The sequence below is a fragment of the Leifsonia sp. 2MCAF36 genome (genome assembly GCF_052115525.1).
Classification (GTDB): Bacteria; Actinomycetota; Actinomycetes; order Actinomycetales; family Microbacteriaceae; genus Leifsonia.
This window is the reverse complement of record NZ_JBFRGV010000017.1, coordinates 1-54,307: the sequence shown is the minus strand read 5'-3', so window position 1 is coordinate 54,307 and position 54,307 is coordinate 1. Positions and strand designations below refer to the sequence as shown.

The window sequence follows — 54,307 nt, the reverse complement described above, 5'->3', positions numbered from 1 at the left end:
CCAACTTCAACACGATCACCGACACCGACCTCGCCGAAACCCAACGGTTGCTCAACATCCGACCCCGGCAGACCTTGAACTTCCACACCCCAGCGGAGAAACTCGACGAGTACCTACGCGGTGTTGCACTCACCGCCTGAAACCGCCGCTCGAGTGGCGACGTGATGTCGCGACTCGCGGATGTGGGCAGGCTAGGCGGACTCCTGCTCGCGGATCTCGGTCTGCAGGTCGCGGAGGGTCGAGCGCAGCGCGCGCTCCGCATCCAGCCCCTGCGCCTTCGCCGAGGCGACGATCGCGAGCAGCAGGGGCCCGAGCTCGTCCTCACTGCCGACCTGGACGCCACCCTGCTGCTGGAGGTCGAGCAGGCCGACCTTCTCGGCGCGCCCCAGCAGCTTGTCCGCGAGAGCGAGCGAGGGCATCCCCTGCGGGATCCCGTCGAGCACGCTCGTGCGGCCCGGCTTCTCCTGCTTCTTGAGCTCGTCCCAGAAGCCGACGACATCCTCCGCCGTCTCCGCCGTCCGCGCGTCCGCGGCCGCACGGTCGCCGAACACGTGCGGGTGCCGGCCGACCATCTTCGCCGTCATGTGGGCGGCCACGTCCTGGATGTCGAAGTCCTCCCCCGGGGTGTGCGCCGCGATGTCGGCGTGGAACAGCACTTGGTAGAGCACGTCGCCGAGCTCCTCGAGCATTTCGTCCCGGTTGCCCGTCTCGATGGCGTCGATCAGCTCGTAGGTCTCTTCGATCAGGTACTGCACCAGCGATTCGTGGGTCTGGTCGGCGTCCCACGGACAACCGCCTGGGGCACGCAGCTGCGCCATCACCGCGACCAGCTCGTCGAGCTTCGTCGCGGAGTCCGGGAGCACCGCCGGCACCACCGCAGGACCGACTGTCTCGCCCATGCGAACCTCCTCGCTCTACGATTCACCCATCCTGCCACCGGGCCGTGCGACATGCCCGGCGCGGAGCACCAGGAGCGTCAGCGGGCGACGAACAGTAGAGTGGGGGACGGTGTGCCGGGAAGTCTGGTCGGCGTTGAATTCGTCCTCCCCTGCGCGCGCCAGCGCGAGATCGGCAGCCAGACATGAGCATCATCCGTTCCGAACGCACCGCCGCCGGCCTCCTGCTTGGCGCCGCCACCCTCGGCCTCGTGCTGGCCAACACCGGCGCCGGGCCGGCCCTGCTCGAACTCCAGCACGCGTACCTCGGTACCGGCGCGCTCAAACTGAGCATCGGGCACTGGATCAGCGACGGTCTGCTCGCGATCTTCTTCTTCATCGTCGCCGTCGAGCTCAAGCACGAGCTGGTCGCGGGTGAGCTGAACTCCTTCCAGAAGGCCAGCCACCCGGCGATCGCCGCCATCGCCGGGGTGATCGTCCCGGCGGGCGTCTACCTGGCGCTGACCGCGCGCACCCCCTTCGCGGACGGTTGGCCGATCCCCACCGCGACCGACATCGCCTTCGCCCTCGGCGTGCTGGCCGTCTTCGGCCGCGGACTCCCGAACCGGCTGCGCGTGTTCCTGCTCGCGCTCGCCGTGCTCGACGACCTCGTCGCCATCCTCATCATCGCTGTCTTCTTCACCCAGGACCCCAACCTGTGGGAGCTGGCCCTGGCGGCCGTCGTCGTGGCCGCTTTCGGGGTGCTGAGCCGCTTCCTGCACGGACGGATGCGCTGGCCGCTCGGGGTGCTCATGGTGCTGCTGGCGGTGCTCGCCTGGTTCCTCGTCTACGACTCGGGCGTGCACGCGACCATCGCGGGCGTCGCGCTCGGCCTGGTGATGGCGCGCCAGCCGGGAGGGCGCACCGCCCACGCCCTGCAGCCGTGGAACAACGGCGTGATCCTGCCGCTGTTCGCGTTCTCGGCCGCCCTCGTGGTCATCCCGGCCGTCGCGCCGTCGGACCTCTCGCCCGCGTTCTGGGGCATCCTCATCGCGCTCCCGGTCGGCAAGGTGGTCGGCATCTCGCTCGGCGGCTGGCTGGGCTCGTTCACCCGGCCCAAGGCGGAACGCGGGCGCATCGGCGCGCTCGGATTGGTGACCATCGGCGCGCTCGGCGGCATCGGCTTCACGGTGTCGTTGCTGATGAACGAGCTGGCCTTCGCGGGAGACGAGCTGGTGCGGTCGGAGGGCACGCTGGCCGTGCTGCTCGGCTCGGCGGTCGCCATCGTCGCGTCCGCGCTGCTCGTCACCGCTCTGGCGCGGCGGAACCGGCGGTTGCATCCGCACCCGCACCCACAGCCGCATCCGGAGTCGCAGTCGCAGTCGCAATCGCACCATTGAGCAAAGACGGCGAGCGGACTCGCGCCGACCGCCGCCCTCCCAGGTGCGTCAGCTCGCCTGCTCGGCCACCGACTCCTTCTCGGGGAAGAGTGCGCCGAGCAGGTCGGCGACCCAGCCGATCAGGTCGGCGTCCGGCTGCGCTTCGCCGTTGACCCGCGGCAGCGGAACCGTCGCAACCTTCGGAGCGGCATGGTACTTCGAGCCCGGGTACATGCGCTGCAGGCGCACCTGCAGCGAGTCCGGTAGCAGGGCCGGGGCCAGTCGCAGGTTGGAGCCCATGGCGACGACCTCGCCCAGGCCGGCCTTCTGCGCTGTCCGGCGCAGCCGGGAGACCGCGATCAGGTTCGTCACCGGCTCGGGGGGCTCGCCGTAGCGGTCGGTCAGCTCCTCCAGCACGAGGTCGATCTGGCCGTCCTTCGAGTTCGGTGAGGCCGCCGTCGACAGCTTCTGGTACGCCTCCAGTCGCAGGCGCTCGCTGTCCACGTACTCCTCGGGGATGTGCGCGTCGACCGGCAGCTCCAGCCGCAGCTCGGTCTGCCCCTCCGCGACCTCGCCGCGGAAGGTGGACACGGCCTCCCCGATCATCCGCAGGTACAGGTCGAAGCCGACCCCGGCGATGTGACCGGACTGCTCGCCCCCGAGCAGGTTGCCCGCGCCACGGATCTCGAGGTCTTTCAGCGCCACCTGCATGCCGCTGCCGAGATCGTTGTTGGCCGCGATCGTCGACAGCCGGTCGTGGGCCGTCTCGCTGAGCGGCTTGTTCTCATCCCAGAGGAAGTACGCGTACGCGCGTTCGCGGGCACGGCCGACCCGGCCGCGCAGCTGGTGCAGCTGGCTGAGGCCGTACTTGTCCGCCCGGTCGATGATGATCGTGTTCGCGTTCGCGATGTCGAGCCCTGTCTCGATGATCGTCGTTGAGACCAGCACGTCGAACCGGCGCTCCCAGAAGTCGACGACCACCTGCTCCAGCGCGTGCTCGTTCATCTTGCCGTGGGCGACCCCGATGCGGGCCTCGGGCACCAGCTCGGCCAGCTTGGCGGCCATGCTGGTGATCGACCCGACCCGGTTGTGCACGAAGAACACCTGTCCCTCACGAAGCAGCTCGCGGCGGATCGCCGCAGCCACCTGCTTCTCGGAGTACGGCCCGACGAAGGTGAGGATGGGGTGCCGGTCCTCCGGCGGCGTGGCGAGCGTCGACATCTCGCGGATGCCGGTGACCGCCATCTCCAGCGTGCGCGGGATGGGCGTCGCGCTCATCGCCAGGATGTCGACGTTGGTCTTCAGCTTCTTCAGCGCCTCCTTGTGCTCGACACCGAACCGCTGCTCCTCGTCGATGACGACGAGGCCGAGGTCTTTGAAGGTGACGCCGTCGGCGAGGATGCGGTGGGTGCCGATCACCACATCCACCGTGCCGTCGGCCATGCCGCGCAGCGTCTCCTTCGCCTCTTTGTCGCTCTGGAACCGACTGAGCTGCCGCAGGTGGATGGGGAACCCGGCGAAGCGCTCCTGGAAGGTCTCGGCGTGCTGCTTCACCAGCAGGGTGGTCGGGACGAGCATGGCGACCTGCTTGCCGTCCTGCACGGCCTTGAAGGCGGCCCGGACGGCGATCTCGGTCTTGCCGAAGCCGACGTCGCCGGAGATCAGGCGGTCCATCGGGATCGGCCGCTCCATGTCGGCTTTCACCTCGTCGATGGTCTGCAGCTGGTCGGGGGTCTCGGCGAACGGGAACGCCTCCTCCAGCTCGCGCTGCCACGGGGTGTCCTGCCCGAACGCGTGGCCCTTGCTCGCCATCCGTGCCGAGTACAGCTTGACGAGCTCCACCGCGATGTCGCGGACCGCGCGACGGGCCCGTCCCTTGGCTGCCGCCCAGTCGCTACCGCCCATCTTGGAGAGCTGCGGCGCCTCACCGCCGACGTACCGGGTGAGCAGGTCGAGCTGGTCGGTCGGCACATAGAGCTTGTCGCCGGGGTAGCCGCGCTTCGACGGCGCGTACTCGAGCACGAGGTATTCGCGCTTCGACTTGACCGCATTCCGTCCGCCGCTCGACACCTCGCGCTGGGTGAGTTCGACGAACTTGCCGATGCCGTGCGTCTCGTGCACGACGTAGTCGCCGGGCTTCAGCGCCATCGGGTCGACCACGTTCTTGCGGCGAGTCGCGAGCTTCTTCACCTGCCGTGAGTCGTAGCCGATGGTCCGGCCGTAGAACTCGGACTCGCTGATCAGGGCGAGCTTGATCGCGGGCAGCTCGAAGCCGTGCTCCGCCGTCGCCTTCAGCAGGTACGCGATGCCGGACTCCGGGTCGACGGGGAATTCCTCCACCGGCCGGGCCGGCAGCCCCGCCTCCCCCAGCACATCGGCCGCACGCTCGACCAGGCCGGCGCCCGCGGCGACGATCGCGACCTGCCAGCCGTCTCGCAGTCGGCCGCGCACGTGCTCCACCGCTCCGGAGACGTTGCCCTGGAAGCTGGGCACGGCCTCCGCCTGGATGCGGACCTGGAGGTGCTCCTCCAGCTCGCGCTCCTCCGGCAACACATCGTTCGCCTGAAAGCCGCTCATCGTCCACCACGGATGGTCCGGGCTGGGCGCGCCGGGACGGCTGAACTTCACCGAGTCCTTCAGCTGCTGAAGCGTCATGAAGTCGCCCGCGGCCAGGTCGATCGGCGCCGCCGCTCCGACGGTCGCGGCCGTCCAGGCGGCGGAGAGGAACTCGCGGTTGGTCTCGGCCAGGCTGACGGCGCGCGACGCCACGCGCTCGGGCGACAGCACGGCGACGGCGGTGCCCTCCGGAAGATAGTGCGTCAGCGGCACCAGGCGGTCGACGAGCGCCGGAGCCAGCGACTCCATCCCCTCGACCGGGATGCCCTCGCCGATCTTCGCGAGCATCGCGGACAGGCTCGGGAACTCGTGCTCCATCTCGCGCGCCCGCTGCCGGACGGACTCGCTCAGCAGCAGTTCACGGCTCGGCGGCAAGGCGACCGAGGCGATCGGCTCGGGCAGCGACCGCTGGTCGGCCACCGAGAAGGCGCGGATCTGATCCACTTCGTCGCCGAAGAAGTCGACGCGGTACGGGTGGTCGGCGGTCGGCGGGAAGACGTCGAGGATGCCGCCGCGCACCGCGAACTCGCCGCGGCGGGTCACCATGTCGACACGGCCGTAGGCCAGGTCGACGAGCTGCGCCGCCAGGCCGCCGAGGTCGAAGCCGCGGCCGCCGGTCTGCAGGTCGACCGTGGCGTAGTCGGTCAGGTTGTCGGCCAGGGGCTGCAGCGCCGCACGCACGGACGCGACCAGGATGAACGGGGTGCGCCGCTCCCCCTCCGCCCAGTCGCTGAGCCGGCGGAGTGCGGTGAGACGCTTGCCGACGATCTCCGCGCTCGGGCTGAGGCGCTCATGGGGCAGCGTCTCCCACGCCGGGAACTCGACGATCTCCGCCTCGGGCAGCAGGCAGGGCAGCGCGCCGCGGACCGACTCGGACTCACGGCCCGTCGCCGTGATCAGCAGCACGGCCTGCGAAGCGCCCTGCTCGGCCCGGCGCCGGAGAAGCCCGGCCAGGAGCGGTGCACGCAGCCCGTCGGTCAGCGAGAAGTCGGCGTCGCGCGCCGCATGAGCGAGCGCGTCGCCGAACGAGGAGTCGCGCGAGAGAGCATCGACCAGGCCCTGGAGTATCACTCGGTCGATTCTACGTGGGGCCGCCGACAGTTCCAGAGGCCCACAGTTCCAAAGGGTCGTCCTCGGTGCGCGGGCGTCAGATCCAGCCGTCGAGTGCCTGCATGAAGCCGTCGTGGTCGTCGCGATTGATGACGTGGCCGGACCCGGACACGATGCGGACCTCGTAGCCCTGGTCGCGGAGTCGCTCGGCGAGCTCCGGTCTCACGAGCCGCGAGTCGTCGGAGAGCATCACCAGGGACGGCACCGTCATCAGCTCGGGGGCACGCATCGCGGACGGCGTCACCACTACCGGCAGCACAGCACGGTCGAACACCCTGAACGTCTCCACCTCGATCGCAACGTCTGCCGGGTCCCAGCGCGGGTTGCGTTTCGCGATGCGGGACGCCGACTGGCGCGCGAGCGTGCGCAGGAAGGCCGGCGCCAGCATCCGCTGGAACCCGTTGGTGGCCGGGCACGAGAACGCCGGGTCGACGTAGATCACGCGCTGCGGGTCGAGCCGCTCGATGGCGAGGCTCACGGTCAGGCCGCCGAGCGAGTGCCCCATGACGAGTTCGGGACGCTCCGGAACGGTGTGGACGATGTCCTCCGCCATGAGGTCGGCCGAGTACTCCGCGGTGCGGGGGCTGTGGCCGTGGCCGCGCAAGTCCACGGCGATCACGTGGTAACCCCGGGCCGCCAGCACCGGCCCGACGCGACGCCAGTTGCGCGAGTCGGACATCACCCCGTGGACGAGGACCGCGTAGCGGTCGCCGTCGCCCCACTCGCGCGAATACAACTTCATTGCGGTCACGCTACGCGTCGGCACTGACGAACGGCAGGGCGTCCGCTACGCTCTGGCTGAGCATTCGCCGAGACCTTCCGGGGGGACACCGTGACCGACCAGAACCAGCCCGCCCACTCCGCAGACTTCCCGCCGCCTCCGACACCGTCGCCGGCGCCCCACGGCGAGGTGCCCCCACCGCCCGTCTACGCGGGCGCTCCGACTCCTCAGCCGCAGTTCGGGGAGGTCGTTCCGCCGCAGCCTCCGTACACCGGCGCTCACGCCGCGCAACCGCAGTACGGCGAGGTCGCTCCGCCGCAAGCGCCGAATGCGGGCGCTCACGCCGCGCAACCGCAGTACGGAGAGGTGGCTCCGCCGCAGCCGCAGTACGCAGGCGCCCCCGCTCCGCAGCCGCAGTACGGGGAGGTGGCTCCGCCGCAGCCGCAGTTCGGGGAGGTCGCTCCGCCGCAGCCGCAGTTCGGCGAATCCCCAGCGCAGCAGCCGGCCTACGCCCCGCCGCAGTACACCCCGCCGCAGTACGCGCCGGCGCCCTACGGCGCGCCATCCTTCGCGCCGAATGGATGGGGTGCCCCGGCGGCCGCACCGCCGCGTTCCCGCGCGCTCGGTCTCACCGCCGTGCTGATCGCGTCCCCGGTGTTCGTGCTGTCGGTCATCGCGTCCGTGGTGGTCGGGACGACCGCGGGACCGCTCGCAACGCGCACCGCGACGAGCTTCAACTTCAACACCAGCGACCTCACCTCCGCGCAGGCGGCGTCTTTCGCCCCGGTGGCCGCGCTGATGGTGGCGCAGATGGTTCTCGGCACGGCGCTGGGCATCCTCGCCCTCGTGCTCGGGATCGTCGCGGTGGCCACCAAGCGCGGCCGCGCCCTCGGCGTGGTTGCGATCTCCGTTGCGACGGCCGCCCCGATCGTCTCGTTCGCGGTCTACATCGGAACGCTGGCGGCGACTCTCCCGCCCGCGTGACCTGGCCGCCCGCCCATGCGCTCGTCCGGGTGGCCGGTCGAGAACGGAGGATGCCGCGGCCGAACCGGCCGTAGCATCCTCCGTTTCCCGTGTAGGGCGCCTGCCGGACCACATCTCTCCTCCCCTTTCCGACACGGCACGCCCGCGGAGCGGCTGCGGGAAAGGGAGGAGAGTCGGGTCCCAAAAGGCCGCAGGAGCGGGAAACGGAGGCGCTAGCGCCACCAAAGGGCCGGATCTCCTCCGCCAGCGGGAGGCCGCAGAAACGGAGGAATACCCGGCCCCGGAAGGCACCGTCTCGCCCGATCGCCTCCGGCACCGGGTCAGCGCGCGTGGAAGCGGTTCTGCGCCGGGGTGAGACCCTCGGCCGCGATCTGCTCGACGGCATCCGCCGCATCCGACACCAGGATCGGCAGGTTGGTCCGCTCGGCGGACGAGAAGGACTTGAGAACGTGGTCCGCCGCGCCCGACGATCCGGGCGGACGCCCGACGCCGACACGCACCCGGGCGAAGTCTCCCGTGCCGATTGCGGCGATCACATCCCGGACGCCGTTATGGCCGCCGTGGCCACCTCCGTGCTTGAGGCGGATGGTGTCGAATGGGATGTCCAGCTCGTCGTGCACCACGATCAGGTGCGACGGATCGAGCGAGTAGAAGCGCAGGAGCTGCGCGACCGGGCCGCCGGACACGTTCATGTAGGTGTTCGGCTTGGCGAGGACGAAACGCGGGCCGCCGGGGGTCAGCCGACCCTCGGCGACCGTCGCGTTCGTCTTGTGGGACTTGAAGGTGAGGCGGCCGCGCGAGGCGAGCTCATCCAGCACCATCTGACCCACGTTGTGGCGCGTGTTGGCGTAGCCGGGCCCGGGGTTGCCGAGCCCGACTACCAGCCAGGGCCCGTCAGGCTGCCCGGTCGGCGCAGGGTGACGGGATTCCATGGAAGGGGATTACTCCGAGGCGCTGTCGGCGTCGGCGGACTCGGTCGACTCCTCGTCCTCGGCGCGCGCGGCGGCCGGGACGACGATGTTGAGGATGAGGAGGTCCTCGTCCTCGGCGAGGGCGGCGCCGGCCGGAAGGTCGAAGTCCTTCGCGTGGTACTGGGTGCCCTCCGCGGCGTCGGTCACGTCGATGACGATCCGCTCCGGGATGGCGGTGGCCTCGACGTCGAGCTTGATGGTCGAGATCTCGAGCACGGCGATGGTGCCCGGGTACGACTCGCCCTCGACGTGCACCGGCACCTCGACGTTGACGCGCTCGCCGGTCCGCAGGACCACGAGGTCGAGGTGCTCGATGATCTGCGACACCGGGTCCTTCTGGACGTCCTTGACCAGCGTGAGCTGGTTCTTGCCCTCGATGTCGAGCTCGAGCAGCGCGTTCGCCTTGCGGAGCAGCAGCGAGACCTGGTGGCCCGGGAGGGTGACGTGGATCGGGTCGGTGCCGTGGCCGTAGATGACCGCGGGGATCTTGCCGACGGCGCGGATCTTGCGCGCCGCACCCTTGCCGAAGCTTTCGCGCAGCTCGGCTGCGACCTTGTTGGACTCGTCTGCCATGATGTCTCCTTAGCCGAGCGGGGGCCGGCTGTCAGGCGAGCCGCGTGGCCCGCAGTGTTGGTGTTGTTCGACTCGAACGCATCGAAGTGCGCGAGGAAAGACTGCGAAGCCTGCTCCACCGCGTCGATCACGGATGCCGGAGCATCCCTCGCCGAAGTTCAATGTGTGAGTCTACCCGATGAGCGGGGGCAGGTCGCGCGCGACCTCGGAGGCGAGCTCCTCGGGCGGACGGCCGACGTCCAACCGGACCCCTGCCTCATCGGTCTGCAGCGGCTCCAGTGTCGCGAGCTGCGAGTCGAGCAGCGATACGGGCATGAAATGGCCCGGACGCGCGGCCATACGAGCGGCCAGCAGATCCCGGCCGCCGTCGAGCTCGACGAAGACGGTGCCGGGCGCCTCCGCACGGATGAGGTCACGGTAGGCGCGCTTCAGCGCCGAGCACGCGACCACGACGCCCTGCGGCGCGGCCCGCTCGAGTGCGAGCCCCACCGCACGGAGCCAGGGGCCGCGGTCCTCGTCGGTGAGCGGCGTGCCGGCCGCCATCTTGGCGACGTTCGCAGCGGGATGCAGTGCATCGCCGTCGACGAACGGGAGACCCAGCCGCTCGGCCAGCAGCTCCCCCACGGTGCTCTTCCCCGAGCCCGACACGCCCATGACCACCACTTGCGGTACCCGCACACCGCCTCCTTCGCTTCGCGCCACCGCCAGTATGCCGCGTGACGCTGTGCGACTCGGCCGTCCGGCCGCCACGCTACGCTGGGAGGCACTGCTCGATACTTGCCACCAGCGGGAGAGCTGACCCCCGGACCATACCCGTCGCGGCGGACGGCTTCCGCCTGCCGCGGCACCACGAAGGAGCATGACGTGTCACAGGAAGAAACCGCCGCCGGCGGAGTCGCCAACATCGGAGTCGTCGGCCTGGCGGTGATGGGATCCAACCTCGCCCGCAACCTCGCCTCCCGCGAAGGCAACACGGTCGCGGTCTTCAACCGCACCTACGCCCGCACGGAAGAGCTGGTGAACGCGCACCCGGAGGCCGGTTTCGTCACCGCCGAACAGATGGACGACTTCGTCGCCTCGCTGTCGAAGCCGCGCACGGCGATCATCATGGTGCAGGCCGGCAAGGGCACCGACGCGGTCATCGACCAGCTCGTCGAGCGCTTCGAGCCGGGCGACATCATCGTCGACGGCGGCAACGCGAACTTCCACGACACCATCGCGCGCGAGCAGCGGATCGCGCCGAGCGGCATCCACTTCGTCGGCGCCGGCATCTCCGGCGGCGAGGAGGGCGCCCTCAACGGGCCGTCGATCATGCCGGGCGGGTCGGCCGAGTCGTACGAGACGCTGGGGCCGATCCTGGAGTCCATCGCCGCGGTCGCCGAGGGCGAGCCGTGCGTCACGCACGTCGGCACCGATGGCGCCGGGCACTTCGTGAAGATGATCCACAACGGCATCGAGTACGCCGACATGCAGCTCATCGCCGAGGCGTACGACCTGCTGCGCACCATCGGCGGCCTGTCGCCTGCGGAAATCGCGGACGTGTTCGCCGAGTGGAACAACGGCTACCTCGAGTCCTACCTGATCGAGATCACCGCTGAGGTGCTGCGCCAGGTGGATGCGGAGACGGGGAAGCCGTTCATCGACATCGTCCTCGACCAGGCCGGGTCGAAGGGCACCGGAGTCTGGACCGTCCAGAACGCGCTCGACCTGGGCGTCCCGGTCGGCGGCATCGCCGAGGCGGTGTTCGCCCGCGCGGTGTCCTCGAAGCCGAACCAGCGCGCGGCGGTGCAGGCGACCATCCAGTCGCGTCCGGACGTGCAGAAGGCGTCGGATGTCGCCGCGTTCGCCGACGACGTTTCGAAGGCGCTGTACGCCTCCAAGGTGGTCGCGTACGCGCAGGGCTTCGACGCGATCATCGCCGGCGCCGAGAAGTACGGCTGGGACATCAAGAAGGACCGCATCGCCAAGATCTGGCGCGGCGGCTGCATCATCCGCGCTCAGTTCCTGAACCGCATCGCGGACGCCTACGACGAGAACCCGAACATCGCGACCCTGCTCGAGGCGCCCTACTTCGCCGACGCCGTGCGTGAGGGCGAGGCGGCCTGGCGCCGCATCGTCTCGGCCGCCGCGCTCTCCGGGGTCCCGGTGCCCGGCTTCGGCGCGGCGCTGTCGTACTACGACTCGCTCGCCTCCAAGCGCCTCCCGGCCGCACTCGTGCAGGGCCAGCGCGACTTCTTCGGCGCGCACACCTACAAGCGCGTGGACAAGGACGGCGTCTTCCACACCCTGTGGTCGGGCGACCGCACCGAAATCCCCACCGAGTCCTCCTCCCACTAGCACTCCCGGCGCACGCCCCGCCGTCGAGTACACAAAAACTGCACGCAGATCGTCCAATCTGCGTGCAKTTTTTGTGTACTCGACGGCGGAGGCGCGAGAGGATGGGGTGGTGACGAACGAGGACCATCCGGAACTCGCAGAGTACGAGCCGCTCGGGGAGCGACCGCTCCGCGGCCGCGGGATGACGGTCGCCAGCCGGGTCTTCGTCGTCGTGGCGCTCAGCGCGTTGCTGCTGCCGGGCATCCTGCTGACGATCAGCATCCAGACGCAGACGGCCGAGTACACGTGCACGGTGTACACCCGGCAGTACCAGCCGGACGCCCTCAGCTCGTCGGCGCGATTCGAGTTCACCGGACCGGCGGGGCCCGGCTGGCAGTGCTACGCCCTCAACACCGAGGGCGACGCGACCTGGGTAGCGCCGCTGGGGCTGATCCCGTCAGCGCCGCACCGGCTGCCGTAACGCGGACGCCGTCGATCTTTGGGGACCCTTCTGACGAGAGCAGCACTCAGGATTCAGATCAGGAAGCTGAAGAGCAGGGTCGCCACGCACAGAAGCAACATGCCGGTTGCGTTGAGGAACAGGTTGCGGCCGAGATCGCGCGCTCGCACGTGCATCGCGATTGCGACAAGGAAATAGAGGATGAGGCAGAGAGACGTGATGATGCCGAGGCCGGGGATCCAGATGCCGGCGATCAACCCTGCTGCCGCCGCGAACTTGATCGGCGGCATCAGCCACCAGTACGTGCGCGGCCAATTCACCGCACGGTAGCACTCTGCGACGAAAGCGACAGGTTTCAGGCAGATCACGCCGTCGACGCAGGAGATCACGGCCAGCGCGACGATCGGCCAGACGGGGTCGGGAAGGAGGTGCATGGAAGCACCGTACCATACGGTACGGTAGGGTACGATGGGCAGATGACGCCACGGGACCGTTGGATCAACGAGGGCTTATCGGTATTGCGCGCGGAGGGCATCGCGGGCGTTCGAATCGATCGCATCGCGGCTCGGCTCGGGCTCACAAAGGGCTCGTTCCATCACCACTTCGACGGTGTCAGCGATTACCATCGATCGTTGCTCGAGTGCTACGAGTCAGAGGCCGTCGCGCGGATCGAGGGTGCTGCTGCGTCACTGAGCCGAGTGGGGCCGCAACGCGTCCTGGTCGATGCCTCGGCTCAGATTTCCAGCGATGCCGTGATGGAGGCCGCGATCCGGGGCTGGGCATTCGACGACGAGACGGCTCGGGCTACGGTGTCGCGGATCGACGCGGCGCGATTGGACGTCCTGAGACACGTCTGGCAGTCGATCGTTCCGAATGAAGCACAGGCGCGAGCGGCCGCACTGATCCCCCATCTGATTCTGATCGGAGCGTCAGTCGCCGTTCCTCGCCCGACCGCGCAGGAGATGACAGACGTCTTCGCACTACTGGGCACGCTCATCCCCTCGGTTCCCGGTGCCGAGCCACCCGAGGATCGTCCCACCGACAGGGTGTGATGACTCCTGCGCGTGCCTCAGCTGCTCCCTGCGGGCCAGAGCCTCGGAAAGGGAGGTGGATGCGGACGACGCGCCGCCGGGACGCGGAAAAGGGAGGACATCCGGCCGCGTCGCGGCGCGATGTCCTCCCTTTTCGAGACAGACCGTGGAAGCTACGCCGCCCCGTCGAACATCGACGTCACCGAACCATCGGTGAACACCTCGCGGATCGCACTCGCCAGCAGCGGCGCGATCGGCAGGACCGTCAGGCCCTCCCAGCGCTTGTGCTCCGGAAGCGGCAGGGTGTCCGTCACGACGACGGACGAGATGGCGTCGCTCTGCAGCAGCTCCACCGCCGGGTCGCTGAACACGGCGTGCGTCGCCGCGACGACGACGCCGGTGGCGCCCGCCGCTTTCAGCGCCTCTGCCGCCTTCACGATGGTGCGACCGGTGTCGATCAGGTCGTCCACCAGGAGGCAGACGCGCCCGTCGACGTCGCCGACGATCTCGTGCACCGAGACCTGGTTCGGGACGAGCGGGTCGCGACGCTTGTGGATGATCGCCAGCGGCGCACCCAGCTTGTCGCTCCAGATGTCTGCGACACGGACACGGCCCATGTCGGGCGAGACGACGGTGAGCGTCGCCGGGTCGAGCTCGCGCTTCATGTGCTCCAGGAGTACGGGCATCGCGAACAGGTGGTCGACCGGGCCGTCGAAGAATCCCTGGATCTGCGCGGCGTGCAGGTCGACCGACATGATGCGGTCGGCTCCGGCCGCCTTGAACAGGTCGGCGACGAGCCGGGCCGAGATCGGCTCGCGGCCGCGGCCCTTCTTGTCCTGCCGGGCGTACGGGTAGAAGGGAGCGACCACGGTGATGCGCTTGGCGGACGCGCGCTTGAGCGCATCCACCATGATCAGCTGCTCCATGAGCCACTCGTTGATCGGCGACGTGTGCGACTGGATCACGAACGCGTCACAACCGCGGACGCTCTCGTCGAAGCGCGCATAGATTTCACCGTTCGCGAAGGTGCGAGAGTCGGTGGGGATGAGCTCGCTCCCGAGACACTCCGCGATCTCCTGCGCGAGCTGGGGATGCGCCCGACCGGAGATGAGGACGAGCCGCTTCTGGCCGGTCGTGGTGATCCCTGACACTTACTCTCCACTCTCCGGAGCAGCGTCGCTCTCGCGGGCGGCCCTGTCGGCGTCTGTACCCGGCCGCTTCTGCGCGACCCAGCCTTCGATGTTGCGTTGCGGGGCGACCGTCAGCGCGAGGGCTCCCGCGGGAACATCCTTGCGGACGACCGTTCCTGCCCCGGTGTACGCTCCGTCACCCATCCTAACCGGCGCGACGAGCACGGTGTTCGTGCTGATCCGGACGTGGGAACCGATGACCGTGCGGTGCTTGTTCACGCCGTCGTAGTTGGCGGTGATCACACCGGCGCCCAGGTTGCCCTTCTCGCCGACCTCTGCGTCGCCGACGTAGTTGAAGTGCGCCAGCTTGGTGCCGGCTCCGATGATCGCGTTCTTCGTCTCGGTGAAGGTGCCGATCTTGCCCTGCTCCCCCAGCACCGTCCCCGGGCGGAGGTAGGCGAACGGCCCGACCGTCGCGCCCGCGCCGATGACCGCGAGGGTGGCGTCTGTGCGCGTCACTTTCGCACCCTCCCCCACCTCTGTGTCGAGGAGCGTGGTGTCCGGTCCGATGGTCGCCCCGGTCTCGACCAGGGTCGCGCCGCGGAGCTGGGTGCCGGGAAGGATGGTGACGTCGGGTGCGAGCTTGGTCTTCACGTCGATCCAGGTCGTCGCCGGATCCTGCACCGTCACACCGGCCAGCTGCCAGGTGCGGACGATCAGCGCGTTGAGCTTGGCCGCCGCATCGCTGAGCTGGGCGCGGTCGTTGATCCCCTCGACCAGCCAGGACTCGGCCACGGGGAGCGCATCCACGTCGAAGCCCGCCTCGCGCAGCAGCCCGATCACATCCGTCAGGTACTTCTCGCCCTGGACGTTGTCGGTGGAGACGAGCGCGAGCTTGTCGCGCAGCGCGGCCAGCCCGAACAGGTAGATGCCGGCGTTGATCTCGCCGAGCTCGCGCTCCTCCGGAGTCGCGTCCTTGTGCTCCACGATGCGGTCGAGGTGCCCCTCCGGCGTGCGGACGATGCGCCCGTAGCCGGTGGGGTCGGCCGGGAAGCTGGAGAGGATGGTCGCTGCGGCCTCGCCGGAACGGTGCCGCTCGATCAGGTCGCGGAGCGTCCCCGCGTCGAGGAGCGGCACGTCACCGTTGACGACGAGGACGTCCCCGCTGAAGTCGTCCGGGAGGGCCGCAACGGCCTGCTCGACCGCGCGTCCGGTTCCGGGCACCTCGTCCTGGTCGACGATCACCGCCTCCGGCATGTCGGCGCCGATGACCTCCGCGAGGCGGTCGCGCTCGTGACGCACGACCGCGATCACGTGTGCGGCGCCCAGCTCGTGCGCGGTCGCCAGCACGTGCGAGACGATCGGGATGCCGCCCAGCGGGTGCAGCAGCTTGGGGATGGCGGACTTCATCCGCGTCCCCTGCCCCGCCGCGAGGACGACGATGGCGAGATTCTGGTCGGTCATGTCCACTCCAGGGCTGGGGCTGATGGTTTCGCTCCGCCTCCAGGACTCGAACCTGGACCTAACAGCTCCAAAGGCTGTCGTGCTGCCATTACACCAAGGCGGAATGCGCGAATCGCGCAGGTGACAGTCTGCCAGACGCGGCCCAATAGCATGGGGGCATGGCCGACGCACGCGACGAGGTGGACCGCATCGTGGGCGCCTGGCTGCGCGAACGACCGGACCTCGACTTCGCGCCGCTCCAGGTGCTCTCGCGGGTGGACCGTCTCTCCCGGCACCTCGACCGCGCCCGCCGTGGTGCCTTCGAACGCTCCGATCTCGACTCCTGGGAGTTCGACGTGCTGGCCGCCCTGCGTCGCGCCGGCGCGCCGTACCAGCTGAGCCCGAAGTCCCTCCTGCAGCAGACGCTCGTCTCCTCCGGCACGATGACGAACCGCATCGACCGGCTGGTCGCGCGGGGCCTGGTCGAGCGCCGCACCGACCCGAACGACGGCCGCGGCATCCTGGTCCAGATGACCGCGCAGGGGCTCACCCGGGTGGATGCGGCGATCACCCGGCTGGTGGATGCGGAAGCCGACCTGCTCGACGGTCTCTCGACGGCGGACGCTGAGCGATTGGCCGGGCTGCTCCGGAAACTGAGCCTCGGCTTCGACGCCGAGGGGTGACGGTCGTGCCGCCGAGGCGGGCGCTGGGCGCGCCCATACCCCGCTCCCAGGTGTCTGTTATGCCGCTCTCATAAAATCGACGGCGATGAGACTCTCCCGACTGAAGCGACTCCCGTCCCGGGTCAAGCGTGCCGCGCGCTTCGAGATCCACGCGCACTGGCGCCGTCAGCCGATCGTGCGGGGGTCGGTGCTCTACGAGTCCTTCTCGGGCAACGGGATGCTCGACAACCCGGAGGCGATCTTCCGCGCCCTGCTCGCCGCCCCCGACCTCGGGCAGCTCACCCACATCTGGGCGCTCTCCGACCTCCGGCTGTACCGCGCCGCGGTCGAGGAGTTCGCCGACGACCCGCGGGTGAGCTTCGTCCGCTTCGGCTCGGCCGCGTACTACCGGGCGCTGGCGACCAGTCAGTACCTCGTCAACAACGCGACCTTCCCGCCCGACTTCTCGAAGCGTCCCGGCCAGGTGTACCTCAACACCTGGCACGGCACCCCGCTGAAGCGGATGGGCTACGACATCGAAGACGGCGCGCTGGCGACGGCCAACATCCTCCGCAACTTCGTCCAGGCGGACTACCTGCTCTCGGCGAACCCGTTCATGTCGCAGCAGATGTACGAGACCGGCTACAAGCTGTCCGGTGTCTACCGGGGAACGCTGGTCGAGGAGGGCTACCCGCGCATCGACCGGCAGTTCCTCGACGAGGGCGGACGCGAGGACGTTCGCCGCCGCCTGGCCGCCGCGGGCATCCCTCTCGGCGACCGGAAGGTGATCCTGTACGCGCCGACCTGGAAGGGTGAGACCTTCGGGCGCCCGGAGGACGACCTGGATGCGCTGCTCGCGCACATCGCCCAGATCGAGGAGCGCATCGACACCAGCCGCTACGCCGTGCTGCTGAAGACGCACCAGACCGTGCACGCCCTCGCGGCGCACCATCCGGAACTGAAACGGATGCTCGTGCCCAACGAGATCCCGACCAACCTGGTGCTCGGCGCGACCGACATCCTGATCTCCGACTACTCGAGCATCTTCTTCGACTTCCTGCAGACCGGCCGGCCGATCGTGTTCTTCACCCCCGACCTCGCCGACTACGCCGGTACCCGAGGGCTCTACTTCGAGCCGGAGGAGTGGCCCGGCCCGGTGCTGATGTCGGCACGCGAAGTGGGCGACCAGCTCCACGCGATCGCCGAGGACGGCGACGCGGTGCCCCCAGAGGCGCGCGAACGGTACGCCGACATGCAGCGCCGCTTCACGCCCTATGAGGACGGCGAAGTCTCCCAGCGCGTGATCGACATCGTCTTCCGCGGTGCGCGCGACGGCTATCGGCTGCGCACCGGCCTCGCCGACGACGGTCGCCAGAAGATCCTCCTGTACCTGGGCGGGATGCGACCCAACGGCATCACTACATCGGCCCTCAACCTGCTCAACAACCTCGACCACGAGCGCTACGACGTCTCCGCGTTCTTCGCCCAGAGCCGGTCGGGGGTGATCATCGGGAAGCAGCGGCAGATCCATCCCGACGTCCGCCAGTTCCCCCGGGTCGGCGGCATGAACGGCGCGAAGCTGCTGCACCTGGCCCGCCACCTCGACTTCCGTCGCGGGCGCATCGCACAGCACGCCGACATCCCGAACCGGAACAGGCTGTGGGATGACGAGTGGTACCGCTGCTTCGGCGACAGCCGGTTCGACTATGTGGTCGACTTCTCCGGCTACGGTCCGTTCTGGGCGACCCTCCTGCTGCACTCCCCCGACGCTCAGCGCGCGATCTGGCTGCACAACGACCTGGCGTCGGACGCGCACAGGGAAGTGAACGGCGAGAAGCGGATGCTGCACAGCCTCACCCAGATCTTCACGCTGTACCGGCAGTACGACCACCTGGTGTCCGTCTCGCCGACCCTGTCGGAGATCAACCGGGAGTCGCTCGCGGAGTACGCGGAGCCGGAGAAGTTCGTCTCGGCGCTCAACACCGTCGACGCCGAGCACATCCTGGAGAACGCCACGGCCGACCTGCACGAGCTGACCTTCGACGAGGAGGTCGGCAGCATCCCCGACTGGGCGGAGCTCCTGCTCGGCGAGGACGACGACGTGACCACCTTCGTCAACGTCGGCCGCCTGTCGCCGGAGAAGAACCAGGCGCGCCTCATCCGCGCGTTCGCCGCCGTGCACGCCGAGAACCCTCGGACCCGCCTGGTGATCGTCGGGTCGGGTCCCCTCGCCGGGGAGCTGGAGGCGCTGGTCGGCGAGCTGCGCCTGCAGGGCTCCGTCTTCCTGACCGGGATGCAGCGCAACCCGCACGCGATCATGGCGAAGGCCGACTGCTTCGTGCTGTCCAGCGACTACGAGGGCCAGCCGATGGTGCTCCTGGAGGCGCTGGTGCTGCAGCTGTCGATCGTCACGGTGGAGTTCGCGTCCGCCAAGAACGCCCTGCCCGCCGGCAGCGGCATGGTCGTGCCGCAGAGCGTCGAGGGCGTGGCCGACGGCATGCGGGCGTACCTCCGCGGCGACGTCCCCGACAGCCACTTCGACTACACCGCCTACAACCGCAAGGCCGTCTCCGAGTTCTACCGCGCCATCGGCGCCTGACCCCCTCTCCTGCTTCCCCGCGCCCTGCGTCTCCGCGCGCCCTCCGCCTCCGCGCGCCCTCCGCCTCCGCGCGCCCGCGCCCCACCGTCGAGTCCACACTTTGTGCACGCTCGCACGGCGCGTCGCGTGCACAAAGTGTGTACTCGACGGTGGGGCGGGGGCGGGGGGTTAGAGGCGGGTGAGGAGAGTGGGGAGGTCTAGGCCGGGGGGCAGCTCGCCGAAGAGGGAGCCGCGCTCTGGGCCGAGACGGGCGGCGACGAAGGCGTCGGCGACGGGAGCCGGAGCGTCGCGGATGAGCAGGGACGCCTGGAGGGCGACGGCGAGGGATGCCACCAGCGGGCGGACCGACGACTCGGCCGCCGCGGCGTCCGCGGACGCCACGACCGCTGAGACCCGCGCCCGCAGGCGGTCGTGGTGCGCATCGAAGGTGCGGTACACACCCCGCGCCGCGGCCAGCTCGGCGTCGAACGCCTGCCAGGGGTCGGGCTCTCGCCGGAGCGCGCGCAGCACATCCAAAGCGATCACGTTCCCGGAGCCCTCCCAGATGGCCATCACCGGCTGCTCGCGATACCGCCGGGCCAGCGGGAAGGCCTCCGTGTAGCCGTTGCCACCGAGGCACTCGAGCGCCTCGTATGCGTGGCCCGGCCCGCGCTTGCAGACCCAGTACTTGGTCACCGCCGTCGCCAGCCGGCGGAAGGCGGCATCCTCCGCTGACGCGTCGGCGTCGTGGGCGCGGGCCAGCCGGAGGGCGACCGTGGTCGCCGCCTCCGACTCCAGCGACAGGTCGGCGAGCACCGCCGCCATGGCGGGCTGGTCGACCAGCCGGGCGCCGAACGCGGACCGGTGCCGGGCGTGCCAGCCGGCCTCCGCGACCGCCTGCCGCATCCCCGCCGCGCTTCCGTACACGCAGTCGAGTCGGGTGCGGTTGACCATCTCGAGGATGGTGCGCACGCCCCGCCCCTCCTCGCCCAGCAGGTAGCCGACCGTGCCGTCGAACTCCACCTCACTGGAGGCGTTCGAGCGGTTGCCGAGTTTGTCCTTCAGCCGCTGGATGAGGAACACGTTGCGTTCGCCGTCGTCCAGCACCCGCGGCACCAGGAAGCACGACAGCCCGACCGCGGTCTGCGCGAGGACGAGGAACGCGTCCGACATCGGCGCTGAGCAGAACCACTTGTGTCCGGTGATCAGCCAGCGGCCGTCGCCGTCGGCGAGCGCGCGGGTCGTGTTGGCGCGCACATCCGACCCGCCCTGCTTCTCGGTCATCGCCATCCCGAACAGCGCCGATGTCTTGCCCGCTGCGAGCCGTCCGTCGTAGTCGCGGCTGAGGAGGCGCGGCATCCACTCGGCGGCGAGGGATTCGGAGGCGGCGAGTGCGGGCACGGCGGCGTGCGTCATCGACACCGGGCACGCGTGGCCGGGCTCCACCTGCGCGAACAGCATGAAGGCCGCGGCGCGCGCGACGTTGGCACCAGCGCGCGGTTCCGCCCAGGCGGCGGTGTGCGCTCCGGCGGCGACCGCGGCGGCGAGGATGCGGTGGTAGCCGTCGTCGTACTCGACCTCATCGATGCGGTTGCCCCAGCGGTCGAAGGCGTGCAGCTGCGGCTCATGCAGGTTGGCGAGTTCCGCATCCCGCTGGAACGACGCCGACCCCACCAGTCGGCCGACCTGCCCGAGCGACCCCGTGGCCCACCCCGCGTCGTACCGTTCGACGCCCTCCCGCAGCGGCGGATTCGCGGCGAACTCGTCGACGTCGACGCGCGGCGGGGGCTGGTTCACGACGGCGTGGGTGACCATGGCGGGAGTCTACTGCCGGCGCGGGTGGAGGATCCCTTCGCGAAAGTCAGCGTCCCGGGTCCGCATCCTCGGAGTAGGACGACGCGTAACGTCGGAGAAACGGGTCTGAATCTCCTGCACACCGCGGCCGGTCGGAGAATTGCGGCTCAGGGCACCCGAGTCTCCGACCGAAGCCGGCGGATGGGCGCGCGAACGCGTGCCGGCGGTCCCGGTAGGCTGGAGACCCTCATGGCTCACCTTCTCGGCGCGGAATCGCTGCATCTCGAGTACCCGACGCGCACCGTCTTCGACTCCGTCACCATCGGGCTGACGGAGGGCGACCGGATCGGCGTCGTCGGCCGCAACGGCGACGGGAAGTCGACCCTGCTGCAGCTGCTCGGCGGGACGCTGGAGCCGGATTCGGGACGCGTCACCCGGCGTCGAGGGGTGACGGTCGGGATGCTGGACCAGCGCGACATCCTGCCCGACCAGCTGACCGTGGGCCGGGCCATCGTGGGCGACCGCGAGGAGCACCTGTGGGCCGGCGACCCACGTGTCCGCGACGTGCTGGCGGGTCTCGTTGCGGACATCCGCTGGGATGCCACCATCGGCGAGCTGTCCGGCGGTCAGCGCCGCCGCGTCGCCCTGGCCGCGCTGCTCGTGCACGACCACGACATCCTCTTCCTCGACGAGCCCACAAACCACCTCGACCTGGAGGGTGTCGCCTGGCTCGCGCAGCACCTGAAGGGCCGGTGGTCGGCCACCTCCGGTGCGCTCGTCGTGGTGACCCACGACCGCTGGTTCCTGGACGAGGTGTCGACGGCGACGTGGGAGGTGCACGACGGCATCGTCGAGCCCTTCGAGGGCGGCTACGCCGCGTACGTGCTGCAGCGTGTGGAGCGCGACCGCATGTCCGCGGTCGCCGAGACGAAGCGGCAGAACCTGATGCGCAAGGAGCTGGCCTGGCTGCGCCGCGGCGCTCCGGCCCGGACCTCGAAGCCGAAGTTCCGGATGGATGCGGCGGCCGAGCTGATCGCCGACGAACCGCCCCTCCGCGATACCGTCGCGCTGACCAGCCTGGCGACCGCGCGGCTCGGCAAGGATGTCGTCGACCTGCTGGATGTGTCGGTGTCGTACCCTCCGAAGACGGTGCTGCGCGACGTGGAGTGGCGCATCGCCCCGGGCGAGCGCACGGGCATCCTCGGGGTCAACGGCGCCGGGAAGTCCACGCTGCTCGGGCTGGTCGCCGGCACCGTCACGCCGGATTCCGGTCGGGTGAAGCGCGGTAAGACCGTCAAGATCGCGACCCTCACCCAGCAGCTCGCCGAGCTCGACGACGTTCAGGAGGAGCGGGTCAGCGCGGTCGTCGCCGGCAAGCGTACGACCTACCTGGCCGGCGGCAAGGAGGTCAGCCCCGGCCAGATGCTGGAGCGGCTGGGCTTCACGAACGCGCACCTCGCCACCCCGGTGAAGGACCTGTCAGGCGGCCAGAAGCGGCGCCTGCAGCTGCTGCTGATCCTGCTCGACGAGCCCAATGTGCTCATCCTGGACGAGCCGACCAACGACCTCGACACCGACATGCTGGCCGCCATGGAGGACCTGCTCGACTCCTGGCCAGGGACCCTTCTGGTCGTCTCGCACGACCGGTACCTGCTGGAGCGCGTCACCGACCAGCAGTACGCCGTGCTCGACGGGCGGCTGCGTCACCTGCCCGGCGGCGTGGACGAGTACCTGCGGCTGCGGCGGGCGCAGACCGCGGAGACGACGACCGCGGGCGCGGCGGCGACGGCGGCAAGCGCGGCGGGTGCGGCGGGTGCGGCCACCACCTCGGCCCCGGCCCTCTCGGGCGCCGCGCTCCGCACCGCCGAGAAGGAGCTCACCGCCCTCGACCGTCGGCTCGCCAAGGTGACCGACCAGGTCGCGGCGAAGCACGAGGAGCTGGCCCGCTTCGACCAGAGCGATTACGTCGGACTCGGCCGGCTCACCGACGAGCTCCGCGCGCTGGAGGGCGAGATCGCCGACCTGGAGACGCGCTGGCTGGAGCTCTCCGAGCAGCTGGAGGGCTGAGCGGAGCGCCTCCGCGCACGCCGCACCCCCGGACTGGGGAACGAAAGCGCGCCCTCCCTGTGCGATGATCCTGAGGATCGGTCGCGCACCCGACCTGACACGGCCGATGGGGACAGGAGCGGCACGTGACTGACGAGACGCGGGCAGCGGATGAGCGGCCCCTGTTCGGGCGGGACCGCGCCCGTGAGACGACGCTCCTGGTCGCCCACCGGGCCCGCGAGCGCGGCGGCGCCGTCCTGGTCACCGGCGAGGCCGGCCTCGGCAAGACCGCGCTGCTGGCGGACGTCTCCGACCGGCTCGAGGGGTGGACGGTGCTCCGCGTCCACGCCGACTCCTTCGAGTCCGATCTCGCCTACGCCACCGTCGAGACCCTGGTGCGCGGCCTGAACGGGCTGAACGTCCGCCGCGGCGCGGCCCCCCGCGCGATCCGTCCGCCCGCCCCCGGCGACGATCCGCTCACCGTCGGACGTCTGCTGCTCGACGCCATCGACGCGATCGAGGGGCCGGTGTGCCTGATCGTCGACGACGCGCAGTGGGTGGACGAACCGTCCGCCCGCGCGCTGCGGTTCATCATCCGGCGGCTCACCGACCAGGGCTTCCTGTTCGTCGCGGCGACGCGGCCGCAGCACAACCCGGTCGTCGCCCTGTTCGACGACATCGCCTCCAGCACGACGAACCACGCCCGGGTCGAGCTGACTCCGTTGACCGTCGGCGACACCCAGGAGCTGGCCCACCACATCCTCGGCCACCCGGTCTCCCGGCGCACCGCGACCCGCCTCACCGAGGCGACGCAGGGGTCGCCGCTGCTGCTCAGCGTGCTGCTCGGTCGGCTCCGGGAGACGTTCGCGCAGGCGCTGCATCCCGCCGGCTGGGACCTCCCGGCCACAGCGATCATGCCGCCCGCAACCGCGATCTCGGCCTCGCTGGAGGGCGCCGACCCCTCCGTGCGAACGGCCGCTGAGCTGGTGGCCGTCCTCCGCGACCCGCTGCCAGTGCCCGTCGTCGGCACCATCGCCACGCGCCTCGGGGCCGACGTCGACGTGCACGGCGCCGTCGCGCGCGGCCTGGTGCTCGCCGAGACCCTCGACGGCCTGGTGCGGGTGGAGCCGGCGCACGCCATCCTCGCGGACACGCTCGCCGCCGACGTCCCGCTGGATCGCCGGGTGGCCATCCACCGGGTCGCCGCCGAGGTGCTCTCCGGCCACCGGGCGCTGCGGCACCGGGTGGAGGGCGCCCATGAGGCCGACCCGACCCTGGTCGCCGAGCTGCTCGCCGCCGCCCTGACCGTCTCCGACCTCGGGCAGCCGGAGCAGGCGCTCAGCTACGCGCGCTCTGCGGTCAGCCTCGCCGCCGGACCGGAGGCCGAACGCGCGCTGCTGGAGCTGGGCCTGATCGCGATGCGGTTCCGGATGCACGAGCGCATCCTCGAACTCCGTCCCGCCTTCGAGGCGCTGCCGCCCTCCCCCACCCGCGACGCCGTTCTGCTGGAACTGCGGACGCTGTCCCGTGACCTCCCCGGCGCGCTGGCGCTGGCGCTGGCGTTCGAGGAGCGACCGGCGTCGACCCCCGACGAGCGCGCGCTCCGTGCGCATGCGGCGGAGGCGCTCGCCAAGGTGCTGATGGCCACAGGGGACTTCCCGGGCGTCCTCGATCACCTGGACGCCGCGCGGCGGCACATCGCGCAGAGCCCGGACCCGTCGGAGGTCGCCGATCCGGCCCTGCGCTGGCTCGCCGCTCCCCAGGACGACCTGACCCGGCTGCTCGGTTGGGCCATCAACTCCGCCGCGCACTCCCGGCGGGAGGACCTGTTCGGGCCGCTGACCGCTGAGCTCGACGAACTGGTCGTCGGCCACGAGTCGCCGGCCGCGGTGGACGCTCTGGTCAGCCGTTCGCGGGTGTTCATCATGGGCGGCCACATCGGGCGCGCGCGAGCAGACCTCGCCCGCGCCAGTGAGCTCACACGACGCTTCCCGACGAGCTGGACGGCCGGCTTCGCGCGGACGATGTACGCCCACATCCTGTTCCTCACCGGCGAGTGGGAGGAGTCGGTCACCCTCGCCGACACAGCGGTCGCTCTCGCGCTCGACGAGACGGACCTGTCGTGCTGGCCGATCGCGCTGTGGACGTCGGCGCTGGTGCGCGCGGGACGCGGCGAGACGGAGGCGGTCGAGGAGCGGCTCCGCGCGGCCGCCCAGGCGGACCCGCGGATCACCGGCTCATACGACGGCGACCTGCCGTACCTGGCGCAGGCCGAGCTCGCCCGCGCACTGGGCCGGCTCGAGGAGCAGCTGGCCGCGACGTCGCAGGCCGAGGCGGCCGCCTCCCGCGGATCCACCCTCGGCTGGCTGACCTACCGGGTGGATGCGCTGGCGGCTCTCGGCCGGAGCGACGAAGCGCGTGCGGCGTACGAGCGCTGTGCAGCACCCGGCCTGTGGCGCCCCTACTACGGCTCCCTGCCCTGGCTGGAGGGGCGCGTGCTGGAGTCGGAGGGACGCGCCGCGGAGGCGCTCACCGCCTACCAGGCGGCCGTCGACGAGCCCGGCGGCGAGCGGTTCCCGTTCCCGCAGGCCGTGGCCGCGTTCGACGCCGGCCGGTCGGCGATCGCCGCCGGTGAGGCCGCACGCGGCCGTGAACTGCTGGAGGACGCTGCGGCGACCTTCCGTCGGCTGGGCGCCTCGGGCTACCTGGCCCGCTGCGTCCGCTTGCTCGACGAGGCGACCGTCGCGCCGTCCACCGCCGACCCGCTGGCCACCCTCACCACACGCGAGCGTCAGGTCGCGCACGCCTTGGCGGCGGGGATGACGAACAAGGAGATCGCGGAGCGTCTCTATGTGTCCGTGACGACCGTGAACTTCCACGTGCGTAACATCCTGTCGAAGCTCGGCCTGCGGTCACGCCGCGACCTGCGGGCGCTGTCGCGGAGGCGACCCGTCAAATCCTGACGGTCTGACCGCCCGGGGTCGACGCTGGCCGCGTACGTCCACTGGGGCGTCGTTCCGTCGGAGATCCCGCGGGTTCCGTCGGAGATTCGCGTGTGGATCACCGCAATTCTCCGACCAACCGCGGCGCGTCGGAGATCCGGCACCCTTTTTCTCCGACGCAGCGCGCCGACCCCACCAGCACGTCGTTCCGTCGGAGATCGGGCGTTCCGTCGGAGATCTAGCGGGTTCCGTCGGAGATTCGCGAGCGCACGACCCCGATCCTCCGACCGGCCGCGGCGCGTCGGAGATCCGGCGCCCTTTCTCCGACGGAAGGCGCCGACCACCGCGGCGCCGGGCCGTCGGGAGGAGGCGTCGGTCAGTCGCCGACGATGCGGGCCCCGTGCACCGGGCCGGTCGCCCGGACCGCCCGCACCCGCGACGCGCTCAGCGCGATCTGGAGGTCGAGCGCCGAGTCGAGGTCCGAGGTGAGGAACGCGACCGTCGGCCCCGAACCGGACACGATTCCGGCCAGCGCGCCGTTCATCTCGCCCAGTTCGATCACGTCGGCGATCTCGGGGACGAGGTGGATGGCCGGGGCCTGCAGGTCGTTCGTGAGCGCCTCGGCGAGCATGGCCGCGTCGCCCGCGCGCAACGCCTGCAGCACAGCCGAGTCGACCGTGGGGGTCAGCTGCGCCGGCGCGATGTCACGGGCGTGCCGCTCGCGGTGGCGGTCCAGCTCGCTGTAGACATCGGGGGTGCTCAGCTCCCCCTCCGGGAGCGCCAGCACCCAGTGGAATTGACCCGTGGCGAGTGCCGGGCTCAGGCGGTCGCCGCGGCCCGTGCCGATCGCGGTGCCGCCGACCAGTGCGAACGGCACGTCCGCGCCGAGCCGGGCAGCCAGTGCCAGCAGCTCCTCGCGGCCGACGTCGGTGCCCCAGAGAGCGTCGCAGGCGACGAGGGTGGCGGCTGCGTCGGCCGAGCCACCGCCCATCCCGCCCGCCACCGGCACGTGCTTGTCGATCTCCAGCCGGACGCCGCCGGTGTAGCCGGTGCGCTTGGCGAGCAGCCGAGCGGCCTTGATCGCCAGGTTGGCGTCGTCGAGCGGCAGGTTGCTGGTGTCGATGCTGCCGCCGAACGTCAGCGAGAACTCGTCGGCGGGAAACGCGCGGACATCCTCGTAGAGCGAGAGAGCCTGGTAGGCGGTCGCCACATCGTGGTAGCCGTCCTCCATGACCGCGCCGACGCGCATGAAGACGTTGATCTTGCCGGGTGCGCGAACGTGCACGCTGTCAACGTCCCACCCGTCCACCATGCTTCCAACCTACACACCCCGCGGGCCCGCCGCTGTGCGTCGGCTGGACGCGTTACGCGACCGGAACGGACGCGAGCCGGACGAAGTCGGTGAGCGACAGCTGCTCTCCGCGCAGGCTCGGCGCGAGGCCGGCGGCTTCCAGCGCGGTCGCAGCGGAGGTGGGGTCGCCGAAGACGGGTGCGAGGGCCTGCCGGAGGGTCTTCCTGCGCTGCTGGAAGGCCGCATCGACGAGCGCGAAGGTCCGCAAGCGTAGCGACTCGTCGCCGGGCTGCTCGGCGTGCCGTTCGAAACCGATGAGGACGGAGTCGACGTTCGGCACCGGCCAGAAGACCTGCCGGCTGACCGAACCCGCCGTCCGCCAGGCTCCGTACCAGGCGGCCTTCACGCTCGGGGCGCCGTAGACCTTGGAGCCGGGGCCGGCCGCGATCCGGTGGCCCACCTCCGCCTGCACCATGACCACGCCCGAGCGGAGGCTGGGGAAGCGTTCCAGGAAGTGCAGCAGCACCGGGACCGAGATGTTGTACGGCAGGTTGGCGACGAGTCGCACCGGGTCGGCCGGAAGCTCGCTCACGGCGAGGGCGTCGCGGTGCACGACGGTCAGACGAGCGGCCGCGTCCGGCGCCATCTGCTCCACGGTGGTCGGAAGCTGTGCGGCCAGGCGCCCGTCGATCTCGACGGCGATGACCTCCGCTCCCGCTTCGAGCAGGCCCAGCGTCAGCGAACCGAGCCCTGGGCCGATCTCGACGACGCGGTCGCCCGACTCCACCTCGGCGATGCGGACGATGCGCCGGACGGTGTTCGCGTCGATGACGAAGTTCTGGCCGAGCTTCTTGGTCGGCGTCACACCGAGCAGCTCGGCGAGGTCGCGGATCTCGGCGGGGCCGAGCAGGCGCAGGTCGCTCACGCGATGATCCCGATCGGGCGGGTCGGCGGCGGCCCGACCGGCTCGCTGTCCCAGCGGCCGTAGACCAGCTCGGTGTTGGAGTTGATCTGCGCGGCGAGCGTCGACGCGTCCGTACCGATCACCTCGGCCATCGCCCGGAGCGTGTGCGGGATGAGGTAGGGCGCGTTCGGCCGGCCGCGGAACGGCATCGGCGTGAGGAACGGAGCGTCCGTCTCGACCATGATCAGGTGACGTGGAGCCGCGGCCAGCGCCTCGCGGAGGTTCGGCGCGTTCTTGAACGTGACGGTGCCCGCGAAGGACATGTACCAGCCGTTGTCGGCGCAGACGCGGGCCAGCTCGACGTCGCCGGAGAAGCAGTGGAAGACGGTCCGCTCGGGCGCGCCGACACGCTTCAGGGTCGCCACGACGTCTGCGTGGGCGTCGCGGTCGTGGATCTGCAGTGCGATGTCGTTCTGCTTGGCGATCTCGATGTGCGCCTCGAACGAGCGGAACTGGGCGTCCCGGCGCGGCCCCTCCTCGGTGCGGAAGAAGTCGAGCCCGGTCTCGCCGACGGCGCGGACGCGCGGCCGGCCGGCGAGCTCGGAGATCACCGCGAGAGCGTCGTCCAGCTCGCCGCGTTCCGCGTAGTCCGGGGCGTCGTTGGGATGCAGCGCCACCGCCGCCAGCATGCGCGGCTCGATGGCCGCGGTCTCCGCGGACCAGCGGGACGTCTCGACGTCGTTGCCGACCTGGACGACGCCGCGGACGCCCACGCTGGACGCGCGGTCCAGCTGCTCGCGGTAGTCGAGCGGCTCCGCGCCGTCTGGGCCCCCGCCCGCCGGTTCCTCGGCGTCGCGGAGCGGCGTCGAGGCCGTGCGAGCAGGGACCATCTCGAGATGCGTGTGGTTGTCGTAGACGGGGACCACGAGGGCTTCGGGAAGAGGAGGGTAGGCCAGGTCGCGGCCGTCGGTGACGTGCCGCTGCCGGACGAACGACGGGTCCGTCATACCGCGGCGACCGCCTCCGCATCGATCCGCGGGAACAGCGCCTGCAGCCCGTTGACCTCGGTTCCGGCGGGGAGCTGTCCCCAGTCACCCGCGGTGCGCAGCGGCTGAGCGTCGAGCGCACCGAGCTCGCCCTCGACGCCGAGCGCCTCCCAGAGCGTGGTCGTCGCCGCCGGGATGACCGGTGAGAGCAGCACGGCGAGCGAACGGAGTCCCTCGGCGGCCGTGTACAGGACGGTGCCGAGGCGCTCCCGACGCGACTCGTCTTTTGCCAGCGTCCACGGCTCCTGCTCGGTGATGTACCCGTTCAGCTCGTCGACGATGCGCCAGATCGCGGTCAGCGCGTCGTGGATCGCCAGTCGCGAGATGGCCGCGTCCGCATCGGCGGCCGCCGTTCGCACGACCTCCTGCACCCTCAGGTCGGACTCCTCGTATTCGCCGGCAGGCGGCACGATCCCCGCGTAGTACCGCGTCACCATGGCGATGACCCGGGATGCGAGGTTCCCGAAACCGTTCGCGAGCTCTGCCTGGTAGCGCGCAGCGAGGTCTTCCCAGCTGAACGAGCCGTCCTGGCCGAAGTTGATCGCGCGCATGAAGTAGTAGCGGAACGCGTCCGAGCCGAAGGTGTCGGTGATCTGCGTCGGCGCGATGCCGGTCAGCTTGGACTTGGACATCTTCTCGCCGCCGACGAGCAGCCAGCCGTGCCCGAACACGCGCCTCGGCACCTCGAGGCCTGCGGCCATCAGCATCGCCGGCCAGATGACCGCGTGGAAGCGCAGGATGTCTTTGCCGACCAGGTGGTTCGCCGGCCAGCGGCGGGCGAACTCCTCGTCGTCCTGGCCGTAGCCGACCGCCGTGATGTAGTTGAGGAGGGCGTCGAACCACACGTAGACGACGTGCGACTCGTCCCACGGCACCTTGATGCCCCAGTCGAAGCTCGACCGGGAGATCGACAGGTCGGAGAGGCCGTGCCGCACGAAGCTGACGACCTCGTTGCGGGCCGACTCGGGCTGCACGAAGTCCGGACGCTCCTCGTAGAGGGCGAGCAGGCGGTCGGCGAACTGGCTCATCCGGAAGAAGTAGTTCTTCTCCTGCAGAAGCTCCAGAGGCTTGGAGTGGATGGCGCAGACCTTCTGGCCCTCGTACTCGCCCGTGCCGTCGACGATCTCGCTCTGCGGCTTGAACTCCTCGCAGCCCACGCAGTACAGCGCCTCGTACTCGCCGGCGTAGATGTACCCGTCGTCGTACAGCTTCTGCAGGAACTTCTGCACGTTGACCTCGTGCCGCTCGTCCGTGGTGCGGATGAAGTCGTCGTTCGAGATGTCGATGGTCTCGAGCAGAGGGAGCCACTCGTCGGTCACCAGCTTGTCGGCCCACTGCTTCGGTGTCGTGCCGTTGGCGGTGGCCGTGCGCAGGATCTTCTGACCGTGCTCGTCGGTGCCCGTCAGCAGCCAGGTGTCGTCGCCGGCCTGGCGGTGCCAGCGGGCGAGGACGTCGGCAGCGACCTCGGTGTACGCGTGCCCGATGTGCGGGACATCATTCACGTAGAAGATCGGCGTGGTGATGTAGAAGGAAGAGCCATCGGACATGCTGACCATCCTACGGGCGCGGGCGCGCGCGATCCCGCGTGTTACTTCACCTGGGACCGCAATCGCCGGCCACCGAGCAGGACGACGTAGAATGGCTCTGATTATCCACGATCGGAGCCGAGTCCATGAGAATCGCACCCACTGACGACCTGCCGCGGGTCCCGATCAGCGCTTTCAAAACGAACCCCGTCCGCTACCTGGAGACGGGAGCCCTGGTGACCAATCACGGAAAGGTGCGTGCGGCCTTCGTCCCCGTCGACGACACTGATGACGGCCTGGACGGCATCAAGGCCCAGCTCGGGCTGCTCGCCCGCATGACCGCGCCGGAAGACGTCGCCTCCGAGCTGGCCGAGCTGGCCGCCAGCCGGGACTCCGAACTCGTCGGGGACGCCCGGTGACGCTCAAGGCGATGCTCGACACGAGCGTCATCGTGGCCGGCCTCACACCGGAGATCATCGCGGAGATCGAGGACTATGCCTCCTCGGCCATCTGCCGCGCCGAACTCGTGCGTGGCCGGGAAGCTTTCAAGGAAGACCCGGGAAAGGAGAGGCAGGTTCCGATCCGGCGAGAGTACCTCCGGCTCCTCGACTCGATCCCCGGCTTCTGGATGGATTTCGACTCGCGGGCGGCGGACGGCTACGGCCGCCTCACGGCCCAGCCGAAGTCCGCGATGCGGCTGAAGGATGCGCTGATCGCCGGCCACGCGCTGGCCCACGATCTGCCTCTCATCACCAGAGACGCCGGCTTCAGCCGTTTCCCTGCCGTTCAGCTGGAGATCCTGCCGACGCCGAGCGGCTGATCCCGCTGCAAACGTTCCCGTTCAGGAACGCCGGGCGAGCGCCGCCTGGTACAGGTCGCGCTTGCTCAGGCCCGTCGCCTCGGCGACCTCCGCCGCCGCCTCCTTCAGCCGGCTTCCCGCCGCAACCAGCGCCACCACCTGCTCGACCGCGGCCTCCGGGTCGGCCTCCCGCGCCGGAGCCCCGGCGACCACGATGACGATCTCGCCGCGCACCCCCTCGGCGGCCCAGGCGGCGAGCTCCGCCGCCGTGCCGCGCCGAACCTCCTCGTACAGCTTCGTCAGCTCCCGGCAGACGACGACGCGCCGGTCGTCGCCGAGCGCCGTCGCGATGTCGGCGAGGGAGGCGGCGAGCCGGTTCGGCGACTCGAAGAAGACCATCGTGCGCGACTCCGACGACACCGCCCGGAGGGTCGCGAGCCGCTCCCCCTGCTTGCGCGGCAGGAAGCCCTCGAAGGTGAAACGGTCGGTCGGCAGCCCGGACACGGCGAGCGCCGTCAGAACGGCCGACGGACCGGGAAGGGCGGTCACCGCGACGCCGGCCGCAGCCGCCGCCTCGACCAGGTGGAAGCCGGGGTCGCTGACGGTCGGCATGCCGGCGTCGGAGAGCAGCACCACATCCTCGTCGCGCGCCAGCTCGACGAGCTCGCCGGCGCGCTCCCGCTCGTTGTGGTCGTGCAGGGCGATCAGCCGGGGCCGGTTGGTGACCCCGAGTCCGGCGAGCAGCCGTTGCGCGACACGGGTGTCCTCGGCGGCCACCACCGTGGCCGAGCCCAGCACCTCGACCAGGCGCCGGGAGGCGTCGCCGAGATTGCCGATCGGGGTGGCGGCGAGGATGATCATGGCTTCTAGTCTGTCAGTCGAAAGGCGACACGAAGCCTCCGCCCCTAGCATGGCCTGGTGACCTCAGCACCTCCGACCGACGCCCCGGCCGCACATGTCGCCCGGGAGCCCGTCGGCAGCCGCCTCGACGACTGGTGGGCCCGCGTCCTCGGCACTCCCAGCCGACTGCGGCTCTGGTACTGGGGCGCGCCGATCGGCGTGACCCTGCTCGCGGCGATCCTCCGGCTCTGGAACCTGGGCCAGCCGCACTCGCTGATCTTCGACGAGACCTTCTACGTGAAGGACTCCTGGTCGCTGTGGAATCTCGGCTACGAGGGCAGCTGGCCGGACAAAGCGGACGGGCGCTTCGCGGCCGGCCAGACCCAGATCTTCTCGTCCGATCCGTCGTTCGTCGCGCATCCACCGCTCGGCAAGTGGCTGATCGGGCTCGGCATGGCGGCCACCGGACCGGACAACTCGTTCGGCTGGCGGGTCTCGACCGCCGTGGCCGGGACGATCGCCGTGCTGCTCGTCTTCCTGATCGCCCGGATGCTGTTCCGCTCGACGATGCTCGCCACGATCGCCGGTTTCCTGTTCGCGATCGACGGTCACGCGATCGTGATGAGCCGGGTCGCCCTGCTCGACAACTTCGTGATGTTCTTCGCCTTGCTGGCGTTCGGCTGCATCCTGCTCGACCGGAGGTGGGCCGCCGACCGGCTGGCGGCCCGCGTGGCGGCTGCGCGCTCCACAGGGCGCGACCCGGCCTGGGGGCCGGTGCTGTGGTGGCGGCCATGGCTGATCGCCGCCGGCATCCTGTGCGGGCTGTGCGCCGGCGTGAAGTGGACGGGGTTCTACTTCCTCGCGTTCTTCGCCATCTACACCGTGGTGGTGGATGCGGTGGCCCGCCGTCGCGAGCGGCTGCCGTTCTACGTCAGCGGAGCGCTGCTCAAGCAGGCGCCCGCCACCTTCGTGCTCATGGTGCCGCTGGCGTTCGTCGCCTACGTGACCACCTGGGCCGGGTGGATCTTCTCGAGCAGCGGCTACTACCGGCACTGGGCACAGGCGCTGCACATGCAGTGGACCGGCGCCTTCAGCTGGGTTCCGCTCTGGATCCAGAACCTCTGGCACTACCAGACGGAGATGTACGGCTACAGCATCAACCTGCACACGCCGCATCCCTACCAGTCGAACCCGCTGACCTGGACCCTGATGCTGCGGCCGACGAGCATGTACTACGTCGGCAGTATCCGGGGGCAGCAGGGGTGCGCCACCGATTCCTGCTCCTCGGCGATCACTTCGCTCGGCAACCCGTTGATCTGGTGGGCGGGGACCGCCGCGATCCTGTTCCTGGCGTACTGGCTGATCCGCACCCGCGACTGGCGCATCGGGCTCATTCTGACCGGGCTGGCGGCCGGATACTTGCCGTGGTGGCTCTACATGAGTCGCACCATCTTCACCTTCTACTCGATCGCGTTCGAGCCCTACCTGATCCTCGCGCTCACCGCGGTGATCGCGATGGTGCTGGGCACGCGATCTGACCCGGAACCGCGTCGGCGGCGCGGGATCGTGTGGACGGCTGTGTTCCTGGCCCTCTGCGCTGCGGTGAGCGCGTTCTTCTGGCCGATCTGGACCGCGCAGCAGGTGCCGTTCTGGTTCTGGCAGATTCACATGTGGCTGCCCAGCTGGGTGTGAGCTTCGGAAGCCCGCGCCCTGTGCGGTGTCGGTTGTCGGTGGTAGACCGAGGGGTATGAGCGACGCCGAGCAGCCCCTTGATCTGGTCCCCCTTCCCGGGAGCGAACGCCCCCACCGACCGGGATTCCGGTCGCACGGCGGTCTCGCGCCAGACTCTCGCGTCGAGGCCACACTGGTGCTGCGGCGGCGCGCGGAGCTTCCGGAGAGCGCCTTCGCCGAGCCGCTGAGCCGCGACGAGCTGGCCGAGCGCTACGGCGCCTCGCCGGAGGACGTCGAGCTGGTCCGCAGCACGCTGGAGGGCATCGGGCTGACCGTCGACGAGGCGGACCCGGCAGGTCGACGGGTGCGCGTGTCCGGCCCGGTCCAGACGGTCGCGCGCGCATTCGGGACCGATCTCGCCCGGTCGACGCCGGAGGACGCGGGCGATGATGCGCCCACGTACCGGCAGCGCACGGGCGGCCTCAGCATCCCCGCTGCTCTTGCCGGCGTGGTGACTGCGGTGCTCGGTCTGGACGACCGCCCGCAGGCGCGCGCCCAGTTCCGGTACGTCCCCTCCGCCGCCGTCAACACCAGCTACACGCCGCCGCAGCTCGGCGAGGTGTACTCCTTCCCGAAGGGGACGGACGGCAGCGGGCAGACGGTCGCGATCATCGAGCTGGGCGGCGGGTACGTGCAGTCCGATCTCGATACCTACTTCGCCGGGCTGGGCATCCCGACGCCGTCCATCACGGCGGTCGGAGTGGACGGCGCCTCGAACGCGCCGGACGGCAACCCGAACGGAGCGGACGGTGAGGTCATGCTCGACATCGAGGTGGTGGGTGGCCTCGCTCCCGCCGCCACGATTCTGGTCTACTTCGCTCCCAACACCGACGCCGGCTTTCTGGATGCGGTCAGCACGGCCGCCCACGCCGACCCGACGCCCGCAGCGATCAGCATCAGCTGGGGTCAGTCGGAGGACCAGTGGACGGCGCAGGCGCGGACGGCGTTCGACCAGGCGCTGCAGGATGCGGCAGCGCTCGGCGTCACCACCACGGTGGCCGCCGGCGACGACGGCAGCAGCGATCGTGTCGGCGACGGGCAGGCGCACGTCGACTTCCCCGCATCGTCTCCGCACGCACTCGCCTGCGGCGGCACGCGGCTGGAGGCCGACACCTCGACCGGAGCGGTCCGGTCGGAGACCGTCTGGAACAACGGAACCGGGCGCGGGGCGACCGGTGGCGGGGTCAGCGCCGTCTTCCCGCTGCCGAGTTGGCAGAAGAGCGTCGGCGTCCCCAGCGGGGCCGGAGGCACGGATGCGGGGGGCGCGGCGAACGGCCCCGGCGGCCGCGGGGTTCCCGATGTGTCGGCTGTGGCCGACCCGCAGACCGGGTACCGCGTCCGCGTCGACGGGCAGGACACCGTGATCGGCGGAACCAGCGCGGTCGCCCCGCTGTGGGCGGCGCTCGTGGCGCGGCTCGCCCAGTCGACCGGGAAGCCGCTCGGGCTGGCGCAGCCGCTGCTGTACGACTCGGTCGGCGCCGGGCAGGTGGCACAGGGATTCCGGGACATCGTCACCGGCGACAACGGCGCCTACCAGGCAGCTGCGGGCTGGGATGCCTGCACGGGTCTGGGAGTGCCGGACGGGACGAAGCTGCTGTCGGCGCTCTGAGCGGAGGTTGGCCAGAATGGAGCGGTGAGCTCTCCCTCCCCGGCCGTGCGCCGACCGCTGCCGTGGCTCCCGGGAGTCCTCGTCTGCGCCCTCGCCGCGGCTGCGGCCTGGGCGGTGCACTGGCTGGTGCCCGCGGTTCCGCTGCTGACCGCGGCGGTCGTGCTCGGCATCGTGGTGGGCCAGCTGCCTGTCGCGCGCCCGGCGGTCGCCGGATCGCTGGCTCCCGGGCTCTCGCTGAGCGCCCGGCGATTGATGCGCGTCGGCGTTGTGCTCCTCGGCCTCAAGCTCAGCCTCGGCGACATCGCGGGCCTCGGCTGGGTGGCGATCGCCACGACCGTCGCCGTGGTCCTGCTGAGCTTCGCGGGGACGTTCTGGATCGGACGGTTGATGCGCCTGCCCGGCCACCAGCCGCTCCTGATCGCCACCGGATTCTCGATCTGCGGTGCGTCCGCCATCGGCGCCATGAGCGGAGTGGTGAAGACGAAGGATGAGGAGGCGGCGACTCCGGTCGCTCTGGTCACACTGTGCGGGACGCTCGCGATCTTCGTGCTGCCGCTGCTCTGGCATCCCCTGGGCCTGGATGCGCAGCAGTTCGGCCACTGGGTCGGCGCAGGGGTGCACGACGTCGGACAGGTCGTCGCGACGGCGCAGCTCGCCGGCGCTGCCGCACTGTCGGTGGCCGTCGTCGTCAAGCTGACCCGCGTGCTCATGCTGGCGCCGATGGTGGCGGTGGCCGCGGTCGTCGAGCGTCGGCGGCACGTCGAGGGCGACCCGGCGGTGAAGCGGCCGCCGATCGTGCCGCTGTTCGTGGCCGGGTTCATCGTCGCCGTGCTCGCACGCACGTTCGTTCATCCTGCGGCCGTCGTGACCGACTCCGCCGATACCCTGCAGACGGTGCTGCTCGCCATGGCGCTGTTCGGTCTGGGGACGGCGGTGCGCCTGCGCACGCTGGTCGGCACCGGCTGGCGGGCGCTCGTCACGGCGCTCGTGTCCTGGGCGCTGATCGCGGTGCTCGCCCTCGCAGCGGTGTGGGTCAGCACGGTCGGGTAGCGTAACCGCATGGCAGATCGTGAGTACGGCTTCCGCACGCGGGCGATCCACGCGGGCAACATCCCTGACCCGGTGACCGGCGCTCGCGCCCTCCCGATCTACCAGACCAGCGCGTTCGTCTTCGACGACACCGCCGACGCCGCCGCACGGTTCGCTCTGCAGAAGTACGGCAACGTGTACTCCCGGCTCGCGAACCCGACCGTCGCAGCATTCGAGGAGCGCATCGCCAGCCTCGAGGGCGGCCTCGGCGCGGTCGCGACCGCCTCGGGCCTCAGCGCGCAGTACATCACCTTCGCCTCGCTCGTCGGTGCCGGGGACCACATCGTCGCCTCCGCCAATCTGTACGGCGGCTCGATCACCCAGCTCGACGTCACACTCCGCCGCTTCGGCGTCGAGACCACGTTCGTGCGGAGCTCCGACCCCGCCGACTACGCGGCGGCGATCACCGACCGGACGAAGATCCTGTTCGCGGAGACCATCGCCAACCCGTCCGGGGAGATCGCCGACATCGCGGGCCTGGCCGAGGTCGCGCACGCGGCCGGCATCCCGCTGGCCATCGACTCCACCATCGCCACTCCCTACCTCAACCGGCCGATCGAGTGGGGTGCCGACATCGTCATCCACTCGGCCACCAAGTTCCTCGGCGGTCACGGCACAACCCTCGGCGGGGTGGTTGTTGAGAGCGGACGGTTCGACTGGCACTCCTCGAAGTTCCCGCTGTTCGGCGAGCCGGTGCCGTCGTACGGCGGCCTGCAGTGGTCGGGCAACTTCGGGGAGTACGCCTTCCTGACCCGGCTGCGCGCCGAGCAGCTGCGCGACATCGGACCGACGCTCGCCCCGCACTCGGCGTTCCTGCTCGCGCAGGGCGTCGAGACGTTGCCGTACCGGATCCAGGCGCACGTGGACAACGCCCGCGCCGTCGCCGAATGGCTGGACGCCGACCCGCGCATCGAGAAGGTGTACTGGGCCGGCCTTCCCGAGCACCCGCATCACGAGCGCGCCCTCAAGTACCTGCCGCAGGGAGCGGGCAGCGTCTTCAGCTTCGAGGTGAAGGGCGGCCGCGCGGTCGGGCAGGCGTTCATCGAGTCGCTGAACCTGGCCAGCCACCTCGCCAACATCGGCGACGCGAAGACACTGGTGATCCATCCCGCCTCGACGACCCACGCGCAGCTGAGCGAGCAGCAGCTCATCGACGCGGGTGTGCTGCCCGGCGTGGTGCGCATCAGCGTCGGCATCGAAGACGTCGAGGACATCATCTACGATCTGGATCAGGCGCTTACGCACGCCGTCGAGGAGGCGAACGCAGCATGACGACCGCGACACCCGAGGCCACCACGGAGTCGACGACGGAAGTCCCGCTCGTCAACGGTCTGAGCTGCACGCTGCCGTCGGATTCGCCGCTCGCGAAGCTGCTGAAGTCGCAGCGCACGTGGGTCGGCCCGGACGCGAAGGAGCGGCTCCGCATCCTGCGCGCGGCGAAGTCCGTCGCGATCGTCGGGGCCTCACCGAATCCCGCGCGCTCCTCCTACTTCGTCGGCACCTACCTGCAGCAGTCCAGCGACTTCCGCGTGTACTTCGTCAACCCGAACGCCGACACGATCCTGGGCGAGAAGGCCTACCCCGACCTCGCATCGCTGCCCGAGGTTCCGGACATCGTGGATGTGTTCCGCAAGGCGAGCGACATCCCGGCGGTCATCGACGAGGTCGTCGCGATCGGCGCACCGACCGTGTGGGTCCAGCTGGGGATCTGGAACCAGGAGGCCGCCGAATACGGCGAGTCGAAGGGCCTCACGGTGGTGATGGACCGGTGCATCAAGATCGAGCACGCCCGCTTCCACGGCGGCCTGCACCTGCTCGGCTTCGACACCGGGCAGATCACGGCGCGCAAGACGGTCCGTTAGGGGCACGTCGCCCGCGGCGGCCGCGGCAGGCCGCGGCAGGCTAGACCGCGCGGGCGACGATGTGGAAGACGTGCCAGTGCTTCGGGCCCTCGAACGACATCCCGCGGCGGTCGTCCTCGACCAGCTGCAGCACGTCCATCCCGGTCAGCATCCCCTCGACATGCGCGCGGTCGTGGAAGCTCATCCCGGGGCGTCCCACCCATTCGTCGTGCGGGCCGAACAGCTCGCCGGCGAACAGGCCGCCGGGTCGGAGCGCCTCGCGCACGTCCGCCCACAGATACGGGAAGTGGCTCTCGTCGCAGAACGGCAGCGCGAAGCCGGCATAGACCAGGTCGGCGGCCGGGAGGTCGCCCAGCTGCTCGAACGGCGCCCGGCGGACGGTCACCCGCTCGGACGCCTCCGGCGACAGGCCCTTCCGCACCCGCTGCTCCACGCCCGGGTCCGCGTCGATCGCGAGGACGCGCCAGCCGTGCTCGGCCAGGTGCCGGGTCTCGACGCCGTCCCCGCAGCCCAGGTCGATCGCCTCGCCGGGGGAACCGTCCCCGGCCGAACCGTCCCCGGCTGCGGCCCAGGCGGCGAGCGCGCTCTGGAAGGTCGGCCGCACGCCGCGTCCGCCCTGCTCCTCATAGAACTGCGACCAGTCGAACGCCATGTCGCCGAGCCTACACACGCGGCGGAGGGCCGCACTGGCTAAGATCGGCGGGTGCAGACCGCGCCCCCGCCTCCCCGTGTCGCCGTGCTCGGCCCGGTGCTCGTGGAGGACCGCAGCGGTGCCCTGACCGAACCGGCCGGCGCGCTCGGCAAGAGCCTCATCGTCGCTCTCGTGCTCGCGCGCGGCGCGGCGACCGTGCCCTCCCTGGTCGAAGACCTGTGGGATGACGCCCCGCCCCGGCAGGAACGCGCCGCGCTGCAGACCCTCGTCTCGCGGGTGCGCACCACCAGCGCGGACGGCCTCCTCGAGTCGACGCCGGGCGGCTACGCGCTCGCTGTGTCCCCCGAGCAGACGGACCTCGGGCTGGCCCGCCGGGCGCTCGACCGGGCCACCGCCGCCCTGCGCGCCGGCGATGCGTCGTCCGCCGCCGCCGAGGCCACGGCCGCCCTCCGGCTGTGGCGCGGTGAGCCGGGCGCCGAGCTCGGCAGCACGCCGCTCGCCGACGAGCTGCTGCGCACGGCGGCGACGCTGCGCGACGACCTCCTGCTGCTCCGGGCGCGCTCCCGCCGGGCGACCGGCGATCACGCCGGCGCGCTCGCCGACCTCCAGCCGCTGATCGACCAGCGGCCCCTGGACGAGACCGTGCGGTTGGAGCAGCTGCGCACCCTGGCCGAGGCCGGCCGGCGCAGCGAGGCCCTCCTGGCTTTCGCCGAGCTGAAGGAGGCGCTGCTCGACCGGCTGGGGACGCGTCCCGGCCCCGAGCTCGTCGCCCTGAACGCCGAACTGCTCGCCGCCGACGAGGAGGAGCGCCCGACCGCTCCCCGCCGCATCCGGATCGGCCTGCGGTCCGCACCGAACGCCCTGGTCGGCCGCGAGTACGACCTGGAGGCGGTCGAGGACCTCGTCGCCACCTCCCGGCTGACCACCATCCTGGGCCCGGGCGGCCTGGGCAAGACCCGGCTGGCGCAGGAAGTCGGCAACCGCGCCGTCCACACGCCGGCGGTCATCGTGGTCGAGCTCGCAAGCGTCCGCACCGGTGAGGATGTGGAGCTCGCCTTCGCGTCCACCCTGGGCATCCGGGAGGCGCGCGCCGCCCGGCCGACCGACCCTGGGGCGCAGCTCGACCTGCGCTCGCGCATCCTGGGCCTGCTGTCGGAGCGCGAGACGCTGCTGATCGTCGACAACTGCGAGCACATCGTGGATGCGGCGGCCGCGTATGTGCAGGACATCCTGGACTCCACGACCGCCGTCCGGGTGCTGGCGACCAGCCGCGCCCCGCTGGCGATCGGGGCGGAGCGCGTCTATCCGTTGGACTCGTTGAAGAGCGGCGACCCGGTGAAAAGCGGGTCTGCGCAAGGCCCCGACGGCGTCGCAGCGGGCGAGTACGGCCCCGCCGTCGCCCTGTTCGTCGAGCGGGCACGCGCCGCCCGTCCGGGCGCCGTGCTGCCCCTCGAGCTCGTCGCCCGCCTCTGCGATCGTCTCGACGGCCTCCCCCTGGCGATCGAGCTTGCTGCGGCGCGCACCCGCTCCCTCTCCGTGGAGGAGATCGAGCGGCGGCTCGGCAACCGCTTCGCCCTGCTGACCGGCGGCGAGCGCACGGCACCGGAGCGCCACCGCACCCTGCTCGCCGTGATCGAGTGGAGCTGGAACCTCCTCGGCACGTCCGAGCAGGCGCTGCTGCGGCGGCTCGCCCGCTTCCCCGACGGTTTCAGCGAGGAGGCCGCGGAGGCTGTCGCCGGCCCGCTCGCGGTGTCGGTGCTCGACGACATCGATGCCCTGGTCACCCAATCGCTGGTGACCGTCACCGAGGACGTCGGCATCGGCCTGCTCCGTTACCGGATGCTGGAAACCGTGCGCGAGTTCGGCGACCGCGAGCTGCAGGCGGCCGGCGAGGAGGACGACGTCGTGGCCGGCATGGATGCCTGGGCCACCGCATTCTGCCGGGAGGCGCTGGCCCGGATGCACGGCCGTGAGCAGGTGCCGACCTTCCAGCGGGTGACCGCCGAGCAGGACAACCTGGTGATGGTGCTCCGCTCGGCCCTCGATGACGGCCGACGAGAGACCGTCGCGGTCGTCTTCGCAGCCCTCTCGTATTACTGGTCGCTGCGTAGCGCGCACTCGGAGGTGCTCGGCTTCGGCGGTCCGGTGATGACGGCGCTGGCGGGCTGGGAGCCGACCGGCGAGCTGCGGGAGGCGGTTGCCGCCTGCTACACGATCATCGGCGGCACGTTCCTCTTCGTCGACCTGCGGACCGCCGCTCGCGCGATCTCGCGTCTGCGCCGGATGCGCCGCACCCGCTCGTTCGCCGATCACCGCCTCGACGCCATGGCCGCGCTCGTCCTGCACGCCGGCCGGAACGACTCCGGCATCGCGCTGCTCACCGAGTACGCTGCGTCCTCCATTCCGGAGACCGCCGCAATGGGCAACCTGATGCGCGCGCAACTGCACGAGAATGCGGGCGAGTTGGATGCGGCCCTCGCCTCCGGGACGCGGGCCTGGCAGAACGCGCAGATCGTGGGAGACACGTGGTCGTTGGCCTCAGCTGCCCAGTCGCTCGCCCAATCGCACAGCCAGCTCGCGCATCCCGACGACGCCCTGGAGTGGGCGCAGCGAGCCTACGAACAGATGTCGCTGCTGCAGGCGGACGGCGACCTCCGCCAACTCGACTGGCTGATCGCCATCAATGCGATCTCCGCCGGCGACACCGCTCGCGGGCGGCGGCTGCTGGACCGCTACCTCTCCGCCGAGGTCGACCGGACCGGGTTCGACTATGCCGACTACTACGCCGTCGGATACGCGGGAATGGCCGAGATCGCGCTCGCCGAGGGTGACCGGGCGGAGGCCGTGCGGCTGTACGACCAGGCACTCAGCGCGATGACCGAACCGCGCGACGTGCGGGCCGGCACGATGAGCCCGTGGATGATCATGCTGGGGTCCGCGGCCCTGGTCGTCCGGCTCGGGGCCGACGACACCCTGTCGGATGTGATCGACCGGGACCAGACGGACGCGGCGGCCGCCGCCCTCCGGACCCGCATGCTGGTGACCGCGCGCCTCAGGCCGCCGACGCTCGACCAGCCGGTGATGGGGTCGGGTTTCGTGGGCTACGCCGTGTGGATGCTCGACCCGGTCACGGCAGAGCGGCACGCTGCCGACGACACCTGGCTCACCGCCGGCGCCACGCTGTTCGCGCTGGCCGCGCGGGCGAACTCCCGTCAGGATGTTGCGACGCTGCACCGCGACGTCCTCGCCGCGCGCATCGCGGAGACCTGGGGCCCGGAGCCCGTGGCTGCCGCCGCCGCCGCGGTCGCCGCTCTCTCCCCCGTCGACGCGGTCGTGCGCGGTCTGGAGCTGCTCTCCGAGGTGCGCGCGTCGCGTTAGCAACTTTGGTTGACATCCACGAATAAGCAACTATAGTTGCTTGCATGACTCCAACCACTCCCTTCCCCGACCCGGTCGGAGGCGTCGCCGACGGCCTCGCCGCCGTCGTCGCGCTCCGCGAGCTCGCCGACCGCCTCGAAGACGCCGAGGTCGAGCGCGCCCTCCGCGAGGGCTGGAGCTGGACCCAGATCGCCGACGCGCTCGGCATCACCCGCCAGGCGGTCCACAAGAAGCATCTGCGCCGGGTGGCCGCCGCCGGCGTCGAACTGAGGAGACGCAATGTCTGAGACCCCTCCCGGCACCACGCAGAACGTGCCGGGCCAACCGCTGTCGCGCGCCCTGCGCCCGATCATCATCCGTTCGGTGACCGAGGCCGAGCAACGCAACTCGTCACTCGTCGAGGCCGAGCACCTCCTGGTCGCCCTGTCCCGCGAAGGCAGCGCAGCGGTCCGCGCCACGCTCGCCGACGCGGGCCTCGCCCCCGACCGCCTCGAGGCGGCGCTCGCGGACGAGCGCGCCGCCAGCCTCCGCGTCGCGGGGGTAACCCCACCACCCGCTGAGCGCCTGGCCGCCGCGCCCCGCGTCACCCGGCCGCGCTGGGGCGCCTCCGCGCGGGAGGCACTCGTCCGCGCCCACCGGGTCGCCGCAGCGAACCGGCGCCAGCGGTCGGGCGAACTCGACCTGCTCGCCGCCATCCTGGGGCTGGAACTCGGCACGGTGCCACGCGCGCTGTCGCTGGCCGGCGTCGACCGTCAGGCACTGCTCGCGTCGGCGCGGCGCGCGGCCTGAGCCGCGCATCCCGCCGGCTCACTCCCCTCGGCGCTCACCGGCCGCTCACTCACACGCCCTTACAACGATCAACCCGCCGTGTAAGCGGCACGTAAGGGCGGTGTAAGCGCGCGCCCGCACCATCGAGACATCACCATTTCCCACCAGGAAAGGACCATCATGACTCGCAGCTCGGAGTGGGCCGTCGAAGCCCACGGGCTCGTCAAGACCTTCGGCAGCAACCGCGCCGTCGACGGCGTCGACCTCACCGTCCGCGCCGGGGCCGTCTACGGCGTCCTCGGCCCCAACGGCGCCGGCAAGACCACCACCATCTCCATGCTCGCCACGCTGCTCAAACCGGACGCGGGCGAGGCCTTCATCTTCGGCCACGACGTCCGCAGGGAGCAGCAGGTCGTCCGCCAGCTCATCGGCGTCACAGCCCAGTTCGCCTCCGTCGACGAGACCCTCTCGGCCAACGAGAACCTCATGATCTTCTCGCGCCTCCTCGGGCTCTCCGGGCGGGAGGCCAAGCGCAAGACCGCCGAACTGCTCGAAGAGTTCGGGCTGACGGATGCGGCCAAGCGTCCGCTGAAGAAGTTCTCCGGGGGCATGCGCCGGCGCCTCGACCTGGCCGCCAGCCTGATCGCGCAGCCGCCCCTCATCTTCCTCGACGAACCAACCACCGGCCTCGACCCGCGGACGCGCTCACAGATGTGGGACACCATCCGCCGGCTCGTCGCCACCGGCTCCACCGTGCTGCTCACCACGCAGTACCTGGACGAGGCGGACCAGCTGGCCGACCGCATCGCGGTCATCGACCGGGGACGAGTCGTGGCCGAGGGAACCGCCGACGAGCTGAAGGCATCCGTCGGCGAATCCTCGCTGCAGCTGCGCCTCGCCGACCCGGCCGACATCGAGGACGCGCGCCGCGCCATCCAGACGGTGCTCGGAGTGGATGCGGTGGTGTCGCCGGAAGGCTCCCGCATCACCGCGCCCATGCGCGACGCGGACGCCGTCACCGACCTGTTCGTGACGTTCCGCGAGGCCGGCATCCACCTGCAGGAGATGTCCGTGCAGAAGCCGACGCTGGACGAGGTCTTCCTCACCCTCACCGGCCACGGCGTCGAAGACGAGAACGCGGACGACGCGCCCGCCGAAGAAGAGAAGGCCGAGACAGGAGAAGAGGTCCGCGCATGAGCGCCATCGCCACCACCACCATCACCCCGCCGTCCGAGCGGCGGCTGAAGAACCACGTCAGCATCACCCAGACCGTCGCCAACACGCTCACCATGGCCCGACGCGGCCTGCTGAAGATCAAGCGGACGCCCGAGCAGCTGTTCGACGTGACGCTGCAGCCGATCATCTTCACCGTCATGTTCGCGTACCTGTTCGGCGGGGCCATCGCGGGCGACGTGCAGGCCTACCTGCCGACGCTCATCCCGGGCATCCTCGTGCAGACCGTGATCACGACCTCGGTGGTCACCGGCGTGCAGCTGCGGGAGGACATGGACAAGGGGGTGTTCGACCGCTTCAAGTCGCTGCCGATCGCACGTATCGCTCCTCTGTCGGGTGCCCTGCTGGCGGACACTCTCCGCTACACGATCGCCACAACGATCACCTTCGTGGTCGGATTCCTGATGGGCTACCACCCGGCGGCCGGCCTCGGGTTCGTCATCCTTGCCGGTCTCCTGGTGATCGCCTGCGCCTGGGCGATCAGCTGGATCTTCGCGTTCTTCGGCGTCATCGCCCGGACCGCCGGCTCCGTCCAGGGCATCTCGTTCCTGGTCCTGTTCCCGCTGACGTTCTTCTCGAACGCGTTCGTTCCCGTCGACACGCTGCCCTCGTGGCTGCAGTGGTTCGTGAACGTGAACCCGGTGTCGCACCTCGTCACCGCCGTCCGCGACCTGGCGAACAACGGCACCTTCGGCGCGGACGGCTGGATCGCCCTCGCCGGAGCCGCCGTGATCGTCGCGGTGTTCGCGCCGCTCACCGTGCGGGCATACATGCGAAAGGCCTGACCGGCGCACGCCTCCCCTGACGGCGGCCGTCGCATCCTGCGGAGGGATGCGGCGGCCGCTTCGCGTGCGCCCGCACCCGCACCCGTCGAGTCGTGACTCGTTGCGCCAAATCGCGTCGAGTTGCGACATGATGTCGCAAGTCGTGAGGACGGAGGCGGGTGAGGACCAGCGCGCAGGTCGCGACGCGCGTCGGTGATCCCCGCGGCGGCAGGGTCACCGCGGGGCCGAGCGGGCGTGGCTGGGTCGGAGATCCTGCGGCCTGTGTCGGAGATTCGGGCGGGAGTCGGTCGTATGGTCCGACGGACCGCGGTGGGTCGGAGATTCGGCGAACGATCTCCGACGGAGGTGGGAGCGCAGGGACGGCGGCGACGGCGGCCGGAGGCGGGTGGGCGCACGATCCGTGCGCGAATGCGCGCGCCGACGCCGAAAAGCAGCGCCCCGGGCGACATACACTGGAGGATATGACAGCGTACGTCTCGGCCTTCGACCTGTTCTCGATCGGCATCGGCCCGTCGAGTTCGCACACCGTCGGACCGCTCCGGGCCGCCGCCGCGTTCGCCTCGCGCCTCGACGCCGAAGGGATGCTCGACCGCGTCGACCAGGTCACCTGCGCGCTGTACGGCTCGCTCGGCTCAACGGGCATCGGCCACGGAACGCCCGACGCTGTGATCGCCGGCCTCCGCGGCCTGCAGCCGGAGACGTGTCGCCCGGAGGATGTGCGCGGCGCCTGGTCCGGCCTCCAGCCCGGCGCGACCCTGCTGCTCGCCGGACGCCGCAGCATCCCGCTGTCGAAGGACGACATCGCGTTCGAGCCGCGCACCCGCCTCCCGGGCCACCCGAACGCGCTGACGCTGCGGGCGTGGGGACGCGACGGCTCGGGCGAGCGCTCACCGCTCCCGCTGCTGGAGGAGACCTACTACTCGATCGGCGGCGGGTTCATCCGGCGCGACGGCGAGGAGGCCGCGCTCGCGGCGCGCAACGCGCATCCACTCCCCTACGACAGCGCCGAGGAGCTCCTGGCGATCTGCGAGCGGGACGACATCCCGATCTGCGAGGTCGCCCGCCGGAACGAGGTCGCGCTGCACGGCGCCGAAGCGACCCGGGAGCGGCTGGACCTGATCTGGGAGGCCATGGCCGAGTGCGTCGCGCGCGGGCTGGCCGGCGACGGCACGCTGCCCGGCGGCCTCGGGGTCCGTCGCCGCGCCGCCGCCATGCGCGAGGACCTGGAGGCCGTGCAGGACGACCCGGGACGCGCGACGGCGCTGGAGTGGCTGCACGCGTTCGCGCTCGCGGTCAACGAGGAGAACGCATCCGGCGGCCGGGTGGTGACGGCTCCGACGAATGGCGCTGCCGGCATCGTCCCCGCGGTCGCGCATTACTATCTGCGCTTCGTGCCAGGAGCGTCCCTCGAAGGCATCCGCCAGTACCTGCTGACCGCGACCGCGATCGGCTCCCTGTTCAAGGCGAACGCATCCATCTCGGGAGCGGAAGGCGGCTGCCAGGCTGAGGTCGGCTCGGCCTGCGCGATGGCCGCCGGCGCGCTGTGCGCGGTGCTCGGAGGGACGCCACGGCAGGTCGAGAACGCGGCCGAGATCGCGATGGAGCACCACCTGGGCCTCACCTGCGATCCGGTCGGCGGCCTGGTGCAGATCCCGTGCATCGAGCGGAACGCGATCGCCTCCTCCACGGCGGTCTCCGCAGCCCGGCTCGCGCTCCACGGGGACGGCCGGCACCTGGTGTCGCTGGATACGGTGATCGAGACCATGCGGCAGACGGGACTCGACATGTCCACTAAGTACAAGGAGACGAGCGAGGGCGGACTCGCGGTCAACGTCATCGAGTGCTGACGCATTCTCCGAGCCGGTTCCGAGCCTGGGGCCATACGCTTCCCACATGACCGTGATGGATATTCCGTTTGAGACCATCGACGGCGAGCCGACCAGCCTGTCCGCATACGCGGGCCAGGTCATCCTCGTCGTCAACGTCGCCTCCCGGTGCGGGCTCGCACCGCAGTACGAGAAGCTCGAGAAGCTGCAGGAGACCTACGGCGACCGCGGCTTCACCGTCGTCGGGTTCCCGAGCAACCAGTTCCTGCAGGAGCTGAGCTCGACGGATGCGATCAAGGAGTACTGCTCCACCACGTGGGGCGTCACCTTCCCGATGATGGAGAAGGTGCGGCTGAACGGGCGGAACGCGCATCCGCTCTATCAGGAGCTGACCAAGGCCCCGGATGCGGAGGGCAAGGCGGGCAAGGTGAAGTGGAACTTCGAGAAGTTCGTGATCACGCCCGACGGCGTCGTGCACCGCTTCCGCCCGCAGACCGAGCCGGACGACCCGGCGATCGTCGGGCTGATCGAGGAGTCGCTGATCGCCGCTGCGTGAGCCGCGCGCTCAGGGCGCGCTCCGGCGCGACCTTAGGCGCGACCTCAGCTGCCCGCTCAGGCGCGACGGAACCACCGGCCGCCGACCCGCTCGGTGAGCCGCCAGCCGCCGAGCTCCGCGAGCGTGCGCAGGTACGCCACCGTGTGCTCCGCCACGCGAAGGGCCGAGCCCTCGGTGTCCTCGGTGAAGCGAACGGTCAGCCGCGCCTCCCCGGCGACGACGTCGACGCTGCTGGCCTCCACCACCGCGAGTTCGCGGGCCGCGTCGGCCGCGGCCGGCTCGATCGAGCGCGGGTCGACCCCTGGCCGCAGTCGGCCGACGGCGACGATCACGCGGAAGGAGGGCACCCGCTGAGCCTACGCGCGTCGCTGAGGCGGTTCGGAGCGCCGGGGCGTACGCTGACCCGATCGGGATGCGACGGTCGGGGGATCGGAAGGAGTGCGCTCGTGCACGAGACCAACACGGACGAGCTCGAGGTGACGGGGCGCGACGACGCGCTCGACGCCGCCGAGCTGGAGGAACTGGGAGCCCTGCTGCGCGAACGGCGGCTCAGCGATGTCGCCGAGTCTCAGCGGATGGCCGAGTCTCTGGGCCTTCTGCTGGCGTCGCGGTCGGAGTCGACTGCGGACGACGAGCACGACCCGGAGGGGCCGACGCTGTCATCGGAGTGGAGCCGTCTGCAGGCGCTGCGCTCGGACGCGGCACACGACATCGTCGCGGTGGACGCCGCGCTGGAGCGCCTGCATCGAGGAACGTACGGTGTCTGCACGCGCTGCGGCCGCTCCATCGGTGTCGACCGGTTGCGCGCCCGGCCGACGGCCGAGTTCTGCATCCGTTGCGCGGTCGCGGTCGAGAGCTGACCGCTCCCCACGCATCGAGGGGACGCAACACGCCGTTAAGCCGCGCGGACAACGGCGTGTTGCGTCCCATCGTTCCGTCGTGGCGGCCCCCCGGCGGCTACGGCGTCGGGCGGGAAGCGCGGTAGACGGCCTCCGTGCGGCTGGACGCGCCGACCTTGCGCAGGATGCTCGAGACGTGCACGCTCGCGGTCTTCGCGCTGATGTAGAGGCGCTCGCCGATCTGCTTGTTGCTGAGGCCCTGCTCGATCAGCGCGAGGACCTGCTCCTCGCGGTCGGTGAGCGGAGCGCCGTGCGCGGCTGCGGCCGGTGCGGCGCGGCCGGCGGGGTGCGCGGCCAGGGCGTCGGCCGCATCCACCAGCAGCCGGATGCCGCGCTCGTCGGCCAGCGCGCGTCCTTCCGTCACCAGCGCGTCGGCCTGCGCGCGCTCGCCGGCGAGCAGCGCGACGCGTACGGCACGAAGCAGGGCGTAGGGGCGCAGATGGACGGGCGCGACCGGATCGGTTGCGGCTGACGTCGCGCACTCCCAGGCGTCGAGCGCGCCGGCGTAGCGCGTCGGGCGATCGGTCGTGTCCGACACGGCGGCGAGTGCCGTCGCCAGCTCCGCTTCGATCAGCGGCGCCCAGGCGCGGGCGGTCGGCCATTGACGGAGCCCATCGAGCACCGTGGAGAGGCGTTTGACCTCGGCCAGGACGTCGACGCTGCCGCGTGTCGCGAGCTCGGCGAGGGCGCGCGAAGCACCGGCGAGCACGGGGAGGTCGTAGCCGGGCATCGACCGGAACGGAGCAGATCCGATGCCGCGCGTCTCCGCCCAGGCGCGTTCGTAGTCGCCGAGTGCGATGGCGGTCTCGGCCGCGATCCGGGCGAGGGACAGCCGTGTCTGCTGTTCCAGCTCGGCGAGCGCCCGCAGTGGGGTGCGGAACCGCCGGAGCAGCTCATCCGCCCGGGACGGCTCGCCGTGCCACACCCACAGCCGGGCGCGCTGCAACTGCGCGCACAGCCCGGCGCGGTCGTCGAAGCCGAGCGCGACGCGCAGGAGATCTTCCGCACGGTCGTACTGCCCGAGCGCGATCAGCGGCTCGGCCGTGTTCGCCGCGAGCCAGATTCCGGAGGTCCGCTCCACGCCGCGCTCGCGAGCCCGGGCGACGCCCGACTCGGCGAGGCGCACGGCCTCGGCATAGAGGCCGACCGAGTTGAGGGCGTCGGAGGCGTTCACCGCATACCGCAGCGTGGCACCGGCATCGCCCGCGGCGAGCGCGCCCGCGACGTCGAACTCGGCGAAGCCGTCGGCGATCCGTCCGGCCGACACGAGCGAGGCCGCGAGGATGTTGTGCGCGACCGAGCGCAGCGGCGCGGGGGCCGACTCTGCTTCCTCGATCGCCGCCCGTGCCGTCGGGATCGCGGCGCCGAAGTCTCCCGCGAGCATCCGTTCCGCCGCCAGCTCGGTGAGCAGGTGGGGCCGGAGTGGGTCGCCGGCGGGCACTTCCCCCGGTGGGACCAGCACCAGCGCATCCTCGATCAGCTCGGCCGAGCCGGGGCGGTTCAGATTCGCGAGGTACTGACCTTTGTCTCGGAGCAGCCGCGCACGGCGCGACGGCGCCAGCCCATCGGACTCGGCCAGCGCCACCTCGACCAGGGCCAGGGCACGCTCGTTGTTGCCCGCGTTGCGGAGGGCGGAGGCCGTCCGCGCGATCACCGCGACGCGGTCGCGGCCGCTCAGCGCCTCGGCGTCGGGGACGCGATCCCACAATTCGAGCACCCGGTCGCCCATCGCCGCGGCGGTCGCGTATGCGTACGACCGCTTGGCCTCCTCCATCGCCTCCAGCGACGCCTGGAACGCCCGGCGCACGTCGTGCGCGGCGAGCCAGTGCGACGACAGCTGCACCGCCGAGCGCTGCGGGCTGGCCTCGAGCGCCTCGGCGTATCGCGTGTGGAACCGGGTCCGCTCGCCCGGCAGCAGGTCGGCGTGAACCGCCTCGCGCACCAGCGCGTGACGGAAGGAGTACTCCGTCGAGTCGGCGGCGAGCAGGTTGGCGACCACCGCCTCGCGGGCGGCGGAGTCGAGCTCTTCGGGTGTTCCCTCGTAGACAGCGGCCAGCAGGTCGTGGGTGACGCAGACTCCACCGGCGGCCAGCACGCGCAGCAGCCGCTGTGCGGGCTCGCTCAGCCCTTCGAACCGGGCGAGCACCAGCTCGCGCAGCGTCTCCGGCAGGTCGTCGCCCGAGCGCAGCCCGTCGATCTCGACCAGCTCCTCCACGAAGAACGGGACACCCTCGCTCAGCTCGGTCACGCGCTCCAGCGAGCCGTCATCCGGGACCCGTCCGAGCAGCTGCTCGACAAGTTCGGCCACTTGGGCACGGCCGAGCCGCGCGAGTTCCCAGCGCGTCACGCGACGGGTGCGTTCGAGCTCGGGCAGCCACGACCGGAGGACGTGGCCGCGCGGCACCTCGTCGCTGCGGTACGTCAGCACGATGAGGAGGCGCCCACGCTCGGCCATCCGAACGATGAACCGCAGCAGTTCGAGAGTGGAGCGGTCGGCCCAGTGCAGGTCTTCGATGGCGAGGACCACGGGCCGCTCCGCCGAGAGCTTCTCGAGCAGGTCGGTCACCAGTTCGTAGAGTCGCTCCGCGCCGGTCCGCGGAGGAACGGCCGACTCGTCCGCCAGTTCTGGCAGCAGGGCGGGAAGCACGCCCGCGCTGGACCCGGCGACCTCGAGCACGCGCTCCAGCCCGACGAGTTGGATGAGCCTCCTCAGCACTCCGGCGAACGGCGCGAAGGGCGGCCCGTCGTCTCCCAGGTCGACGCAACGGCCCAGGAGGACGGTCGCCGTCGCTTCCTGCTCGCTCAGGAACTCTTCGAGCAGCCGCGACTTGCCGATGCCGGCCTCTCCCCCGATGACGACCGCCCTCGGCTCCCCCGCGGCGGCCGCCTGCAACTCGTCGCGCAGCGCCGCCAGGTCGGACCCCCGCCCGACCAGTGTGACGCTCGACGTCGCTGCTCGCATGGCCTCATCGTGCCATGCACCACCGACATCCGGACCCCCTGCGCGAGCAGCTTCGCGCACCGCAGACAGAACGACGTTCGCGGCGCCCGCGTCGGCCGATTCAGCGGCCGACGTGAGCCAGCTCCCGCTCGCGCTGCCCCGCAGGCTGCGCCGTCTCCTGGCCCGCGGACTGCGCCGCGTCCACCGGGACGGCCGCCTCACCGGCCGCCGAGGCAACCCCTGTCGCAGCGCGGCGCCCGCGCGTCAGCGACCGCGACCACCACCCGTGCTCGCGCGCCCGCAGCGCCCGTTCGCGCTCCACCCCTTGGCGCTCCGTCTCGCCCACCCGCACCCGGAAGTCCACGAACTCGTCCAGCAGCATGATCCGATCCCCTCTTGCTTCGCCGCGCAGGTCGCGTCCGGCGATGACCTCAGCCTTCTCGCTAAGGCCCCCCTGAGACATCGGGAAGATGCCCTATTCCGGCCCGGCTGCCGCCTCAGACACGGATCATCAGGGCTTCACTCCCTCGCGCGCGCGGGGCAGCATAGGGCTCATGGCGACGATCAACGAGCTCCAGCCCCCGTACAAGGTCGGTTACTTCGTGGGGAGTCTTTCCGCCCACTCCGTCAACCGCACGCTGTCGAAAGCGCTGCTGAGACTGGCGCCGTCCGATCTGGTGTTCACCGAGATCCCGATCGGCGGCCTCCCCCTGTACAACCGCGACTTCGACGGCGACTTCCCGGCCGAGGCGCGCGAGTTCAAGCGCCTCATCGCCGCACAGGATGCGCTCCTCTTCATCACGCCGGAGTACAACCGGTCCATCCCGGGCGCGCTGAAGAACGCGATCGACTGGGCGAGCCGTCCGTACGGCGAGAACGCCATCGCCCGCAAGGCCACGGCCGTCATCGGCGGGTCGACCGGCCAGATCGGCACCGCCGTCGGGCAGCAGCACCTGCGCAGCATCCTGAGCTTCCTGCAGGCGCCGCAGATGAACGCGCCGGAGGCGTACATCTGGATGCGGCCGGGCCTCATCGAGGAGGACGGCACGGTCACCGATCCGGGTACGGAGGAGTTCCTCCGCGGCTACATGAACGCCTTCTTCGAGTACATCGAGCGGGTACTCACGGTGGTGCCGACCGCCTCCTGAGCGTCCACCCCGTCCTGGTGCCACGCCCCCGCCGCGATTTGCCCCAAATGTCGGCTTCGGCCGACCCGAAGGCGACATTTGGCGCAAGTGTCAGCGGCCGCCCTCGCGCTTGCGGTGCCGCTGCTGGACGGCCTGCTCCCCGTAGGGGTAGATGTCGGTGCGCGGAGTGCTGGCGTCGTCGAGCCGGGTGCGCTGGTCGTGGGTCAGCCGGAGGTCGGCCGCGCCGAGGTTGTCCTCCAGCTGCTCCACCGTGCGCGCGCCCAGGATGACGGAGGTCACCGCCGGCCGATCGCTCAGCCAGCGCAGCGACACCTGGGAGGCGGACGCTCCCGTCTCGCGCGCCACCGCATCCACCGCGTCGATGATCTCCCAGGTGCGGGGATCCGCGTTCCGCGCCTCCCACGCCTCCATGCCGCGGGTGGGGTTCTCGCCGAGCCGGGTCGCGCCGGTCGGCGCCTCGTCGCGGCGGTACTTGCCGCTCAGCCAGCCGCCCGCGAGGGGCGACCAGGGCAGCAGGCCGACCCCGGCATCCAGCGCCGCCGGCACCACTTCGTGCTCGATGCCGCGCACGATCAGGCTGTACTGCGGTTGCAGGGTCACGGGAGGCGCCCAGCCGTGGGCGCGGGCCACGTGCACCGCCTTGGTGAGCTGCCAGCCGAGGTAGTTGGAGAAGCCGTAGTACGAGATCTTGCCCGCGGTCACCGCGTCGTCGAGGAACCGCAGCGTCTCCTCGATCGGCGTCAGCGCATCCCACGCGTGCATCTGGTAGAGGTCGATGTGGTCGACGCCGAGGCGGCGAAGGGAGGCGTCGAGCGCGGTGCGCAGGTGGGCGCGCGACAGCCCCAGGTCGTTGGGGCCCCCACCCATCGGGAAGCGGCCCTTGGTGGCGATGACGACGCCGTCGCGACGGCCGGGGTTGCGGGCGAGCCAGCGGCCGATGATGGACTCCGAGGCGCCCGTCGTGTACACGTCGGCCGTGTCCAGGAGATTGCCTCCCGCCTCGAGGTACAGCTCGATGATGGCGTGGGAGGCCCGCTCGTCGGCCTCCGCGCCGAAGGTCATGGTGCCGAGGGCGAACTCCGACACCATCGTTCCGCTGTTTCCGAGGTTGCGTAGATCCATAGCGCGAAAAGTAGACCCGACTCGGCGCTTTGCGTACTGTGTGCGTTCGTGAGGCTGCTCCTGATCTCCGACACGCACGTCCCCAAGCGGGCTCGCGCGCTGCCCGCGCAGGTGCTGGTGGAGGTGGACGCGGCCGACGCGGTCATCCACGCCGGGGACTGGGTGGATGCGGCGACGCTCGACCTGCTGGAGCAGCGGTCCCGCCGCCTGGTCGGAGTGTGGGGCAACAACGACGGGCCGGAGCTGAGGCGGCGGCTGCCGGAGGTCGCGCGCGTGGAGCTGGGCGGCGTCCGGTTCGCGGTCGTGCACGAGACCGGGCCGGCGGCGGGACGCGAGCTGCGGGCCGACCGCGACTACCCGGATGCGGACGTGCTGGTGTTCGGGCACTCGCACATCCCCTGGGACACCGTGTCGCCGGGCGGGCTGCGCCTCCTGAACCCGGGATCGCCCACCGACCGCAGGCGGCAGCCGGTCTGCACCTACCTCACCGTCGACGTCACGGACGGCCGCCTCGGCCCCGTCACCCTCCTGCCTGTCCCCCGCGGCTGACCGCGCATCGAGTGGACGCAACACGCCGTTACGGCGACGCTGGTGACGGCGTGTTGCGTCACATAGATGCGGCGGGGCGCCGGGCGGCGGAGCGGCCGGGCGGCGGAGCGGCCGGGCGGCGG

Annotated in this window: 46 protein-coding genes, 1 tRNA gene and 1 pseudogene; 27 read left to right on the top strand and 21 right to left on the bottom strand. The window is 70.9% G+C overall.

Translation table 11 applies throughout. The features are described from left to right. Positions 1-140: pseudogene (locus tag AB4079_RS19275) on the top strand (IS30 family transposase); the annotation flags it as partial. A gap of 51 nt (positions 141-191) precedes the next feature. Here the strand turns inward: AB4079_RS19275 and AB4079_RS19270 are convergent. Continuing rightward, positions 192-899, bottom strand: a complete 708-nt coding sequence (locus AB4079_RS19270; protein ID WP_441788946.1) for a MazG family protein — start codon at positions 897-899, stop codon at positions 192-194. 182 nt (positions 900-1,081) lie between these two features. Between AB4079_RS19270 and AB4079_RS19265 the strand changes: the two genes are divergently transcribed. Next, a complete protein-coding gene (locus tag AB4079_RS19265) occupies positions 1,082-2,275 on the top strand; it encodes a Na+/H+ antiporter NhaA (protein ID WP_441788945.1) in 1,194 nt (397 codons plus the stop codon). A gap of 48 nt (positions 2,276-2,323) precedes the next feature. On the opposite strand, the gene mfd is transcribed toward AB4079_RS19265, so the two are convergent. After that, positions 2,324-5,941 (bottom strand): transcription-repair coupling factor, encoded by a 3,618-nt coding sequence (gene mfd, locus AB4079_RS19260; protein WP_441788944.1) that lies wholly within the window; start codon positions 5,939-5,941, stop codon positions 2,324-2,326. A gap of 76 nt (positions 5,942-6,017) precedes the next feature. After that, entirely contained in the window at positions 6,018-6,722 is a 705-nt protein-coding gene (locus tag AB4079_RS19255; RefSeq protein WP_441788943.1) for an alpha/beta fold hydrolase, read from the bottom strand. Positions 6,723-6,812: 90 nt separating this feature from the next. On the opposite strand from AB4079_RS19255, the gene AB4079_RS19250 reads away from it, so the two are divergent. Beyond that, positions 6,813-7,685 (top strand): hypothetical protein, encoded by an 873-nt coding sequence (locus AB4079_RS19250; RefSeq protein ID WP_441788942.1) that lies wholly within the window; start codon positions 6,813-6,815, stop codon positions 7,683-7,685. 320 nt (positions 7,686-8,005) lie between these two features. Here the strand turns inward: AB4079_RS19250 and pth are convergent, their stop codons facing one another. The 3 genes from pth to AB4079_RS19235 all read right to left on the bottom strand — a co-directional run bounded on the left by pth (position 8,006) and on the right by AB4079_RS19235 (position 9,883). After that, positions 8,006-8,617: an aminoacyl-tRNA hydrolase gene (pth, locus tag AB4079_RS19245; protein ID WP_441788941.1), complete on the bottom strand. Its 612-nt coding sequence runs from the start codon at positions 8,615-8,617 to the stop codon at positions 8,006-8,008. A gap of 9 nt (positions 8,618-8,626) precedes the next feature. Further along, on the bottom strand, positions 8,627-9,229 hold the full coding sequence (locus AB4079_RS19240; RefSeq protein WP_441788940.1) for a 50S ribosomal protein L25/general stress protein Ctc: 603 nt from the start codon (positions 9,227-9,229) through the stop codon (positions 8,627-8,629). Between the two features lie 171 nt (positions 9,230-9,400). Further along, on the bottom strand, positions 9,401-9,883 hold the full coding sequence (locus tag AB4079_RS19235) for a gluconokinase (RefSeq protein WP_441788947.1): 483 nt from the start codon (positions 9,881-9,883) through the stop codon (positions 9,401-9,403). 210 nt (positions 9,884-10,093) lie between these two features. Here AB4079_RS19235 and gndA point away from each other — a divergent pair, with 210 nt between their 5' ends. Both gndA and AB4079_RS19225 read left to right on the top strand, forming a co-directional pair. Then, positions 10,094-11,566, top strand: a complete 1,473-nt coding sequence (gene gndA / locus AB4079_RS19230; RefSeq protein ID WP_441788939.1) for an NADP-dependent phosphogluconate dehydrogenase — start codon at positions 10,094-10,096, stop codon at positions 11,564-11,566. A 109-nt stretch (positions 11,567-11,675) separates the two neighbouring features. Further along, positions 11,676-12,026 (top strand): hypothetical protein, encoded by a 351-nt coding sequence (locus tag AB4079_RS19225; protein WP_441788938.1) that lies wholly within the window; start codon positions 11,676-11,678, stop codon positions 12,024-12,026. A gap of 53 nt (positions 12,027-12,079) precedes the next feature. Here AB4079_RS19225 and AB4079_RS19220 read toward each other — a convergent pair whose 3' ends face one another. After that, a complete protein-coding gene (locus AB4079_RS19220) occupies positions 12,080-12,439 on the bottom strand; it encodes a DoxX family protein (protein WP_441788937.1) in 360 nt (119 codons plus the stop codon). A gap of 42 nt (positions 12,440-12,481) precedes the next feature. Between AB4079_RS19220 and AB4079_RS19215 the strand changes: the two genes are divergently transcribed. Next, on the top strand, positions 12,482-13,057 hold the full coding sequence (locus AB4079_RS19215) for a TetR/AcrR family transcriptional regulator (RefSeq protein ID WP_441788936.1): 576 nt from the start codon (positions 12,482-12,484) through the stop codon (positions 13,055-13,057). Between the two features lie 152 nt (positions 13,058-13,209). Here AB4079_RS19215 and AB4079_RS19210 read toward each other — a convergent pair whose 3' ends face one another. From AB4079_RS19210 to AB4079_RS19200, 3 genes are all read right to left on the bottom strand, one after another. Then, complete coding sequence (locus AB4079_RS19210; protein WP_441788935.1) at positions 13,210-14,187, bottom strand: ribose-phosphate diphosphokinase; 978 nt, start codon at positions 14,185-14,187, stop codon at positions 13,210-13,212. Then, positions 14,188-15,630, bottom strand: coding sequence for a bifunctional UDP-N-acetylglucosamine diphosphorylase/glucosamine-1-phosphate N-acetyltransferase GlmU (glmU, locus tag AB4079_RS19205; RefSeq protein WP_441788934.1), 1,443 nt, complete (start codon positions 15,628-15,630; stop codon positions 14,188-14,190). A 31-nt stretch (positions 15,631-15,661) separates the two neighbouring features. Then, a tRNA-Gln gene (locus AB4079_RS19200) sits at positions 15,662-15,733 on the bottom strand. 55 nt (positions 15,734-15,788) lie between these two features. Here AB4079_RS19200 and AB4079_RS19195 point away from each other — a divergent pair. After that, a complete protein-coding gene (locus tag AB4079_RS19195; RefSeq protein WP_441788933.1) occupies positions 15,789-16,292 on the top strand; it encodes a MarR family winged helix-turn-helix transcriptional regulator in 504 nt (167 codons plus the stop codon). Between the two features lie 85 nt (positions 16,293-16,377). Further along, a complete protein-coding gene (locus AB4079_RS19190) occupies positions 16,378-18,870 on the top strand; it encodes a CDP-glycerol glycerophosphotransferase family protein (protein ID WP_441788932.1) in 2,493 nt (830 codons plus the stop codon). Positions 18,871-19,038: 168 nt separating this feature from the next. On the opposite strand, the gene AB4079_RS19185 is transcribed toward AB4079_RS19190, so the two are convergent. Then, complete coding sequence (locus AB4079_RS19185; protein ID WP_441788931.1) at positions 19,039-20,664, bottom strand: acyl-CoA dehydrogenase family protein; 1,626 nt, start codon at positions 20,662-20,664, stop codon at positions 19,039-19,041. 228 nt (positions 20,665-20,892) lie between these two features. Here AB4079_RS19185 and AB4079_RS19180 point away from each other — a divergent pair, with 228 nt between their 5' ends. After that, positions 20,893-22,710, top strand: coding sequence for an ABC-F family ATP-binding cassette domain-containing protein (locus AB4079_RS19180; protein WP_441788930.1), 1,818 nt, complete (start codon positions 20,893-20,895; stop codon positions 22,708-22,710). Positions 22,711-22,835: 125 nt separating this feature from the next. Continuing rightward, positions 22,836-25,652, top strand: a complete 2,817-nt coding sequence (locus AB4079_RS19175; protein WP_441788929.1) for a LuxR C-terminal-related transcriptional regulator — start codon at positions 22,836-22,838, stop codon at positions 25,650-25,652. 355 nt (positions 25,653-26,007) lie between these two features. Here AB4079_RS19175 and AB4079_RS19170 read toward each other — a convergent pair whose 3' ends face one another. Genes AB4079_RS19170 through metG form a run of 4 tightly spaced genes read right to left on the bottom strand, consistent with a single transcriptional unit; the run spans position 26,008 to position 30,419 of the window. Beyond that, positions 26,008-26,943: a 4-(cytidine 5'-diphospho)-2-C-methyl-D-erythritol kinase gene (locus AB4079_RS19170; protein ID WP_441788928.1), complete on the bottom strand. Its 936-nt coding sequence runs from the start codon at positions 26,941-26,943 to the stop codon at positions 26,008-26,010. A gap of 52 nt (positions 26,944-26,995) precedes the next feature. Then, complete coding sequence (gene rsmA, locus AB4079_RS19165) at positions 26,996-27,847, bottom strand: 16S rRNA (adenine(1518)-N(6)/adenine(1519)-N(6))-dimethyltransferase RsmA (RefSeq protein ID WP_441788927.1); 852 nt, start codon at positions 27,845-27,847, stop codon at positions 26,996-26,998. Continuing rightward, the gene (locus AB4079_RS19160) at positions 27,844-28,833 is read right to left on the bottom strand and encodes a TatD family hydrolase (protein ID WP_441788926.1); all 990 of its coding nucleotides are present in this window, start codon (positions 28,831-28,833) and stop codon (positions 27,844-27,846) included. Before AB4079_RS19160 ends, rsmA begins: the two co-directional genes overlap by 4 nt. Next, the gene (gene metG, locus AB4079_RS19155; protein ID WP_441788925.1) at positions 28,830-30,419 is read right to left on the bottom strand and encodes a methionine--tRNA ligase; all 1,590 of its coding nucleotides are present in this window, start codon (positions 30,417-30,419) and stop codon (positions 28,830-28,832) included. The genes AB4079_RS19160 and metG overlap by 4 nt, the downstream gene beginning before the upstream one ends. 125 nt (positions 30,420-30,544) lie before the next feature. Here metG and AB4079_RS19150 point away from each other — a divergent pair, with 125 nt between their 5' ends. Both AB4079_RS19150 and AB4079_RS19145 read left to right on the top strand, forming a co-directional pair. Then, positions 30,545-30,817: a hypothetical protein gene (locus AB4079_RS19150; RefSeq protein ID WP_441788924.1), complete on the top strand. Its 273-nt coding sequence runs from the start codon at positions 30,545-30,547 to the stop codon at positions 30,815-30,817. Between the two features lie 11 nt (positions 30,818-30,828). Then, positions 30,829-31,218: a type II toxin-antitoxin system VapC family toxin gene (locus AB4079_RS19145; RefSeq protein WP_441788923.1), complete on the top strand. Its 390-nt coding sequence runs from the start codon at positions 30,829-30,831 to the stop codon at positions 31,216-31,218. A 21-nt stretch (positions 31,219-31,239) separates the two neighbouring features. Here AB4079_RS19145 and rsmI read toward each other — a convergent pair whose 3' ends face one another. Next, positions 31,240-32,058 carry a 16S rRNA (cytidine(1402)-2'-O)-methyltransferase gene (gene rsmI / locus AB4079_RS19140; RefSeq protein ID WP_441788922.1) on the bottom strand — a complete coding sequence of 273 codons (819 nt, stop codon included), beginning with the start codon at positions 32,056-32,058 and terminating at the stop codon, positions 31,240-31,242. A gap of 57 nt (positions 32,059-32,115) precedes the next feature. On the opposite strand from rsmI, the gene AB4079_RS19135 reads away from it, so the two are divergent. Genes AB4079_RS19135 through AB4079_RS19115 form a run of 5 tightly spaced genes read left to right on the top strand, consistent with a single transcriptional unit; the run spans position 32,116 to position 38,328 of the window. Next, positions 32,116-33,729 (top strand): dolichyl-phosphate-mannose--protein mannosyltransferase, encoded by a 1,614-nt coding sequence (locus AB4079_RS19135; protein WP_441788921.1) that lies wholly within the window; start codon positions 32,116-32,118, stop codon positions 33,727-33,729. Positions 33,730-33,784: 55 nt separating this feature from the next. Then, entirely contained in the window at positions 33,785-35,377 is a 1,593-nt protein-coding gene (locus tag AB4079_RS19130) for a S53 family peptidase (protein WP_441788920.1), read from the top strand. A 24-nt stretch (positions 35,378-35,401) separates the two neighbouring features. Further along, a complete protein-coding gene (locus AB4079_RS19125) occupies positions 35,402-36,427 on the top strand; it encodes a YeiH family protein (RefSeq protein WP_441788919.1) in 1,026 nt (341 codons plus the stop codon). Positions 36,428-36,436: 9 nt separating this feature from the next. Further along, positions 36,437-37,738, top strand: coding sequence for an O-acetylhomoserine aminocarboxypropyltransferase/cysteine synthase family protein (locus tag AB4079_RS19120; RefSeq protein WP_441788918.1), 1,302 nt, complete (start codon positions 36,437-36,439; stop codon positions 37,736-37,738). Next, positions 37,735-38,328 carry a CoA-binding protein gene (locus tag AB4079_RS19115; RefSeq protein WP_441788917.1) on the top strand — a complete coding sequence of 198 codons (594 nt, stop codon included), beginning with the start codon at positions 37,735-37,737 and terminating at the stop codon, positions 38,326-38,328. Before AB4079_RS19120 ends, AB4079_RS19115 begins: the two co-directional genes overlap by 4 nt. A 40-nt stretch (positions 38,329-38,368) precedes the next feature. Here AB4079_RS19115 and AB4079_RS19110 read toward each other — a convergent pair whose 3' ends face one another. Continuing rightward, positions 38,369-38,980 (bottom strand): class I SAM-dependent methyltransferase, encoded by a 612-nt coding sequence (locus tag AB4079_RS19110; protein ID WP_441788916.1) that lies wholly within the window; start codon positions 38,978-38,980, stop codon positions 38,369-38,371. A gap of 51 nt (positions 38,981-39,031) precedes the next feature. Here AB4079_RS19110 and AB4079_RS19105 point away from each other — a divergent pair, with 51 nt between their 5' ends. The 7 genes from AB4079_RS19105 (at position 39,032) to AB4079_RS19075 (ending at position 47,526) form a co-directional block, all read left to right on the top strand. Further along, complete coding sequence (locus AB4079_RS19105; RefSeq protein ID WP_441788915.1) at positions 39,032-42,358, top strand: ATP-binding protein; 3,327 nt, start codon at positions 39,032-39,034, stop codon at positions 42,356-42,358. A 44-nt stretch (positions 42,359-42,402) separates the two neighbouring features. Continuing rightward, the gene (locus tag AB4079_RS19100; RefSeq protein WP_441788914.1) at positions 42,403-42,645 is read left to right on the top strand and encodes a helix-turn-helix domain-containing protein; all 243 of its coding nucleotides are present in this window, start codon (positions 42,403-42,405) and stop codon (positions 42,643-42,645) included. Beyond that, positions 42,638-43,147, top strand: a complete 510-nt coding sequence (locus tag AB4079_RS19095; protein ID WP_441788913.1) for a Clp protease N-terminal domain-containing protein — start codon at positions 42,638-42,640, stop codon at positions 43,145-43,147. The genes AB4079_RS19100 and AB4079_RS19095 overlap by 8 nt, the downstream gene beginning before the upstream one ends. 159 nt (positions 43,148-43,306) lie before the next feature. Next, positions 43,307-44,323, top strand: a complete 1,017-nt coding sequence (locus AB4079_RS19090; protein ID WP_441788912.1) for an ATP-binding cassette domain-containing protein — start codon at positions 43,307-43,309, stop codon at positions 44,321-44,323. Beyond that, positions 44,320-45,144, top strand: a complete 825-nt coding sequence (locus AB4079_RS19085) for an ABC transporter permease (RefSeq protein WP_441788911.1) — start codon at positions 44,320-44,322, stop codon at positions 45,142-45,144. Before AB4079_RS19090 ends, AB4079_RS19085 begins: the two co-directional genes overlap by 4 nt. Positions 45,145-45,605: 461 nt before the next feature. After that, on the top strand, positions 45,606-46,991 hold the full coding sequence (locus AB4079_RS19080; RefSeq protein WP_441788910.1) for an L-serine ammonia-lyase: 1,386 nt from the start codon (positions 45,606-45,608) through the stop codon (positions 46,989-46,991). 46 nt (positions 46,992-47,037) lie between these two features. After that, positions 47,038-47,526: a glutathione peroxidase gene (locus AB4079_RS19075; protein WP_441788909.1), complete on the top strand. Its 489-nt coding sequence runs from the start codon at positions 47,038-47,040 to the stop codon at positions 47,524-47,526. A gap of 56 nt (positions 47,527-47,582) precedes the next feature. On the opposite strand, the gene AB4079_RS19070 is transcribed toward AB4079_RS19075, so the two are convergent. Beyond that, a complete protein-coding gene (locus AB4079_RS19070) occupies positions 47,583-47,873 on the bottom strand; it encodes a hypothetical protein (protein ID WP_441788908.1) in 291 nt (96 codons plus the stop codon). Between the two features lie 99 nt (positions 47,874-47,972). Here AB4079_RS19070 and AB4079_RS19065 point away from each other — a divergent pair, with 99 nt between their 5' ends. Continuing rightward, positions 47,973-48,386, top strand: coding sequence for a TraR/DksA family transcriptional regulator (locus AB4079_RS19065; protein ID WP_441788907.1), 414 nt, complete (start codon positions 47,973-47,975; stop codon positions 48,384-48,386). 97 nt (positions 48,387-48,483) lie between these two features. Here the strand turns inward: AB4079_RS19065 and AB4079_RS19060 are convergent, their stop codons facing one another. Continuing rightward, positions 48,484-51,387 (bottom strand): helix-turn-helix transcriptional regulator, encoded by a 2,904-nt coding sequence (locus tag AB4079_RS19060; RefSeq protein ID WP_441788906.1) that lies wholly within the window; start codon positions 51,385-51,387, stop codon positions 48,484-48,486. A 100-nt stretch (positions 51,388-51,487) separates the two neighbouring features. After that, a complete protein-coding gene (locus AB4079_RS19055) occupies positions 51,488-51,829 on the bottom strand; it encodes a hypothetical protein (protein WP_441788905.1) in 342 nt (113 codons plus the stop codon). Positions 51,830-51,920: 91 nt separating this feature from the next. Between AB4079_RS19055 and AB4079_RS19050 the strand changes: the two genes are divergently transcribed. Continuing rightward, positions 51,921-52,514 (top strand): NADPH-dependent FMN reductase, encoded by a 594-nt coding sequence (locus AB4079_RS19050; RefSeq protein WP_441788904.1) that lies wholly within the window; start codon positions 51,921-51,923, stop codon positions 52,512-52,514. A 90-nt stretch (positions 52,515-52,604) separates the two neighbouring features. On the opposite strand, the gene AB4079_RS19045 is transcribed toward AB4079_RS19050, so the two are convergent. Beyond that, entirely contained in the window at positions 52,605-53,636 is a 1,032-nt protein-coding gene (locus AB4079_RS19045; RefSeq protein ID WP_441788903.1) for an aldo/keto reductase, read from the bottom strand. Between the two features lie 48 nt (positions 53,637-53,684). On the opposite strand from AB4079_RS19045, the gene AB4079_RS19040 reads away from it, so the two are divergent. After that, positions 53,685-54,185: a metallophosphoesterase family protein gene (locus AB4079_RS19040; RefSeq protein ID WP_441788902.1), complete on the top strand. Its 501-nt coding sequence runs from the start codon at positions 53,685-53,687 to the stop codon at positions 54,183-54,185. Positions 54,186-54,307 lie beyond the last annotated feature (122 nt).

Bases quoted from the DNA above. Each gene is read 5' to 3' on its own strand.
- AB4079_RS19270 (WP_441788946.1), bottom strand. From the start codon at position 899: ATGGGCGAGACAGTCGGTCCTGCGGTGGTGCCGGCGGTGCTCCCGGAC.
- AB4079_RS19265 (WP_441788945.1), top strand. From the start codon at position 1,082: ATGAGCATCATCCGTTCCGAACGCACCGCCGCCGGCCTCCTGCTTGGC.
- AB4079_RS19255 (WP_441788943.1), bottom strand. From the start codon at position 6,722: ATGAAGTTGTATTCGCGCGAGTGGGGCGACGGCGACCGCTACGCGGTC.
- pth (WP_441788941.1), bottom strand. From the start codon at position 8,617: ATGGAATCCCGTCACCCTGCGCCGACCGGGCAGCCTGACGGGCCCTGG.
- AB4079_RS19240 (WP_441788940.1), bottom strand. From the start codon at position 9,229: ATGGCAGACGAGTCCAACAAGGTCGCAGCCGAGCTGCGCGAAAGCTTC.
- AB4079_RS19235 (WP_441788947.1), bottom strand. From the start codon at position 9,883: ATGGGCGTGTCGGGCTCGGGGAAGAGCACCGTGGGGGAGCTGCTGGCC.
- AB4079_RS19220 (WP_441788937.1), bottom strand. From the start codon at position 12,439: ATGCACCTCCTTCCCGACCCCGTCTGGCCGATCGTCGCGCTGGCCGTG.
- AB4079_RS19215 (WP_441788936.1), top strand. From the start codon at position 12,482: ATGACGCCACGGGACCGTTGGATCAACGAGGGCTTATCGGTATTGCGC.
- glmU (WP_441788934.1), bottom strand. From the start codon at position 15,630: ATGACCGACCAGAATCTCGCCATCGTCGTCCTCGCGGCGGGGCAGGGG.
- AB4079_RS19195 (WP_441788933.1), top strand. From the start codon at position 15,789: ATGGCCGACGCACGCGACGAGGTGGACCGCATCGTGGGCGCCTGGCTG.
- AB4079_RS19190 (WP_441788932.1), top strand. From the start codon at position 16,378: ATGAGACTCTCCCGACTGAAGCGACTCCCGTCCCGGGTCAAGCGTGCC.
- AB4079_RS19185 (WP_441788931.1), bottom strand. From the start codon at position 20,664: ATGGTCACCCACGCCGTCGTGAACCAGCCCCCGCCGCGCGTCGACGTC.
- AB4079_RS19180 (WP_441788930.1), top strand. From the start codon at position 20,893: ATGGCTCACCTTCTCGGCGCGGAATCGCTGCATCTCGAGTACCCGACG.
- AB4079_RS19170 (WP_441788928.1), bottom strand. From the start codon at position 26,943: ATGGTGGACGGGTGGGACGTTGACAGCGTGCACGTTCGCGCACCCGGC.
- AB4079_RS19160 (WP_441788926.1), bottom strand. From the start codon at position 28,833: ATGACGGACCCGTCGTTCGTCCGGCAGCGGCACGTCACCGACGGCCGC.
- metG (WP_441788925.1), bottom strand. From the start codon at position 30,419: ATGTCCGATGGCTCTTCCTTCTACATCACCACGCCGATCTTCTACGTG.
- AB4079_RS19150 (WP_441788924.1), top strand. From the start codon at position 30,545: ATGAGAATCGCACCCACTGACGACCTGCCGCGGGTCCCGATCAGCGCT.
- AB4079_RS19145 (WP_441788923.1), top strand. From the start codon at position 30,829: ATGCTCGACACGAGCGTCATCGTGGCCGGCCTCACACCGGAGATCATC.
- rsmI (WP_441788922.1), bottom strand. From the start codon at position 32,058: ATGATCATCCTCGCCGCCACCCCGATCGGCAATCTCGGCGACGCCTCC.
- AB4079_RS19130 (WP_441788920.1), top strand. From the start codon at position 33,785: ATGAGCGACGCCGAGCAGCCCCTTGATCTGGTCCCCCTTCCCGGGAGC.
- AB4079_RS19120 (WP_441788918.1), top strand. From the start codon at position 36,437: ATGGCAGATCGTGAGTACGGCTTCCGCACGCGGGCGATCCACGCGGGC.
- AB4079_RS19115 (WP_441788917.1), top strand. From the start codon at position 37,735: ATGACGACCGCGACACCCGAGGCCACCACGGAGTCGACGACGGAAGTC.
- AB4079_RS19110 (WP_441788916.1), bottom strand. From the start codon at position 38,980: ATGGCGTTCGACTGGTCGCAGTTCTATGAGGAGCAGGGCGGACGCGGC.
- AB4079_RS19100 (WP_441788914.1), top strand. From the start codon at position 42,403: ATGACTCCAACCACTCCCTTCCCCGACCCGGTCGGAGGCGTCGCCGAC.
- AB4079_RS19095 (WP_441788913.1), top strand. From the start codon at position 42,638: ATGTCTGAGACCCCTCCCGGCACCACGCAGAACGTGCCGGGCCAACCG.
- AB4079_RS19090 (WP_441788912.1), top strand. From the start codon at position 43,307: ATGACTCGCAGCTCGGAGTGGGCCGTCGAAGCCCACGGGCTCGTCAAG.
- AB4079_RS19085 (WP_441788911.1), top strand. From the start codon at position 44,320: ATGAGCGCCATCGCCACCACCACCATCACCCCGCCGTCCGAGCGGCGG.
- AB4079_RS19080 (WP_441788910.1), top strand. From the start codon at position 45,606: ATGACAGCGTACGTCTCGGCCTTCGACCTGTTCTCGATCGGCATCGGC.
- AB4079_RS19075 (WP_441788909.1), top strand. From the start codon at position 47,038: ATGACCGTGATGGATATTCCGTTTGAGACCATCGACGGCGAGCCGACC.
- AB4079_RS19060 (WP_441788906.1), bottom strand. From the start codon at position 51,387: ATGCGAGCAGCGACGTCGAGCGTCACACTGGTCGGGCGGGGGTCCGAC.
- AB4079_RS19055 (WP_441788905.1), bottom strand. From the start codon at position 51,829: ATGTCTCAGGGGGGCCTTAGCGAGAAGGCTGAGGTCATCGCCGGACGC.
- AB4079_RS19050 (WP_441788904.1), top strand. From the start codon at position 51,921: ATGGCGACGATCAACGAGCTCCAGCCCCCGTACAAGGTCGGTTACTTC.
- AB4079_RS19045 (WP_441788903.1), bottom strand. From the start codon at position 53,636: ATGGATCTACGCAACCTCGGAAACAGCGGAACGATGGTGTCGGAGTTC.